We start from the raw sequence: 54,702 nt of genomic DNA, 5'->3' as shown, positions 1-54,702 counted from the left end.
GAGGGACGCGGGGCCGGGCAGGCGGGCTTGGCCCGATGTGACGTGGATGATGACTCCGCGGTTTTGCGCGATCATCCCCGGCAACAGGGCCCGGTCCAGGCGGACCGCGGACATCAGGTTGGTGTCGAGGTCGCGGTACCAGTCGTCGTCGGCCGCGTCGAGCGCCCCGCCTGGGATGTGCGTCTGGCTGCCGGCGTTGTTGATCAGGACATCGATTCCTCCGAGCAACTGCGTCGCCTGCGCGGCGAGGGCGGCGGCCCCGTCGGCGGTGGCGAGGTTGGCGGCGACGAACCTGCCGGCCGGCGGCTCGTCGACCGGCGTGCGGGCCGCGACGACGACGTCGGCCCCGGCCTCGGCGAACCGGACCGCGACAGCCGCGCCGATTCCCTTCGTGCCGCCGGTGACCAGGACTCGAACGCCGGCAAACTCGCCAGCTGGCCCAGAGGCGGATGTCACGGTGGTGGATGTCATGAGACACAACTCCTTCGTCGGAGGGCGCCGCCTTCCGGGAGTCGGCGGTCGGGTAGGGTGAGCCTCACTCTACAATAAAACGAGAGGTCGTTCTTTTTATGCCCAAGGTTACCCAGGAGCACCGCGACGCCCGGCGCCGGCAGATCCTGGCCGCCGCCCGCGAGGTGTTCGCGGCCAAGGGCTTCGCCCAGACCTCCACCGGTGAGATCGTCGCCGCCAGCGGACTGTCCACCGGAGCGGTCTACAGCTACTTCCCCAGCAAGAACGACCTGGTGGCGGCCGTCTGCGAGGACGCCGTGGATAATCTCATCGACCTCGCCAGCATCCGCGACGCTGCCGAACTGCTCGACCGGGTCCGCGCCCGCCACGGCGGCCACGCCCGGCTGATGGCGCAGGTCTGGGCCGAGGCCGCCGTCTCGCCCGACCTCGCCGCCCAGATCCGGGCGCAACTGGCCAAGGACCAGGAGAAGGTCGCCGGGCTCATCCGCCAGGACCGCTGCGCCCGCGGCCTGCCCGACTCGCCGGACCCCTCCGGCGTGGCCGGCGCACTGCTCGCCATGCTCACGGGATATTCGCAGCGCCTGGCCATCGGCCAGGACATCGACACCGCCGCCTTCCGGCAGGCCCTCCAAACCCTGCTTGGCGACGCGACCTGAAAGCACAGATCTGGGCAGACGGCGCCGTATCAGCTGCTAATGACCAAGACTGAGGCGAAGTGGATCAGCCCTTTTACCCCGGCGACATTAGGAACAACTCGTCTAGAGCGTGTCCCTTGATGGGTTGGTCAGTCGATCAGACGTGTGTCCGTCCGGTTAGTCATCACTGATGCGATGTGGGACCGGATCGAGCCGCTGACGTCGGCCGATCCGGTCCGTGGCCGGTGGTGGGTCGACGATCACCGCCGAACCGTGGAGGCCATCGCGTGGAAGTACCGAACCTGCTCGCCTTGGCGGGACCTGCCCGACGAGCCCGGCTCGTTTCGTACGGCCCACAAACGACTGATCAGGTGGGCCGTGGAGGGCACCTGGGAACGCATCCTTGCGCTTGCCGTGGGGCCCGGCAGCGGCCGAGGGTACTGACGACATCAGCTGGACCGTATCGGTGGGGCCGGGCGAGCGTTCTCGGATGTTCTACGCGGTCCGCGAGTACAACGGACGCAAGGACCGGCCGAAGGGTTCGGATGGCGTGACTTCCGTGGCCTGCTCATCCGGGCCCGTATCCAGCTTGGCGGCCCGATCGTGCTGGTGTGGGACAACGTCCGCATCCGCCCGACCGCCCCGCTGCGGAAGTTCATCGCAGCCGGACCTGGTCGACGGCTGGCTCACCGGCACCGGCCTGATCATGGACGGCTGAGCGGCATTCAGTCGCTGCACGCCACCAAAAGCCATGGCAGGGGCCCGGCCCCCGTCGTAGGGTCAGCCGACATGGCCGGTAGTCATCACGACAAGCACATCTTTCCCGAACTCAAAACCCACGTCTCCGGATTGACGCTGTGTGCACTCACTGCTGAGCAAGCCGATGAATATTACGCGCTCATCGACCGAAATCGCGAACACCTCACCCAGCACGGCGACTACCAGGCGCTGGCCGCATCGGACTACAAGACGGCACATGCCGAGCTGCTCAACGACCCCAGCCCGTCCCTCCGCTGCGGCGTCCTCCTTCACAGCGCCCTCATCGGCCGCGTCGACCTTGTGGCCGTCAACCCATCCAAGTACGGCTTCGGATACTGGCTCGACCACGAGGCAACGGGACATGGGTACGCCACTGCGGCCTGCCGTGCGCTGATCGAGTACGGAGCCACTACGTTGGGCGCCACCGACGTGTTCGCGGGCGTCACCCACGGAAACGGAAAGAGTGGCGCCGTGCTGACCCGGCTCCGCTTCAAGGTCGCCGAGGTCTTCGAGACCTACACCCGATACCACCTGGCCCTCGTCCCTCCACCCTGCACATATCCCGCGTAACGATGTGATCGGACCGAACCGGCCACCGTCAGAGGAGCGGGCCCGACATCACCCAACCAACCGGCTGAAGCAGTGGCGCGGCCTGGCCATGCGAACGGACAAGCTCGCCATCGCCTACCAGGCCGCACTCCACGTCGCCGCCATCCTCGTCCGGGCACGGCGGTGACGGCGAAGCGACGGCCTTTCAGTCGTAGAAGAAGAGCTCAAGGTCCTCGACGGATCCCGGCCCAGTGAGGAAGCCCTCAGCCTTCGCAATCTCGTCTTCTGGTGGCAGTTCACCCTTCGGGAGCTGCCGCATCCAAATTTCTCCTTGCTCGCCGACCGCATAGATGCCAGACAGCAGCTCGGTCATGCCGGCAGGTTTTGACGGGATGCGTCCGGCGACGGGTTGGAGCTCCCATCCGCCCGACCGGGCCGCGAGCCGCAGCACCCCGGCCCAGTTCGCGATCCTCCCGATGCGTACGTGCCACGAGTCCTCGGTGAACGGGGCCATCCGTCCGCCATGAAGAGGGTTTGTGGCGGCGCCGATGTCCTTGATGACTTGCCGTTCCACGGCATCACGGACCCAGCGCCCTTCCTGCGCTTCTTCGATGGCGGCTTCCCACCACTTGCACCCGCCGTCGAATCGGTCCGCGAATGTGTCCATGTGGACAGGCTTCCATACACGATGCCGCAGGCATTCAGGCGGTGCCGGTCGGTGGATCGACTCATCAAGGCTGGTAGAGGGTCAGGCCGGCGTCTGGGCTTTTGTGTCGAGCCGCCGGAGGGTGAGGAAGGCCTGGGCGGCGGTGACGTGGGTGACGTGGTGGTGCCAGCCGCGCCAGGTGCGGCCTTCGACGTGGTCCAGGCCCAGGCCGTGCTCGAGTTCGCGGTAGTCGTGCTCGGTCTGCCAGCGCATCTTGGCCCACCGCACCAGATCGGCGACGGGCGTGGTGGCGGGCAGGTTGGTCATCCAGTAACCGGTCGGCTCACCACCGGCTTCCCGGGATCGCTCGACCAGCAGGGTCCGCAGCGGCAGCACGCCGTTCCAGCGGCTTCGTCCGTCGGCCTTCTCTTGGGCGGTGCGGCAGGCTTCCTTGCCCGTCGGCCGCACCTGCAGCACGGCGAACTGCGAGGTCGTCGTGCTCTTGCTGCCCTGCCGCCAGGTGACTTCCTGCAGCGACCCCGAACACATCGGCCACGAACTTGCGAAAACTCACCCCGGAGCCGTTCCACTCCCCCAGCCTCATGCCCGACAGATGCCCGCCACCAGGCGAGATCACCCGACGTAACGAAGCACTACTAGCCGCCGCTCCGCGTCCGGAACACGACCGGGCCCCGGCGATCGACGCCGGAGCCCGGTTCCGGGTGCCGCGGGTTCAGCGGTCCGTCACTCGCCGCCGCCATAGGAACGGTGCACGGCGTCGGCGGCCTTGTCGGTCTGCGCGTCGTACTTGTCCCCTGTACGCTCGTCGACCATTCGCTCGACGCTGTCGACACCCTTGTCGGCCTGGTCCGGATGGGCCTTCGCCATCCCCTTGGCCTTGTTCGCCATGTCTCCCAGCTTGCCCATGAGGTACCTCCCGGCGCTACGTGTGTGTCGTACCGGGCGGGGAGTACCCGCGGTGTCCAGGTCGAAGCGTGCCTGGCGGATCCGTCGTCATGCCGGGACGAGGCCGGGCCATCCGGACGGGACGTCGGCTGTCGCTCCGCGCCCGGTTCCAGGTGCAGCTGTGTTCCGGGCCCGCGGCGTGCCGCCGCCCAGAGGTCGCTTCACGTAGGGGGCCATCACTGCCGATCCGGCCGGCACCGCCTGGCACGTACGCCCGGAAGTTCCTCTTGCCCGGGGCCGCGACCGACAGGGTGCCGTCCGTGACGGTCTTCACGTCTCCACGCGTTCGGGGCCTCCAGCGGGGAGCAGGTGGCCCGGTCGCACCGGGTTTGGGGCGCAGGTCGTGCTCCCCGGTCGGCGCCGTCACCGGGGCCGCGGTGGCCCGCGCCTCCCCGGGCAGGGGCGTGGCGGTCAGAACGTGGTGGAGGGCGTGCCGCAGCATCTCGGGCGAGTCGTAGGCGCGGTGGCGGACCGGCAGTGCCTAGCGCCGTGTTCGCCGCGATCCCCGCCGGGGAGCACGTGGTTCGAGGAGCCCTACCACGTCGACGCCTACCCGCTGCGCCCCGGCGACCAGCTCCTGCTGGACACGCACGGCACCACCGAAATGCGCGACGCCTAGGGGGGCCTTCTACCCCTGCTGCGGCGGCTGCGTGCTTGGTGCGCCCTGCCGCCGGAAGCGCTGCCGGAGCGGCTCCGCCACGACCTGCTCGCCCACAGCGGCGACCGGCTGCAGAACGACATCGCGGCGCTCGCCGCCCACCTCGCCGCCGGAAAGCCGCACCGGCGAACGTACGGATGACCAGCGGGCGACACGAGCCTCGGCGCCCGGGTCAGAACGCCGTGTGCGCGAACCACCGGTCCAGGAGCCCGGTGTCCCCCGACACCTCGAAGACCGGTTCCCGGTGGGACCGGCGGCCGTAGAGCAGCAGCAGGAGGTCCGCGGCCGGAGCCCGGACGGCCGCGGAGTCCGCCGCCCCGGGGTCGCTCCCGCCGCCCGCCACCGGCCGGAAGCCGTCCGGCTCCAGCCGTACCCGCCACTCCTCGCCGGCCGCGCCACCGGCGTCCGTGCACCCGAACGCAAGGATCTCGCCGTCGCCGCGCAGTTCGGTCACCCCCGGCGCGAAGAGACCCGCGTACGGCAGGTTGACCAGGAACTCGTCGACGCCGTCCGCGGCCAGCTCCGGGTCGACATCGGCGTCGCGGCCGACGGCACGCTCCGCGTCCACCCGGTGCACCAGCGTCTCGAACAGCATCCTCCGGGCCCAGAACCGGGCGTGCGGATCGGCGCCCCAGGTCCACATCGTCGCGCCGGGATCGGTGTCCCGCAGCACAGCGGCCACCGCGGGCACGCCCGCCGTCAGCCAGTCGGCGTAATCCCGCACGTCCTCGGGAAGCCCCAGCTCGACGTCCCGGTCACGGGGAACCTCCTGCACCCGCCGGGACAGCAGGACGCAGAACCAGCGCTGCAGCGCTCCCACGTGCCGGGTGAGATCGGCCAGGGTCCAACCGGGGCAGTACGGCACGGCGCCGGCTGGGTCGGCGTCCCGCACCGCGTCGGCGAAGCGGCGGGTCTCCCGCCCGATCGCCTCACGGTAGGTGTCGTACGGCAGGGGGTGCCCCGCCCGGTTCGTCGTCGTCATCTGCAGCCGCCGTTCTGTGCCGTGCACTCGATCTCGCAGTCAGTGTGGCTGCTGGAGCGCACTCGAAGGTGAATCGGCCCCGGCGGTCGGTAGGCGGGACTCCCGAAGAGGGCCAACTGGTCCGCGATCCGCGGATCGTACACCGCCGTTTCGACGTCACCCCGACGTGCGGCGCGTTCGCTCACCGATTCAGCGGATGCCGCGCATGTCCGGGCCTGACCTGCCGCTGGCAGCCGAGCCCGTGACCCCTCAGGTGTTGCTGTGCCGGTGGCGCACCACCGCGCAGAAGGTGGAGTTCCTCCACGGGCGGGCTCGTCTTCACCGGCGCCTTCGACGAGGCGGGGCCTGGCCACAGCCAGGCGACCGCGCCACATGATCACCTTGCACCACCAAGACGACACCCACGGCTCCCACACCGACGACTACCCCTACGCCCTTGTCGTCTTCCTCGACGCCCCACCCCATCCCCCCGACGGCGGCGAGTGGATCCCGACCACGGCCTGCCGCTGGAACTTTACGGGCACCGCGACCTGTCACCCGGGGGCAGCCTCGGCCCGGTGCTCCTGAAAGCCCGGGACCGTACCGCCGCGCTGCGGCTGCGCTACGACCGCTTCGAGTACAAGATCACACCGGAAGGTGCTGATCAACACCGTTGCGTCAACGCTGTGGCCTGCGGGGCAAGGGGGTTGGGCGAGGCAATGAGGCCATGGTGGACCGGCCGGTCACGCGCGCTGTGGCACCGCCCGGGAGCCGAGCGATTCAACCCGAGGACAGCCGAAGCGTCAGTCAGTGGGCGGGCCAGACGCCCGAGCGGTGCCAGGTCCCAGTCTCGATGTCGGTGGGGCATGTCATCCTCGGCTCCATGGATCACTCTGCGCGGATCACCGCGTTCACAGGTCTCGTCGGACCGCCGCCCGGCCCGGCGCCCGCCGTCGACTGGGCGGCGGTCGAGGGCTGGCTCGGCACCGCGCTGCCCGGTGACTACAAGGCGCTCGTGTCGGCGTACGGTGCGGCCGAGATAGGCGGCCCGGATGCGGCGATCCGGCTGCACCCCCCGTGCGTCAGCACCGACGGCCGCTTCGAGTACGCAGCATGGATCGTCGAGACGCGCCGGCACTCGGCGATCCGGCCCGGCATGTTCACCGCGCGGCGGCGCCCCTTCCTGCCCGAGGAGGGCGGCCTGCTCGCCTTCGCCACGACGAGGAGCGGCGACCACCTCTTCTGGAACACGGGTGCGTCGGACGACCCCGACGAGTGGCCGGTCACGCTCATGACCACGAATGTGGCAGTCGGGGTGAGCGAGCCCTGGGTGGACTACGAAGTCCCGCTCCTGGAACTGCTGTTCACGCTGCTGCGTACCGGCGTGCCGCACCCGGGCGAGCCCGGCGGGCTGCTGGGCCCGCTGTCCTCACAGATACGGGTCTGGCCGCCGCTGGCCGGGGCCGCCCCCTGGTCGCCACCGCCTGCGGGCACCGCCGTGGACGCGCGGCAGCACGCGGCGCTCACCGAGGGCTCGGGCCTTGACGCCGTCATGGCGCTGGTCCCACCGCCCCTGGAGCCGTACATGGGCGAGGGCACATGGGAGCAGGTCTTCGAGCGGCTCGGCACCCGGCTGCCGCCGGACTTCGTGGCGCTCACGGAGCGGTACGGGGCGGGCAACTGGAGCTGGTGGCTGGACATGAGCGCCCCACTGTCCCTGGACCGGCCACGGGATCAGGGGCTCGCGGCCACCGTCGAGGGCATGCTTGACGGATACCGCCAACTGCGCGCCGCCCATCCCCAGTACTACCCGATGCCCGCGTGGCCCGAGCCCGGCGGCTTCCTGCCGTTCGCGTCGACGATCGACGGGGACCAGATCGGCTGGTGCGCGGACGGCCCGCCCGAGACGTGGCGCGTAGCCGTCAACCCACGCCACTGCGACCAAGGACCGCCCCTGCCGGGCGACTTCACGGCAACCCTGCTCACGTGGTTGCGCGGCGGCCCCGCCGAATCCGGATTCCCCGGTCTGACCGGCCGGGACCTGCATCCGCTGGACGTCATGTTCTTCGAACCGTTCGGGCCGGGCGCGCCGTGGTGAAGGCCCCTCGTCACCACGAGCTGGGGCCTCAGCACCGTTGCGTCGGGGTCATGAGCGGCTTTTGAGGCCGTGGGCGAAGAACAAGACGGTGGTACGGACGGTGCGGTTCTGGGCCTTGTGGGGGTGTTGTCCCGCGTTCGGGCCGTACTTGCTGGTGGGGTGCTTTCGGGTGCGGGCCTTCACCCGTTGCCGTCGGCGTGCGGGCAGGAGGTCGCCCAGGGCCGCGCGGCCGATCGTGCCGACCAGGTCGACTCCAGCCGACGGGTGATGTGCCACGACCGCGAGCGGATCACCTCCTACCTGGACACAAGAGGCCGTCGTCCAGACGGCCACCACCCGCCCCGGCCGTGCGGCGGGTTCCCCGGAAGCGGCGCGCCCAGGACTCCAGCCGGCGCCGGGTACCGTCACCGCCACCGTTGATCCACCGTGTCCACGCATGCACAGCCGTGCAGGCAGCGCGGACATAGGGCAAGGGCCGTCCAGTGGGGGCGAGGCCCGGCCCGGGGTGTGCTGCGCGCGCCGGACTGCGAGGACGCCCCGCGGGGCGCGCTGCTGCTCGATGTGGAGCACGCGCTGGACATCGCCGAGAACCCGGGGGCATGGCTGTGCACCTTGTGTGGAGGTGCTGCGGTTCTGTAGCCGCAAAGTTGTTGTAGCAGGCGGGTGTTCATTACGACCAGTCATAGTCGGCTGACCCATCGCCCGGCGGCTGCGTCGGGCGCCGGGCGTCGCGGTACGCGATTCGGCCCGCCGTCCTGCCGGGGGCGGGCCGAGGTTTGGTCGCGCGGGTCGGAGGTCAGTAGCCGACGGTGAAGCGCTGGCGGTGGTGGCGGGGCTGCTCGATCTCGTCGAGGAGGGCGACGGCGTAGTCCTCGACGGAGATGGTGCTGTCGCCGTTCTCGTCCGTGACGAGGTCGTCCAGGGCGGTCCGGTAGACGCCGGTGCGGTCGCCGGGGGCGATCGTCGCCGCGGGGCTGAGGTTGGTCCAGTCGACGTCGGTGACGGTGCGGTAGTGGTCGAGGGCGTCGCCGTGGGCGTGCATGATCTGCAGGAGGAAGTCGGGCAGCCCGGGGGCGTCCCAGACCTGCTTGCCGTCGGGGGTGCGCAGGGAGCCGGCGCCGCCGACGGTGATCAGGCGGGGGGACCGGTCGCCGAGGGCGCGCAGACCTTCGGTGAGGGCTTCGGCGGCGGGCCGGATGGTGGCGAGGTGGCCGGGGCCGTCACCGCCGCCGACGGCGCTGACGACGACGTCCTGGCCCTTCGCGGCGGCGGTGACCGACTGCGGGTCCAGGACGTCGCCCGTGGTGACGGTCAGGTCGGCGTGCCGTTCGGTGACCTTCGCGGGGTCGCGGACGACCGCGGTGACGCGGTGGCCTCGGCGCAGGGCCTCGCGCACGATGGCGGAGCCGATGGTGCCATTGGCGCCGAAGACAGCGATCTTCGTCATGGGATGTCCTCCGTGGTTCGTGGTGCGGGCGTGCGGTGGATGTGGATCAGGCGACGGAGGGCGAGGTCCTCGCCCGGGGCGTCGGTGAGGATGGCGGCGCTGCTGCCAGGACCGCCGAGGCGGTCGACGCGGCTGGGAGTGTGCGGGAACCGGGCGGGGTGGGCGCCTCGGCGGCACATGCACAGGGCGCCGTCGGGGCCGTCGTCGGCGGGCGAGCGGTTCACGGCACGAGGACGATGCGTCCGGGCAGGCCGCCCTCGGCGAGTCGTGCGTGGGCCTCGGCCGCGGCGGTCAGGTGATCGGTCCTGGCGACGCGGGCGAAGAGCACGCCCTGGTCGGCCAGGCGGGACAGGTCGTCGAGGAGGGCGGCGTCGGACCGCACGCTGACGGCCTCCACACGGATGCCGCGCTCGGAGGCGGGTTCGCTGCCCGGCCACAGGCCGGCGTAGGCGCCGCCGTCACGGACGGCGGCAAGCGCGGCGGCACCCAGGCTCGCGGTGTCCAGGACGCCGTCGAAGGACGCCGGCTCGAAGGTCTCACCGCGGGCCAGGAAGTGATCGGCGCCGCGGGCACGGACGAAGTCCTCGAAGGCCGCGTCCCCCGCCCCGGTGACCTTCAGTCCCCGCTGGTGGGCCAGTTCCACCGCGTGGGCGCCCACCCCGCCGTTCGCGCCGACGACCAGCAAGGTCTGCCCCGGAGCCAGGTCGAGCAGGTCGAGCGCCTGGGAAGCGGTCGTGGCGTTCAGCGGCAGGGTGGCGGCATGGACGTCGTCGAGGGAGGCGGGGGACGGAGCGAGGATGCCGGCGTCCACGACGATGTAGTCCGCGTGGGTTCCCAGCGGCTTGTGGTGTCCGGTCACCACCGCGAAGACGCGCTCGCCCACCTTCCAGTCGGCGCCGGGGCCGACGGCGTCGACCACACCGGCCACATCGAAGCCGAGCCCGACGGGGCCCTGGCCGCCGAAGACGCCGGAACGCATGGCGACATCCACCGGGTTGATCGCGGCAGCCTTCACCTTGACGCGCACCTGCCCCTCGCCCGGTACGGGGAGCGGGTGCTCGGTGATCTCGACGGCCTCGGGACCGCCGAAGCGGGAAACGGTCGCGGCGCGCATGGTCATGATTTTCCTCCAGAAGGCGGGTGGGTGCCGCCCGAACGGTGATGGGGGTGACGTTCTCTCTCGCGGGCGCCGGCGTCGCCCCGCGCGCGGTTCACGCCGGGCCGATGTCCCGCTACGCACCGATGAAGTCGTTACGTACGATTGGTGCGCAACGCCATCGTGCGTCGCCACGGAGAGGTCTACAAAAGGCACACGCGTGTGCGGAACCGGAAAGGCAGGTGCGTCATGCAGGCCGACGCAAAGGACGAGCGGGCCGCCGCACTGTCCGGGCCGTGTGCCCGCTGGCCTGCCGAGCAGGGCGAGACCATCCAGCAGATCGTGGACCGGGCCGGCGACAAGTGGACCGTGCTCGTCATCGGCACCCTGGAGCACGGCCCCCTGCGCTACACCGACCTGCAGAACGCCGTCACCGGCATCTCCCAGCGCATGCTCACCCACACCCTGCGCCAGCTCCAGCGCGACGGCCTGGTCACCCGCACCGCCTACCCCGAAGTGCCCCCACGCGTCGAATACGCCCTGACCGACCTGGGCACCACCCTCCTCGACGCCGTCACCGCCCTCGTCGACTGGGCGGGCACCCACCACGACGAGATCACCGCGAACCGCGCCCGCTACGACAGCGAGGCCACCGCCGGCTGACCTGCGGCGGCCCTTGAACCCACCGAATGCTTCATCCGGCCGCTGAGCCGGCGTGGTCCAGCGTCACGGCGCCCCCGCTGTACGGACCCAGCGCACACGGCCCGGCCGCGGGTACGAGAACCGAGCGTCCTCGTACGCGCGCCGCCGGCTGCCGGGATGGGAGCTGGACCACCTTTGGCAGGTCCTGGCCGTGTTCCAACGTGCGCAGGCCGGTGAGCCCGCGGCCGCCGACCTGCGCGAGCTGCTGGACGGTGTCGGAGGGGGCCTCGACCGCACCGTCGATCACCGAGGATGTGCGGCGCTGCCGGCGCCGGCATTCCGCGTCTCCCCCGCCCTCAGCACCCGAACCCGGAAATCCGCCCCGGCGCACCGCCACGGTGACGGCGGCGGAGCATGGCGGCCCTCCAAAGGTCCGGATTCAGGGGGCGGTGCGGTTCAGGAGCTCCGTCATGTCGTCGGCGGCGGCGGCCAGCAGCAGACCGGCCTGCCGGGGGGTGGCCCTCTCCCGTCCGGCAGCGAAGCTGAGCAGGGGCATGGCGCGCTGGATCGCGGCACGCAGGTCGATGATGTGCTGATCGTGGGTGTCGGTAGCAGGGGCGGGCGGGGTGTCCATCGGTGAGGTCTCCTCAGTACGTGATGCGGGCGACGAGGGCGGTGGCGTTGTCCGCGTACGGGGCACTCCGTTCGCCGCACGGCGTCGCCGACCAGGCGCCCGGCGGCGATGCGCGGGTCGCCGGTGAGGTAGCCGACGAGGTCATGGTCGGCGTCCCGGGCTGGTCCTGCCCGGCGGCAGGGGGGGCACGCGCGTGCACCGCCCGCTCCCCCAGTGAACAGCCAGCCGTGGTACGGGGCACTCCAGCGCTCCGTCGCGGGTCCTGCCGAGCCGCAGCGCGACACCGCGGTGCGGACAGAAACCCTCCGCGACCGTCACGTCCCGCCCGTCGCCGTACACCACCAGTTCCTCGCCCAGGTTGGCGCCGCCGGCGACACCGTCCAGGAAGCCGGCGACCCGGGCCACTGGGAACCAGGTGTGCGCAACATTTCGCAGCCTCCTCGACCTGGTCCGGAAGCCGCGCCGATCCCAGCACCGATTGCCCGGCCGCGGCCACATGCCTCAGCGCCCGCAGCCGGCCGCCCTCCTGTGCGGCAAGACGCCCAAGGGCGTCCACGGCCTCCCACGGAGGCACGTCCGGCCGGACGGACGCCTTGCGGGGCGGGTCGGCGCGGAGACCTATGCCAGCCGTCGGGCGACAGCGTCCTGTGCGGCCGGGGACAGCAGCGAGCCGACCCGTTTGAGGAAGCCGTACAGTTCGGGTCCGTGCTGCCTGGCCAGTTCCGCGTTGTGCGCCAGCACGTCGAGTTCGTTGGCGGCCGTGATCTCGAGAAACGCCCGCAGGTCGCTGGGCGTGGGACGGTGCTCACGGCTGGTGAAGCGGTCCCGGAAGGCGACTACCGTGGTGCCGTCGATGCGCGGGTAGACGGTCGCGCGGTCGCAGCTGGCGTACAGGTAGACCAGCGCCTCCGCCGGTTCGCCGATCAGGGCGACGAGCGTCGCTCGGTCGGTGTGGGGCAGCAGTGATGGTGCGAAGCCGTCGGTTCCGTAGGTCGCATGACAGAGCCCTGCGGTCTGGACGACGGGACTCGCCCCCCATTCGGCCAGCAGCTGCTGAACGCGCCGTAGGTGCTCCAGGAGCGTGCCGCCCGGATGAGGCATCCGGGCGGCTCCGCGGTCGCGCAGAAATGCCTCGATTGCTGCCCGGTGCTTCTCGGCCGGGGACTGTTGCCGGGCTGGTGCCATGGTCGGGTGTCCTCTCAGCGATGGTCTCGGCCGGCCGGTACGTCCTTGTCGTCATGTTGATCGACGGTGGGGCCCTTCGGCGGGCGAGCCCGGCCGGCGGTGTATACGCCGCAGCAGGAGGCCGACTCCCAGCAGCTGAACCAGGATCTGGGTGGCCAAAGCGATGCGGAAGTCTGCAGGGCTGGGGTCCGTGGAGGGGGCGTGTGTGTGGTCGAGCGTAACGCCGATGAGCATCATGGCCAGCAAGGCAGCTATGTAGCCGCCGATGTTGGCGATGCCCGAAGCGGCGCCGACACGGTGCGGCGGGCTGCCGGCGCGCGCGATGTCCAGACCGAATGCCGCAGCCGGGTTGCCCAGGCCGAGGATCGTTGCCAGCAGGAACAGGGCGGGAAGGGGCGCCTGCGCGCCGGGCCACAACAGCACCATGGCCCACGTCAGGGTGGTGGCCGACGCGATGCCGAGCACCATGGGCATGCGCCAGTGGGGACGCCGGCCGGAGATGACGCCGAACACAGGGCCGAGTGCCATGGTCATGACCAGGGGCACCGCGGTCACGTAGCCGGCCGTCGTCTCGGAGAGCCCTTGGCTCTGGGTCAGGAAGGGATAGCCCCACAGCAGGACGAACACCTGGACGGGGAAGTGAACCGTGAACATCAGCCACAGGCCGAGCTGAGTCGTAGGCTGCCGCCACGCCTCGGCCAGGCCGGTTCGCAGAGTGCCGCCTGCGGCGGCGTCGCGTGGCCCGGACAGCGGACTGCCGGGTGGTGTGTCCTGCACGGTCAGCCATACCACGGCGATCATGCACGCGGTCATCAGCGCGATGGAGGAGAAGACAGGCTCCCACCCGAACGCCCGCAGCGCGGCGGACAACGGGGACGCGGCGGCGAGGCCGCCTGCGCTGCCCGCCACGATGGTGACCTGGGCGAGAACGGGAGTACGCGCGGCAGGGAACCACGCGGCGATCAACCGCAGTACGCTGATCATCACCATGGCGTCACCGCAGCCCAGCAGGGCGCGGCCGATCAGCACCGTGGAGAAATTCTCACCGACGGCCACCATCGTCTGCCCGGCTGCCATGACCGACAGACTCGTGGTCAGCATTTTCCGCGGCCCGTAGCGGTCGACGAAGAGGCCGACGGGGATCTGGGTGGCGGCGAAAACGCCGAGTTGTACCGCGCTGAACGTGGCCAGAGCCGTGGCGTCGATTCCGAGGCGGTCTACGGCCATCGGCCCGGCGACGCCGAGACTGCCCCGATTGAAGATGGCGATGACGTAGACCAGCGCGCCGGCCGCCCATGCCACCCAGGCTCGACCGAGGGGTTGAGCGACCGGCTGCACTCCACCTGGCGCCGGTGGCTTCCCGGACTTGGTCACCGCATCACCCGACCAGGTCCCCGCCGGAAGCGATCAGGCCGCGCTTTGCGCGTCGGTGAACTCAACTCTCCTCCCACACAAGGACACCCTGTGGGGCGAGGAGAGCCGCATGCCCTCCGTCCACAGCCATCACCGCCTCCTTCCCGGAAAGGCCGAGCTGACGTCGCTGTCGCCTCATGTTCCCCTGCGAGAACATCCTCGTGCGTTCACCGCCTCGGCCGAAGGCGACAAAGGCCGAAACTCGCTCGCGCAGCGCGTCAAGCTCGGGCGAGTCCGGGCGGGGAGTCATGGCACCGGCATGGGGGATTCTCACGTCGAACACCACCAGGTCCCCGGCCGGCCGCACCTTCGCCCCATTGAGGAACACGCCCTTGTCTGACCGAAAGTGCGGCGATCAAGGTCCGAGGGTTGTGGACCTCATCGGCGTCCGGCCGATCCCTGGTAATAACCCGGCCTTCCGTGGCGACACGAGCGGCAGTCTCCGTGGACTGTGCGAAAGCCGTGGTCACACGACTCCTGTGATGTGAGGGGCAGATGCGCTTCAGTCAGGACCTCGCCGTGCGCGGCCTTCGGGTCCGGCGGCTCGGTGTACCGCAGATCGTCCGGACCGCGCCGTATGCGTTCAGGGCGATGGCCTTCACGCTGTGGCCACCACCGCCGGCGTGCGGATGGCCTCGACCACCTGGACAAGGGGCGTGAGCTGCGGGTTCTCGGCGGCTTCGGTGAGGGCTTCGCGCAGCGCGGCCTCGTTGGTGGGGCGCGCCTCCTCGAGGAGCGTCAGGCCCTCCTGGGAGACGTCGGTGTAGATGCCCCGGCGGTCGGTGGGGCACAGGTAGCGGGCGAGCAGGCCGCGGGTCTCGAGGCGGGTGACCAGGCGGGTCGTGGCGCTCTGACTGAGGACGAGGGCGTCGGCGACCTGCTTCATCTGCAGGTGACCGCCTTCTCCGTCGTGCTGGCGGCTGAGCACGTCGAGCAGGGAGTACTCACGCACGCTCAGGCCATGTCCGGTCTGGAGGGCGTGCTCCAGGTGGGACTCGATCCGACCGTGCAGCAGGGAAAGGGCGCACCAGCCGTGGGCCAGGGCGGTGAGTGCGGGGGCGGTGGCGGTCATCGGGTCTCCTTCGTCGGACCATCCTCCCAATAGTTGCACACGCCGACTAATGCATACCACGGTTGACCCCGTTTGCACTTATCCAGCGCCTGCAACTATTGTTGTGTCACGTAACCGCCGCACGCAATCATCTGGAAGGTACTCCCATGCCCCTCGCGCTCCTGGCCCTTGCCATCGGGGCCTTCGGGATCGGCACCACCGAATTCGTGATCATGGGTGTGCTGCCCCAGGTCGCAGGAGACTTCGGCGTCACCATCCCGACGGCCGGCTATCTGGTCTCGGGCTACGCGCTCGGCGTCGTGATCGGCGCCCCGCTGCTGACGGTCCTCGGCACCCGGGTCTCCCGCAAGAAGATGCTCATGTTCCTCATGGGCCTGTTCATCGCCGGCAACGCCCTCTCCGCCGCCGCCCCCAGCTTCGGCCTCATGCTGACGGGACGGATCGTCGCCTCCCTCGCGCACGGCGCGTTCTTCGGCATCGGCTCCGTCGTCGCCGCCGACCTGGTCGCCCCGCAGAAGAAGGCCTCCGCGATCTCCCTGATGTTCATGGGACTGACCGTGGCCAACATCGTCGGCGTCCCCGGCGGCACCTACATCGGACAGGCCGCCGGCTGGCGCGTCACGTTCGCCCTCGTCGCCGCGCTGGGCGTGATCGGCCTGCTGGGTGTGGCCAAGCTCGTCCCCGAGACCGGCCGCCCGGAGTCGGTGAGCGTCCGCGGCGAGTTCACTGCCTTTCGAAACGTCCAGGTCTGGCTCGCGATGGCGATGACCGTCCTCGGGTACGGCGGTGTGTTCGCCGCGATCACCTACATCACGCCGATGATGACCGAGGTCGCCGGGTACACCGAAGGCGCTGTGACCTGGCTGCTCGTCCTGTTCGGCATCGGCATGTTCCTCGGCAACCTGCTCGGCGGGAAGTTCGCCGACCGCGCCCTGATGCCGATGCTCTTCACCGCGCTCGCCGCCCTCACCGCCGCCCTCCTGCTGTTCACGGCCACCGCGCACAGCAAGATCCTCGCCGCGATCACGCTCTCCCTGATCGGCGCGCTCGGCTTCGCGACCGTGCCGCCGCTGCAGAAGTGGGTGCTCGACCAGGCCGCCGCCGCACCGACCCTTGCCTCCGCCGCAAACATCGGCGCCTTCAACCTCGGCAACGCCCTCGCCGCCTGGCTCGGCGGTGTCGTGATCGCCGCGGGCCTCGGCTTCACCGCCCCGAACTGGGTCGGCGCGATCCTCTCCGGTACGGCGCTGCTGCTCGCCTTCCTCGCGGCCCGCCTGGACCGGCGCACCCGTACGGGGAGCCGCGTGGTCGCCGACTCCACGGCGGCCGAGCCCGCCCCGGCAACGGTCTGACCCGCTCCCAGTCCTGTCCCCGAGTTCCCCCGATAGATCCCCGATACATTCCCGAGAAGGAATTCCTCGTGAGCACCACCACCGCACCGGCCCCTGTCGCCCCGCTGACCACGCGGGACGCCGAGCTGCTGGTCGACTCCGCCCGGCGCGCCGCCGAGGCCGCCGGAGTGACGGTCAGCGTCACCGTCCTGGACGCGGGCGGCCACCTGCTAGCCTTCCGCCGCGACGACCGGGCCGTCCTGATCTCCGGCGAGACCAGCACCCGCAAGGCCTACACCGCCCTCCAGCTGAACGCGCCCACCGCCGACCTCGTCGACGCCGTCCAGCCCGGCGGCCTCTTCCACTCGCTGCCCACCGCCCTCGACAAGCCGTTGCTCTTCATCGCCGGCGGCATCCCCGTCCACCGCGACGGCCGGCTGATCGGCGCGATCGGTGTCGGTGGCGGCGCCCCCGAGCAGGACCACGGCTTCGCCACCGCCGCGCTCGCCGCACTCGCCCGGTGAGCCGCACTCCGCAGGAGGTCTTCGCCGACCACAGCAACCGGCTCGGCACCGGCGACCTCGACCTGATCAGCCAGAACTACACCGAGGACGCCGTCTTCCTCACCCCCGAGGGGACCCTCAGGGGACGCGAGGGAGCACGACGGGGCATCAGCGCCCTGCTCGCCGATCTGCCGGACGCCGACTGGCAGCTGACCCCGCAGTTCGCCGGTGACGTGCTGTTCCTTCAGTGGAGCGCCACCACCGACACCCACGAGGTCACCGACGGCGTCGACACGTTCGTCTTCCGCGACGGACTCATCAGCGCCCAGACCGTCCACTACACCCTGACCCCCCGTACGACCCGTACCGCCTGAAAGGCCACCCGCACCATGGCAACGCACAGCAGCATCCCCACCGTCACCCTCAACAACGGCGTCGAGATCCCGCAGCTCGGCTTCGGCGTCTTCCAGGTCCCCGACGCGGAGACCACCGCCGCGGTGAGCTCCGCCCTGGAGGCCGGCTACCGCAGCATCGACACCGCCGCGATCTACGGGAACGAGTCAGGCGTCGGCCGCGCCCTCGCCGACTCCGGGATCGCCCGCGAGGACCTGTTCATCACCACGAAGCTGTGGAACGCCGACCAGGGCTACGACGCCACGCTCAAGGCCTTTGACACCAGCCTGGCCAAGCTGGGCCTGGACCACGTCGACCTGTACCTGATCCACTGGCCCACCCCCGCCCGCGACCTGTACCGCGAGTCCTGGAAGGCCATCGAGAAGCTCGTCGCCGAGGGCCGGATCCGTGCCGCGGGCGTGTCGAACTTCCAGCCCGACCACCTCAAGCGCCTCCTCGCCGACTCCGAGCTGGTCCCGGCGGTCAACCAGATCGAGCTGCACCCCGGCCTGCAGCAGAGCGAACTGCGCGCGGTCCACGCCGAACTGGGCATCGTCACCGAGGCGTGGAGCCCGCTGGCGCAGGGTGCCGTCCTCAAGGACGAGGCGATCACCACGATCGCGGCCCGCCACGGCAAGTCGCCCGCCCAGGTCGTCCTGCGCTGGCACCTCCAGCTCGGCAACGTCGTCATCCCCAAGTCGGTGACGCCCGCCCGCATCCGCGAGAACCTCGACGTCTTCGACTTCACCCTCACCGACGACGAGATGACCGCGATCGCCGGACTGGACCGCGACCTGCGCACGGGCCCGCACCCCGACCAGCTCAACTGACCCGGCTCCTACCGGCCGGCCCGGGCGGGGCGGCGCCCCTTCGCGCCGCCCCGCCGGGTTGCCCCGGCTCGCGCGGGCGCGGAGGGCAGGTCCCGCCCGCGCGAGCCGTCCCTCCCCGCCTCGTGCGCGCCCCCACCGCTCCTGCCTCCTCGCGACGCTGAAAGACTCCCCTGGCCATGTCCCCCACTCCTACCGCCCTGGACCGGCTCGTGAACCCCGCGGGCCTGCCGACCCTGGGTCTCGAACTGCCCCTCGACAACGACTGGGGCGCCACCCGGCTGCGTGCCGGCCAGGCCGCCGGCAAGCCCTTCGGCGTCCCCGACCTGACCCGCCACACCGAACTGGCCCGCCTCGCCGACACATCGGGTTTCGCGGGCCTGTGGGTACGGGACGTGCCGCTCTACGACCCCGAGCAATTCGGCGACGCCGGCTCGGTCTTCGAGACCTTCACCCACCTCGGGCACCTGGCCGCCGTGACCCGGCGACGGCCGCGACCCCGATCCGGCTCGGCCTGCGCACCGGGAGCCGCGCCCTCGTCGAGCATCTGCGCGCGATGGGCGAACTCGGCGTCGCCCACGTCTCGTTCAATCTCCGCCCGGGCGACCGGCCCGTGGAGGAGGTCCTCCAAGAACTCGCCGAGACGGTACTGCCCCACTTCCCCTCCCCGAACACCACCACCGGGACGGGTGCGGCCGGCGTGCCCGCCTCCTGAGGAAGGCCGCAGCAACTGCCGGGTCAGCGCAGCGGGTCGTACGGCGACAGCTCGATCCCCGCGTCCACCCGCCGGGCGAGACGGGCCGCGATCAAGACCGCTTCTTGCCCTTCGGGTCGACCAGCGTGGCCCCGCCGAGCGATCTGCCGTTCTTGATGATCTCGGTCTCGTTGCCGCTCAGCGCGGAGGGGATGACGGCGGCCCGGGCCCCGTCGTTCTTCGCGCTCCATGACGTTGGGCAAGCCGTCAGGGGCTGTCCGGGCGCACTTCTGCTCCAAGCTCCCCGGAGCGGGGAACAGTTCCTTGAGGGCGGTGCGTGTGCGGCGGCCGTCGCGGTCGCGCTCGACGCGGGGCAGACAGGCCGCGAGGGCCGTCTGCGGCGCATCCATAGGCGCGCTGCGCAGGGTTCGTTCGATGTGACCGTGGAAGTCGCCTTCGTTGTAGTCGGTCACTCGGGTGGGCGCGGGGTTGTCGGCCGCTGTGGTGAGTTCGGCGACGGCGCGGTGGAGCAGTGGCGGTTCGACTGCGGCTTGCTGGTGGTTGGTGATGCGGACGAGTGCGGTGGCTGCCGCCCGAGGTCTTGCGGGGTCGGCCGGCTCGAAGAACGGCACGCGAGGCGTACACCACCGTGCGGTCGGCCGACTTGCTGGCGGCCGCGATGATGCGGGCATGCTCTGCTCCAGTCGGACCTGCGTCGCCCAGTCCGGCCCCGGGGCCGGACGCCCTGGCGGGCGAGTGCTGCGGCTCCTCGCCTTCCTCTGCGGGATCGGGCCGGGACGGCTTGGCAGCCGGATGGTGCCCTTCGTCGGCACGGCGCTTGCCGGCCGGCGATCCACCGCTGCACCGGAGCGGCGGGCCACCCGGCGGAGGACGGCTACCGGCCTGAGTAGGCGGCCGGCCCGAGGCGCCCCTGCGGGTTCTCCCCGCCCCGGTCGGCGCAAGGAGACGCCCGGCTCGGTCAGGACGCGATGGACGAAGCCGTACGACCGGCCGTACGCCTCGGCGCTGGCCCGTATCGACCTGCCGCCCTCGTACTGCTCCTCCATCTCCCGCGCGAGCTTCTCACGCGCCGCACCCGTGACCTGCTCGCCCTTTCGACAGCTCGTCTCCCTCCGTGATCGGTTCTCCGGCTGGCAGCCGCCCTGACGGGAGCGGTCTCCACAGGCACGAGCGCCAGCACGTGTCAGCGTACGGGCATCACCTCCTCGTCAGCGGCCGCGACCAGCTTCGGCGTGCTCCCCCGCGGCCTCGTGCCGCTCGCCGGGGCGTCGGGGGCCACGTCGAGACGGCGCGGTTCCGCGTCAAACGCCACGGCCGGAGATGACCGGCGGGCTCGGACGCGCTGTAGCAGTGTTCCCGAGGCCAGGTCCTCGAGGGACGAGATCCAGCTCTTGGTCGATGTCGTCGACGGCCGGACGCGGCACGGGCACGATGACGAACGTGACAGGCTCAGCCGGGAAGGTGACCCGCGCGGCCGCCACTTCGTGTGGGTCTTCGCGGTCGGCCTACCGGCCGCAGATCCACTCCCACTCCAGCTTGTGGACTCGCGCCTGGGCGGTCGCCGGCTCATACGGCTATTGACTGATGCGGGATTGTGGGGACCGGGTGTCCGGCGGACACCGAAGCGACGCTCGTCGGTGCTGTGGGCGGGGCGGACACGGGCCTCCTGCTCGATAGGCAGGTAGCGAGGGACGGTCCGGCAGCGGCAGGCGCTGCCGGCGGCCACAGAACGCCCCGATGTCACCCTGCAGGCCCACCCCCTGGATGGCCCCGTACATGTCATGTCCGGCAGCCGAGGGTCACTCCGTATCGGGGCGATGTGCCGGAGATCCCTGACCACGTGGTTCGTGAAGGAGAGCTGCCCGGAACCGTCGAGTGCCAAGTAGTCTCCATGTGATGATGGTGTGTCACGTACTTCTGGAACACGCCTGCGTCATCGCCATACACCCTGATGAGTCGAAGGAAGTGCCGGCATGACCGAACCCACGCGTCCGTCCCCCCGGATCGACACGTCCGTTCCTCACAGCGCTCGCGTCTGGAATTACTGGCTGGGCGGGAAAGACCACTACCCGGCAGACCAGGCGGCCGGTGACGCCTACAGCAGCAAATACCCCAATATCGTGCCGTTCGCGGGCGAATCACGGGACTTTCTTCGGCGCACCATCACGTTCCTGGCCCGGGACGCCGGTATTCGTCAGTTCATCGACCTCGGGGCCGGGTTGCCCACGCGCGACAACACCCACGAAGTCGCACAGCGGATCGCGCCCGACTCCCGAGTGGTGTACGTGGATCACGACCCCATCGTGCTGCTCCACGTCCATGCGCTGCTCACCAGCACTCCCGAGGGGGCTACCGCCTACGTGCAGAGCGACATGCGGGATACTGACGCCGTCCTGGACGGCGCGGCCAGGACGCTCGACATGAACAAGCCGATCGCTCTGGTCATCAACGATGTCCTGGGCCACATCGTGGACTGGGACGAGGCGCGCGGGCTCGTACGCAGGCTGGTGGACCGGCTCCCTTCGGGAAGTTATCTCTCCCTGAGCCACTCGACCGCCTCCGACCCGGAACACCAAGTGGTGCAGGACGAATACAACCGGTCCGGGGCCATCCCGTACATTTTCCGTGAACCGTCGGTGGCCGTGGAACTCTTCGAAGGCACGGAACTCGTCGAACCCGGCTTCACCAGTTGGCCTCGCTGGCGTCCCGACGCGAACACCGGCCGCCTGACCGACCGCGCCGGCTGGGGCGGGGTGGCGCGCATCGCGTGAACGCGAGCAGGCCGGAACCCGCGCCGCCTTCCATCAGAAGGCGGCGCGGTATCAAGTAGGCCGGCGGCTCACCCGTGCGGCGGCCCACTCCGGCGCCCATCTGGCATCGATCCTCCTACCGGGTAGCGAGGCATGCTCGCACAACGGTCCAGGCCCCGTCCCGGGGTCTCGGATTCGGCACGCGTCCGTTTTCAGCAGCCCTGTCGACGGGGCAACACCGGTGCGGAGACGAAAGCGTGATCACGCGTCCGAGCGCAGTATCAGAGCGACGTCGCGGCACGCTGTTTCCGCTCCTTCAGGGAGCCGCATGCACAGGGGCACCTGAGCCAGTACCGGGCGAGGCAGGTGCGCCGGTGCCCGCACGCCGGATTGCGCAGGGTCGGTACGCTGTCCCTTCCCCGGTAGCCACCCCGCATTCCGGCCGCCCCGTCACGGCCGGACTCGCCGTCCCCGCCTGGATGCTCCTGTCCGCTTCACGCTGCGCGGCCTGTCCCTGCGCCGCCGCGCCGTCGTCGGACGCCCGGCCCAGATCACCGTACGGCCAGAGGTCCCCGTCCCTGCCCCGGCCCGGACTGCCGACGACCACCCGCACAGCGGCTGCCCCTTCCGGGACTGACTCCGGCCGCTCCGCCTGGCTCTCGCCCCGCCCGTCGGTTCAAGTCTTCGCGTCCCCGGTACTCCTCGTCGTTCAAGGCGGCCCGGGCCGCGACCGCCGCCTCGGCGTCGGCACCCACCCGGACGCGCAGCACATGCCGACCGCGGTGCTCGACCATCCACAGCGGTATGGGCGGTGCTGGGCCTCACGTGGTGAAGGGTCGCGCGTGAGGCGTCACGGCCTGCGACACCGCGGCCAGGAGGGTCTCGACCTCCGCGCCCCAGCGGGAGCTGACCACCAGGTCGCGGGCCGGGTCGACCCACAGCAGATGGCCGCCGCCGTTGCCGCGGGCGCAGCGGCCGGTCGACGGGGCCGCGGGCCAGACCGTACGGTCGTCGTTCAGCCACCAGGACAGGCCGTAGTTGGGCTTGACCCGGCAGGGTGTCCACATCTCCTCGATCCACCGGCGAGAGAGGACCCTCCGGTCACCCCACATCCCGCCGCGCAGACAGAGGTGGCCGATGCGGGCCAGGTCGAGGGCGCTAATCCACAGGCCGCCGCCCCAGTGCGCGCCGCCGGACACCACCGGTACGCGGGTGCCGCCGAGGTCCACGACGGAGTCGGTGTAGCCGTGCCAGGACCAGGACGGTGACGCGCCGATCGCCGTCATGATCCGCTCCCCCAATACCTCCGGCAGGGAGCGCCGCAGCAGCACTGTGAGAGCCAGCGCGGTCAGGTTCACGCGGACGTCGTTGTACGCCCAGCCCTCCCCCGGCGGGCCGCCCGCCGACTCCGTGCCCTCCCGGGTGCTCTGCGCGTCCACCGACGTCGGCTTCCCCCACAGCTCGCCCTCCCACTGGCTGGTCTGCTCCAGCAGGTGGCGCCAGGTGATCGCACACCCGTGCGCGTCCGCGAACTGCGCCAGGTCCAGGGAGGCGGACACCGGCTCGTCCAGCCGTAACAGCCCGTCGTCGTAGGCGATCCCCGCCACCAGCGACAGCACACTCTTGGTCGCGCTGTACGCCATCTCCTCCCGCGTCGGGTCCCCCCACGCCGCGATCACCGTGCCGCGCCGCACGACGACACCGCTGGCACCCTGCCCGTTCAGCAAGGGGCCGACTACCTCCCGGTGAGAAGCGTCCGACACCTGCGCCGCCAAATAGGACGCCATGTCATCCACCCCGGGCACGGGCCGCTCGGACTGCTCGCGGGCGGCCCGTGCCAGACCGGCCGCGTCCACGCCCTCCCACGGATCGCCGAGGACAGCGCCCTTCTCCAGAACCTCCAGGTCCACGCCCATTCCGAACCCCCACGGTTGCCCGGTTACGTATCCACCCGACACCAGAATGCGTCGATCAAGAAGAGCCTTGTACCGGCGACCACACGCGTCAACCGCACGCCGACCCGACCGGCAGCACCCCGGCCTTCCTCTTCAACTGGGTCATCCCGATATGTTCCGTGTGATACGCCCTCCCCTTGCTGCTCCGGCAGAATGTGCGGGTACTGGACGGCCAACCTCTTCGGTGGTGACGGCAGCGTGCTGTCATCCAAGGAGGACGCAGCCGACGCAGTGGGCGCCGCGCTCGGACGCGTCACGGAACTGGCGGGCACGGCGCGGCAGATGACGCAAGCGGCACAGGGGAAGCCCTCGGTATGCCGCAGACCGCCGTCTCCCGTCCGGGGAATCGCGGGGCCGCGCAGCGGACTCCCCCACACCGACACGACCGTCTCCGCCTGCGCACCCATCAGGCCGCATCCGAGATTCCCGCCGGCAGACCAGGTGCCCTGGGCCCGCGTTCGCGTCGGCGGCGCCGTCGATGGCGATCTGCCGCGTCCTGGGCGACCACGGCTTCGCCGGGGAGGAGTCACGGCGGATCGTACCCGGTGAGTCCAGCCGGGAGGAGAGCGCGTGGGCATGCGCCGGCATCCGCTCGTACATGGCGAACACCATCGCGCTCGGTGTGCTGACGCTGCTGGAACATCCCAGCGCCCCCCGAGGAGTCGGGGCCGGGATTCGGTACTCGTCTCCGGTATGGCGGAGGAGCTGCTGGACCTGCTGTCGAGCGCCGACGGGGTGTTGCGGTCCGCCGCCCGGGCCGCGGAGGTCGCCAGGCAGACCGTGACCACCATCGCCGACAGCCGGGTCACGGCCGTCATCAGCGATCCGCACACCCTCGACCCGCACCGCTCGGCCCGTCGTCATCGTGCCTTCGGCTACGGCATCCACCCCCTGCGGTGCCGCCGGGCCCCCACCCCCCTCATCCCGCTCGTCTATGCCGCGCCGGCACCGGCCGATCTCACCCCCAGCCGTGACCGGGGCAGGTCCTGTGCCCGCATCGAGGAGTGGCCGGTGCCCGCGTACGGCCCGGGTTCCGGCGACAGGGTAGTGAGTGGTTCCCGTCCTTCCCGATGTCGCGCGGCAGACGGGAGGTTGGCCGCAGGGCCGGGGGCGTTCGCGTCGGGGGCTCGGGTGGGGTTGTGTGCCTCGCTGCCGTGTCGGGGGTCAGGCCGGCTTGAGGCCTGGGGCGCCGGCTTCCGTGATGAAGGACGCCGCGGTCGTGACGGGTGCGCCGGGCCTGGTGACGTAGGGGACGGTCTTGAAGTCGGCGCGGGCCGCTTCCTGGCCGAGTGTGACGGTCACGTAGCCGCGCCGTCCGTTGTAGAACTTCATGTGCGGGTTGGCCGCGAGGTAGGTGGCCCAGTTGCCCGGCCGGTCCGCTCCGTCGCGTCCGCTGGTGATGGACGTGGTGACGATCTCCGTGCCCACGGTCCGGGATGCGGGGTCGTCGAAGTCGCGCTTGATGTCGAACGCGTAGTGCACGTGCACGTCTCCGGTGAGGACCATGAGGTTCTCCACGCCGGCGGCCTCGGCCCCCGCCAGGAGCCGCTCGCGGGAGGCCGGGTAGCCGTCCCAGGAGTCCATGGAGACCTTGGAGGGTGTGGCGGTGGTGTTGTACCGCCGGGAGAAGGTGACCTGCTGCGGTACGACGTTCCACAGCGCCCGCGAGGCATGCCAGCCGTCGATCAGCCAGCGCTCCTGCGTGGCACCGGTGAGCGTGCGCGCCGGGTCCTCGGACTCCGGGCCGGGGTACTGCCAGCCGTCGCCGTAGGCCTGGTCCGAGCGGTACTGACGGGTGTCCAGGACGTCGAACTGGGCGAGCCGTCCCCAGTGCAGGCGGCGGTAGAGCCGCATGTCGGAGCCGGTGGGCAGCTGGGGCCGGCGCAGCGGCTGGTTCTCCCAGTAGGCGCGGTAGGCGGAGGCGCGGCGCAGCAGGAACTCCTCGGAGGAGCCGCCGTCCTCCGGGGTGTCATCGGCGTAGTTGTTCTCCGTCTCGTGGTCGTCCCAGGTGACGACGAAGGGGTGTGCGGCGTGCGCGGCCATCAGGTCCGGGTCGGACTTGAACAGGGCGTAGCGCAGCCGGTAGTCCTCCAGCGTCACCGTCTCGCGGTTGTAGTGGGACGGCAGGGTGCGGTCGGTGTACTTGCGGTCGTTGCCGGTGGCGTTGACGGCGTACTCGTACAGGTAGTCGCCCAGGTGGAAGACGACGTCCACGTCGTCCTCCGCGAGGTGGCGGTAGGCGGTGTAGTAGCCGTCGGCGTAGGCCTGGCAGGAGACGGCACCCAGGGTGAGCGCGGCGGGGCGGGTGCCGGGCAGCGGGGCGGTGCGGGTGCGGCCGGTGGGGCTCAGCCACGCGCCGGCCCGGAAGCGGTAGAAGAACACGCGGTCCGCCGGCAGGTGGGGCACCTCGACGTGGACGGTGTGGCTGAACTCGGGGTGTGCGGGCGCGGTGCCGCGCCTGACGATCCGGCGGAAGTTCGCGTCGTGGGCCAGTTCCCAGTGCACGGTGACGCGCTGCGCGGGCAGTCCGCCGTCGGGCTGGTACGGCTGCGGGGCCAGCCGGGTCCACAGCAGGACGGAGCCCGGAAGCGGGTCGCCGGAGGCCACGCCCAGCGTGAAGGGGTCGTCAGTGATTCTCCGGGCGTCGAGCTCGGAGGCGGCGGCCGTACCGGCGGCGGGCAGGTTCACGGCGAAGGCGAGCGCGGCGGCGGCGCCGGTGACGGTGAGGAAGCGGCGCCGGCCGAGGTGCCTGGCGGCGGCGCGCAGTTCGGGGGCGTGCTGGGACGGGCGTGCTGCGGGTGTCATCCGGTCTCTCCCCTGTCGCGGTCGGTGCAGGGGCAGTTGACAGGGCCGTGACCACGACGACGGGGCAGAAGGCTGGCAGGCTCATGACGCTCATATGACGGAAGCATGCGTTCCGGCACCGGGCGCACCACCTCGCTCTCACGTGCCGCCGTCGCAACCGGTGCCGGCTCCGCCACCGGGCTCGCGGTCGCCGCCGTAACGGCGACCGTCTGCCACGAGGCAGCCGATGGCGCGGCCCCGGCCACCGCGAAGGACCGGTGGCCTGGCCGCGCGGCCCGGTGTTCCCGGTGCCCGCGGCCGACTCCCGATCTTCTTCTCCCGTGGCTGGTGCGGTCGGCAGTGGTCGCGCGGACAGCGCCGGCGAGCAGCACGGTCGGCTCGTGGCCGTGGGCGACGATGGTCCACCGGCGGTCCCGGCGGCGAGTCGCAGCCGCAGGCCGGGGCCGCCCACCAGGCCACACCGGCCCGCACGGCCCACAGCGGCAGCGCCCTCGGGAAGCAGTTCATCGCCGCCGCGAAGGGCCGGTCCCGCTCCCCCCGGTGACTTGGCTCCGACGGGGTACCGGCCCTCGCGCGTTCGCGGCTCGGCTCGGGTATCCCGGTGGAAGGAGGCGGCCGCCGACTCGGCGTCAGTGGTCGGACATGGCCTCGTCCGACGAGGACGATGCCTCCAGGATCGTCTCGACCTCGGGCGAGGCCCGCCGCGCCTTGCCCGATCGGACGCGCTTCTCATGCTGGGCTCCGCCGATACGGGCCTGTGGGAAGTCGTTGAGGAACTCCGGTGCCTCGTGTTCCGGGTTGGCCTGCCGGCGGAGCGCGCTGCGGATGTGCTTGATCGCTCCCGGCTCGCGCACCTCTTCGGCTTTGGCGATGCCCATGAGCATCGCCGCCGCCCGGCACTGCTCGTCGCTCAGCTGGTCGATCTGCTCTTCGCTCAGCTGACCCCCCTTCAGCGCCTCGACCAGAATGTCGAAATGCTCGGCGTCGAGTGCGGGGATCAGGCCGTCGAACTGGTTCTGTCCCTCGCGGACATAGCGGTCGTCGCCCTGGGTTCCCGGATACTGCTCCCTGTTGCTGCTGATGAACGGAGCCCCTCCGCGCCCGGGGCGTTCGTTGTACGGCCCGAACGGGGTCTGGTGCGTGGTGAAGCTCGCCGCCGGCTGGGTACCGCCGCGGTTGTCGGCGCGCTTGGCCCAACGCTCTCGCCGAGCGTTGGCCTTTTCGCGTTCCTCGTCGGTCACCCGCTGCACGCGCGCGGCGGCGACAGCGTTCCCCGCCGTACGTTGGACGGCCATGAGGGACGGCTGCCCCACCTGGCGATTCCCCAAGAAGGGCGCCGCTTCGGTGCTCTGGGGCGCTGAGGTCCGGGGCGGCAGGGCCTTCTCTTCCCGCTCGCCACGTTCCTTCTTCCTGTCAAGTCCCAAGACTCAGCCGCTCCTTGTAGTGGGGCCGGTCAGCCGGGTGCGGTACCCGGCCCCGAACCGTTCCGTCAGTCGCCTTCGACGGTATGCGCAGCGGAGGCGTCCGTGCACGTTCATCAGCGAAAACCGGCGGCCTCTTCTCTCTTCGCGCGCGGCCCCGATCTGACGGGTGATGACGGCCTCGTCGTAGGGAGTGGTCATCGGGAGTCGGCAGGGGTGGGATCGGTGGCGGCAGCGGCGGCGCCTTCTTTCGTAGGGGCCTCGGGCCGAAACCGCGGCACGTCCGGTTCGGGCAGGGTGCGAAAGAGCAGCCAGCTCAGCACGGGCATCAGGACGAGAGGTGCCAGGGCGGTGTGCAGGGACGTGGCGTCGGCGAGGCTGCCGAGGGCGGGGCCGGCCAGGCCGCCGATGCTGACGGCCAGGCCGAGGGTGATCCCGCCGGCGGTGCCGACACGGGACGGCAAGTAGTCCTGGCCCAGCGTGACTTGCAACGAGAAGGGCACATACAGGCCGCCCGAGGTCAGTGCCACGAACACGTAGAGGGCCGGGCCGGGCACCCACACCACGCCTGCGATGGCCGCGGCCGTGATCAGGTACGACCAGCGCGAGACCGTCACCCGGTCCCAGCGGGCGGCCAGGGCCCCGCCGAGCACCGAGCCGATCGCGCCGCCGAGGTAGAGCACGGTCAGGGCCGCGGTGCCCGCGGCCGTGCCGCCGCCCAGGCGCTGGCGGGCGTACAGCGAGAGGAAAGTGCTCAGACCGATGAACGCGATCGACCGGAAAACGACGGCCAGTGACAGCTTCACGAAGGAAGCGGTGTCGTCGTTTCCGGCGGGCCTCGTCATGCGGGACCCGGTGGCCTGCCCGCGCCGCAGGGCGCGCACGACGGGCAGGCACATCGCGGTACCGGCGAGGGCCGGCACCACCAGCAGGGGTGTCCGGCTCAGTCCTCCGGTGGCCGTCACGGCGGCGACCAGGGGCGGGGCCAGCGCGAAGCCGATGGTGCCGCCCGTCGAGAACCAGCTCATGGCGCGGTGGCTGCCCTGGCCGGCGATGCGGGCGACGCGGGCGGATTCGGGGTGGTAGGCGGCCACGCCGAGCCCCGATATCGCGACGAATGCGAGGGTGAGCGGGTAGGAGCCGCTGAGGCCGCTCAGCGCGATACCGACCCCGCCGAGGAACGTGCCGACCGGCAGCAGCCAGGGCATGGCCCAGCGGTCGGTGAGCGCGCCGAACACCGGCTGCGCCACCGAGGACAGCAGCGAGGCGGCCAGCACGATGCCCGAGGCGACCGAGTAGGTGTAGGCGCGCTCGGCGATGAAGAAGGGCACCAGGGCCGCCACGGCACCTTGGTAGATGTCGACACACGCGTGACCCACGGCCAGCAGAATGATCGATGTGTTCCTTCGCATCCCGTCATGTTCCGGGCCCGGCATCGTGTCGCGCTTCCGATAAACTGCCACATGATGACGGAAGTCCGCCACGATCCCGTAGCCCCGACCCGCACCCAGTCGCTGGCGTCCGGCGGCTCGATCGGTGCCCACAGGCACGACGATCACCAGATCGTCTATGCGGGCCGCGGTGTGCTGGCCGTCACGACCAGCGAGGGATCCTGGGTCGCCCCGGGCACGCGTGCCATCTGGGTGCCCGCCGGCACCGTGCACGCGCACCGGGCCTACGGCGAACTCGACCTGCACCTGGTAGGGCTGCCCGCCACCGAGAACCCGCTCGGTCTCGACGCTCCGACCGTGCTGGCCGTCAGCCCATTGCTGCGCGAACTGATCATCGCCTACACCCGCGTCGAGGACGACGACAGCCCCGAACGGGCCCGCCTGCGCGCCGTGCTCCTCGACCAGCTACGGGCATCCCCCCAGCAGCCGCTGCACCTGCCCACCCCCACCGCACCCCTGCTGCGCACGCTGTGTGACATCCTGCGGGCCGCCCCGGGCGACGGCCGCACCCTCGCCGAACTCGGCCGCGAGGTCGGGGCGAGCGACCGTACCCTGTCCAGGCTGTTCCGCAGTGATCTCGGCATGACCTTTCCGCAGTGGCGCACACAACTCCGTCTCCAGCACGCGCTGGTCCTCCTGACCGAGCGGATGCCGGTGACCGCGGTGGCACACCAGTGCGGGTGGTCGTCCACCAGCGCCTTCATCGATGTCTTCCGCCGCACCTTCGGCCACACCCCGGGCTCCCACCCGGCGGGCTGAAGGATCCTGTCAGCGGCTCACACGATGAGCCGAGTTGTCACCGGGTCTCGGGTGCCACGAGCCCACCTCACCGTCAGCCGTCAGGCCAGCGGGTCATGGCCCCAGTTCATCAGGGAGTGCCGCCAGCGGGTGTCCCGTACGTCTCCCGACGGCCGTTGGGCCAGGTGGCGGCGGATGTAGCCCACCACCTTGCGCATGTGCAGATAATCGTCGTCCGTGAGGTCGCTCTTCCTTGCCCGCAGGATCTGCGTGATGCGCCGGCCGGAGGCGTGCCCGGTGGACTCCCCTCCCCCTTTGTGCTGCCCGGCGGCGCGGGACTCCTCCGACTCCAGCCACGTGTCCAGCTCGGCCGGTGTCATGTTCACCAGGTCCCGGAAGCCCTTCCAGATCTCCTTGCGTTCCTCGTCGTCCACGCCGCCTCACTTCTTCTTCCTCAGCGCGGACGGCTTGTGGACCGCGGGCCTGCCGGACTTGTCGCTGCGGACCTGGTACTGCGGTGCGTCCGGTGACGCGTCCACCGTGCGGCCGGCCGCCTCGGTACGTTCCGTGATCTTCTTCTCCACGTCGCCCTCGGCCTGGCCGCCGTGGCTCTTCCAGGCCACCTTGTCGCCCTTCTCGAGCTCCCTGCCCTCGTCACGGTTCTTCGCCATCGAGCATCTCCTTCGCGGACGGCGGGACTGCTCCTCCAGCGTGAGGCCACCAGGCCCTGCTCGCAGCGGCAGGGCGTCCACCCTGTCCCGGAGGCGGTCCGGAGCGGTGTCGGCTACGGCTCCACGCTGGACAGCCGGGAGCGATCCGACAGGGCTTCAGGTGTGGGCGGTCGGAGTGTTCTGCTCCAGGCGGGCGCCCAGGGTTGCGGCGAAGTCCTCTGCACGGGCCAGCTGGACACGCGCTTCTCCACCTGCTCGGCCACGGCCCGCTCGTAGGTCCGTACGCGCTCCAGCAGGGCCTCGCGCTCGTCGGCGTCGAGAGCCAAGCGGGTCGCCCGCCTCGCCCACGTCACCGACCCCGACCATCGCGCAGGACCCCGGCCGCTTGCCCGGGGTCCTGTGCCGTTCTCCCGTCACGCGCGTCCCACCGCTCGTTCGCGGGCGGCGGGCGGGCGCCCCCACGTGGCCAGGGCCCTGAGGAGGGCGCTGCGCCCCCGGTCCGGCACCGTCCACAGTGTCTGGCCCCGTACACCCCACCGCTCCAGCAGGGTGTTGGCCGCGAGGAAACCGCTCGTGGCGGCCCGTTCCATGAGGGCCACGGGCAGGCCGGTGCGGACCAGGTCGCCCGCCACGACCAGCCGGGGGTGCGGGGTGCGGACGGTGGGGCGGTCGCCGTAGCCGCCCACCGGGAACAGGGGGCAGTCCTCGTGCCACTCGTGACGGGCGTCGAGGACCGTCGCCGTGCCGGTCTCCGGGTAGACGCGGCGCAATTGTTCGAGCAGACGCTTCTCTTCGACGTCCCGAGCGGCTCCGGGCGGTACGGCGTAGGCGTGCAGCTCGACGACGGAGCCTCCGGTGCGCGCGCTCCAGCGGGCCGCCTCGTCCTCGTGGCGTTCCAGCACGCTGATGTTGTCCAGGGTGCCGAAACCGCTGGTCCCGAGGAAGCCGGGCCGGTCGCGTGCGACGGGCCGGTCCAGCCACAGCCGGCTGACCAGGAACGGCGGGGCGGTCCGCAGCCGTCCGATCCGCTCGCGCCAGGCCGCGTCGCCCAGCTCTCCGCAGCGGCCGGCCAGTGAGCGCAGCCCTGCGGTGTCGAGGGCGAGGACGACCCCGTCGTAGCGGCGCTCGTCGCGGCCGGTGGCGACCACGAAGCCGCCGTCCCGGGTGGGCGCGATGTGCTCGACGGCTGTTCCGGCGCGCACCTCGGCGTGGTGCCGGGCCAAGTGGCGGGCGAGCGGATCCCACAGCGCGGCCGGGAAGGGGGCGCGGGGCACGTCGAACAGCAGTCCCTCGGCGGAGCCCAGGAAGTAGATGTGGAACATCAGCGCCATCTCGGCCGCCGACAGCTCCCGGGGATCGGCGAAAAAGCTGCGGGAGAACACCTCGAAGGCCAGGTGGCGGGCGCTTTCGGGGAAGCCCACGGCGTCCAGGAGGGCGTGGGCGCTGGTGCCGTCCAGACGGTCGTACACCTCCGGCACGCGCACGTCGAGCAGGGGCAGGGCGGCCCGCGGGTTCATCGCGCGCAGGTCCGCGAATCGGAAGGAGGGACTGAGCGCGACGAAGCCGAGCGCGCTGAGCGGCGGGGTCCGAGGGACGTGCCGGAAACTGTCGCGCAGGCCGGTGGCGTGGCGCAGCGGGTAGTCCGGAAGGCCGGTGAGCCGCTCCAGGCCGGGGTCGGTCCGGCGCAGCAGCCCGCGCAGGTTGTAGTACTGGCGGAAGAAGGCGTGGAAACCGCGGCTCATGGTGACCGTGGTGCCGTCGCGTAGTTCCACCGGCCATCCGCCGACCCGTCCGCCGAGGTAGGGCCGCTTCTCGTACAGGGTGACGCTCACCCCGCGTTCGGCGAGGACGGTGGCGGCGGCCAGGCCGGCGATGCCCGCGCCGACCACCGCCACCGACGGCGGGGCGCCCTGCACGCGGGGGGCGCCGGGCCGGGCGGGCAGGACGCGGGCCCGCCGGTCACGGCCCGGGCGCGCGGCGCGCCGGCCCGGGGTCCTCATGCGTCCCCCTTCGGGGCGTGCGCCCGGCGGGCGACGAAGGTGTGGGTGATGCCGGTCTGCCAGCCCGGCAGCGGCAGGGCGCGGACCTGGTCGAAGCCTGCCGCGCCGAGCCGCCGCGCGAACCGTCCGGCGGTGTCGAAGTCCACGACGCTGCGCCACAGGTGCCGGTACAGCGGCCCGTCCCCCAGCAGGGTCGCGGCGGGTTGTACGACACCCCGGCACACCAGGGTCCACACCGCGCGGTCCGCGCGCCGCCCGCTGAGGGTGTACTCGTGCACGCCGAGCCGGCCGCCGGGGCGCAGCAGTCCGCGCACGGTGGCGAGCACGGCGTCGGGGTCGGTGACGTTGCGGAGGAGATAGGCCGCGAACACCGCGTCGAACGGGCCGGACACCCCGGCCTCGCTCAGCCGCTCGGCGGGGGCGTGCACGAAGGTCACCGTGTCCGCCCACGGTTTGGCCGCGGCCCGCCGGAGCATGCCGGCGGAGGCGTCCACGGCGGTGACGCGGGCGGCGGGCAGGACGGACCGCAGCGCGGCCGTGGAGGCGCCGGTACCGCAGCCGAGGTCGAGCAGGCGCAGCCCCCGGCCCTTGCCGGGCAGGCCGAGCCGGCGCACCGAGCGGCGCAGGTGGGCGTGGTAGCCGGGGTTGGCGGCCACGAGCGTGTCGTAGCCGCGGGCGGCGTGGTCGAAGGCGGCGGCGAGTCGCTCGTCGCGCAGCAGTGTCATGCGGTCTCCGTCGGGGGAAGGCGCGGGGTGGCCCGAAGCGCCGGCGGACGCGGTGCCGGGGGCAGGTCGTGGGGGCGGCGGGGCAGGCGGGGCAGTTCCAGGGCGGAGCGCAGCATCGGTCCGACGGGGGTGCGCAGGCCGATGGACAGGTCCTCGTGCGGGCGGGTGTCCCCGTCGAGGAAGCGCAGCAGCCGTGTCATGGGCACGCGGGTGAAGAGGCGGCCGAACAGGTCCGGGCCGTCGGCCCGGCCGCTGTCCAGGGCGCGCAGCAGGACGGCGTCCATGGCGCGGTGGCGCGCCGGGTGGGCGGCGGGCGGCACGGGGCGGCGGCCGCGGCGCAGGGCGGCGGCGACGGCCCGGGTCTGGCGTTGCAGTCCGGCGAAGGTGTAACCGGTGGCGGGGCGGGTCGCTCCGCCGGCGGCGCCGACGCGGAAGACCGAGGCCCCGGTCTGCCGGGCGATCGGCGCGTCGGTCATCGGGATGACACCGGTCTCGGTGGCCAGGACCTGCCGTTCGCCGAGCCGCAGCACCTCGTCGGCGTAGTGCCGCACGGCGGCCTCGTAGCGGTCCGGTTCGAGGATGCGCCGGGAGAACTCGGTGTACTCCACGAGCGCCTCGTACGGCCCGGTCGGCAGGACGTAGCCGAAGGACAGGCCGTGGGCGGGCTGCGGGGTACGGAAGTCCATCAGTTCGACGGCGGACGGGTCGAAGACGGGCCGGGCGGTGCGCACGAACCAGCCGTGGAAGTGCTGGAACAGGGTGGTACGGGCGGCCGGGAGGCTGCCCGGGGGGCGGGAGTCGAACACCCAGCGGGCGCTGAGCACCCGCGTCCGGCCGTCGGTGTCCCTCAGGTGGACGTGCGCGCCGCCGGGCACGTCCTCCACCGTGCCGACGGTCGCTTCGAGGCGCCGCACGTTGGGGCTGCGGGCCAGGTCCCGGGAGACGAGGCGCTCGAAGTCGTCGGAGCGGATCATGCGGTACCGCAGCGGGTCGATGTCGCCCTCGCCCGGGGCGCCGGTGCGCGGGCGCACCCTCAGCCGCCGCCACTCGGCCCGCACCGCCGCGTCGAACCGTCCCGGTCCCGCCGCCCAGTAGCACCAGGTCCGCGGGGGTGGCCGTAGCGGGCCGGGCGGCGCGTCGACCAGCACGACGGACGGTGTCCGCAGGCCGGGGACGTGTCCGGCGAGCCGGTGGGCCAGCGACAGCCCGGCGGCGCCCGCGCCCACGACGGCCACGTCCGTGTCCGGCACGGCGCCTCCTCTCCTCGGTGTCCTTCCTCCGGTCGCGGACCGTCGCGGCGCCCGACGCGTGCCCGGTCCGGCCGTCGGGGGTCGCGTCGTCCCCGCCCGGTATCGCGGATTGTGTACCCCGGCGGATGCAGGGCGCCCCTCGGCGGCGAGCGGCCGGGCGCCGGACACGGCACGCTGAGGGGGCGGGTCCCCGGTGGTCTCGGCGATCGCGTGGGGCGTTCACGTGTCCGTCCGCGCGCGGGCGGACGGGTGACGGCACGACGGTACGAGCACGACGGAGGGACACCGGGATGCGGCCTGTCCACGCGAGGGGAATCGGGATGCGGCCTGTCCCCGCGAAGGACCACCCGGCGACGGCGCCGCCGGGCGCGGCCGGGCCCGTGGGGTCGCATCCGCACGGGACGGTGGCCGACGACGGGGAGGGACATGGCGTCCGCGAGAGCGTTCCCCTGCCGGGCGGGCCCGCCGAGGTGCGGCGGATCGACGCCGACGTACCCGGCGCCGTCGGCCGGGTGCTCGGCCAGGTGCTGGCGGAGCGGCTGCGCCGCGCACGGCTGGCGGATCCCCTGTTCGGTGAGGAACTGGCCGAACGGGTGGCACGCTTCACCCTCCAGGGTGGCAAGCGCACGCGTGCGCGGCTGCTGTGGTGGGCCTTTCGGGCCTGCGCCGGCCGGGACGCGGCGTCCGCGGCGGCGGCTCTGCGGATCGGGGGCGCCCTGGAACTGCTCCAGACGTGCGCGCTCGTCCACGACGACGTGATGGACCGGGCCGTACTGCGGCGTGGCCGGCCCGCGCTGCACACGGAGCTGGCCGACCGGTACGCCGGCCGGGCCGGGCCCGGGCGGGCCGAGCGGTTCGGGCAGTCGGCGGCGGTCCTCGCCGGGGACCTCGCGCTGGCCTGGGCCGACGATCTGATGGCGGAGACGCCGCTGCCGCCGGAGACGGGGGAGGTGGTGCGACGGCTGTGGGGCGACATGCGCACGGAGATGGTGGCGGGCCAGTTCCTGGACGTACAGGGGCAGGTCTCCGGGGCGCGGTCGCTGCCCCGTGTGCTGCGCGCCGCCTGCCTGAAGAGCGCCCTGTACTCGGTCGAGCGGCCCCTCGCCCTGGGGGCCGCCGTGGCGGGCGCCGACCGGGTGACGCTGCGCCGGCTGGGTGACGCCGGACGCTGTGTCGGCATGGCGTTCCAGCTGCGCGACGATTTGGACGACGTCTTCGGGGACCCGCGGGTGACCGGCGAGGTGTGCGGCGACGACATCCGGGAGGGCAAGCCCACGTACCTGGTCGCGGTCGCCCGCGCGCGGGCGGAGGCCGCCGGTGACGGTGCCGCGCTGGCGGTGCTGGACCGGTGGCTGGGTGACGGGGCCCTCACCGAGCGCGGCCTGGAGGAGGTGCGGGACGTGCTGGTCGCGACGGGCGCGCGCGCCACCGTGGAGGCCGAGGTGGACCGGCTGGCCGGGCAGGGGCTGCGGCACTTCGACGGCGCCGTCCTCGATCCGGAGGGCGCCGGGCCGCTGCGCGATCTGCTGCTCGCCACGGCGGGGGTGCGGCCGGACGCGGATCCCGCGGTACGTGACGCTGCCCGTGCCCGCGGTGGCGCGGGGGGCGACCGGTGACGCGTACCGTGCCCGGCCCCACGGACCGGGTGGTGGTCGTCGGTGCCGGACTCGCCGGGCTGTCGGCGGCACTGCACCTGCTGGGCGCCGGACGCCGGGTCACGGTCGTCGAGCGCGAGGAGCTGCCCGGCGGCCGGGCCGGACGCATGGACCTGGCCGGTTACCGGATCGACACCGGACCGACCGTGCTGACCATGCCCGACCTGGCCGACGAGGCGTTCGCCGCCGTCGGGACGAGCCTGTACGAGCGGGTGGAGCTGATCCCCCTGCACCCCGCCTACCGGGCCTGCTTCGCGGACGGCAGCAGCCTCGACGTGCACAGCGGCGCGGACGCGATGGCCGCGGAGGTGGAGCGGTTCGCCGGGGCGGCGGAGGCCGCGGGCTACCGGCGGCTGCGCGAGTGGCTCCAGCGGCTGTACCGGGCGCAGCTGCGCCGGTTCATCGACGCCGACTTCGACTCGCCGCTCGGTCTGCTGCACCCCGATCTCGTCCGGCTGGCCGCCCTGGGCGGCTTCGGCCGCCTGGACGCCCGGATCGGCCGTTTCCTGAGCGACGAGCGGCTGCGCCGGGTGTTCTCCTTCCAGGCCCTGTACGCGGGTGTGCCGCCGGCGCGGGCGCTGGCCGCCTACGCGGTGATCGCCTACATGGACACCGTCGCCGGCGTGTACTTTCCCCGGGGCGGCATGCACGCCCTGCCGCGGGCCATGGCGGAGGCGGCCGCCGCGGCCGGGGCCGACCTGCGGTTCGGGCAGCCGGTGACCCGCCTGGAGCGGTCCGGCGAGCGGGTCACGGCCGTCGTCACCGACGCCGGCCGCATCCCGTGCGACGCGGTCGTCCTCACCCCGGACCTGCCCGTCGCCTACCGGCTGCTCGGCCGTCGGCCGCGCCGGCCGCTCGCGCTGCGCCACTCCCCCTCCGCGGTCGTGCTGCACGCCGGCACGGACCGCACCTGGCCCCACCTCGCCCACCACACGATCTCCTTCGGCGCGGCGTGGCACACCACCTTCGACGAACTCACCCGCGCCGGACGCCTGATGAGCGACCCGTCGCTGCTCGTCACCCGCCCGACCGCGACCGATCCCGGTCTCGCGCCACCCGGCCGCCACCTGCACTACATCCTCGCCCCCTGCCCCAACACCGACATCGGCCCGGGCCCCGCGGCCTGGTCCGGCCTCGGTCCGCGCTACCGGGACACGCTGCTGCGGGAGCTGGAGCGGCGCGGACTGGCCGGCATCGAGGCGGCCATCGAGGAGGAGTGCCTGGTCACCCCGGCCGACTGGCACGCGCGGGGGCACGCCGCCGGAACGCCTTTCTCGGCCGCCCACACCTTCGCGCAGACCGGGCCGTTCCGGCCGCGCAACCTGGTACGCGGCACGGAGAACGCGGTCCTGGCCGGCTGCGGCACCACGCCCGGTGTCGGCGTGCCGACCGTGCTGCTGTCGGGGAAGCTGGCCGCGGCTCGCATCACGGGCGTACCCGGGCGCGGCGGCAGCCGCCCGCGCTCCTCTCCGGCCGCCGCGGCCCCCACGGGCGTACGGGCCGCGCCACGGGCGCATGAGCGACCTCCCCACCGCCTCGCCGGGCCGTCGGCCGCCTCCCCTGACTTTCCGGCTGCCGCACGGCAGTCCCCGCCGCCGGGGAGCCCCCCGGCCGAACCCACGGCCCCCGCGACCGAAGGCAGGACCGGATGACCGATCGAGAGCTGGACGCGGCGGGAATCGACGATCCGGCGCTGCGCGCGGCCTACCACCGCTGCCGTGCCCTCAACGCCCGTCACGGCAGGACGTACTTCCTCGCCACCCGGCTGCTGCCCATCGCACGCCGGCCCGCCGTGCACGCCTTGTACGGCTTCGCCCGCTGGGCCGACGACATCGTCGACTCCCTCGACCCCGGCACCGGGACGGACGTACGGGTGCGGGCCCTGGCCCGGCTCCAGGAGGAACTGGCGGAGGGACTGCGGCGGGGCGGCAGCGGCGAGCCGGTGGTGCGCGCGCTCGCCGACACCGCCCGGCGCTACGCCATCGGCCACGCCCACTTCCGGGACTTCATGACCGCCATGCGCTCCGACCTGGTCGTGACGGGCTATCCCACCTACGCCGACCTGCGCGCGTACATGCACGGCTCGGCCGCGGTGATCGGGCTCCAGATGCTGCCCGTACTGGGCACGGTGGCGCCGCGGGAGGAAGCCGAGCCGTACGCCGCCGCGCTCGGCGTCGCCTTCCAGCTGAGCAACTTCCTGCGGGACGTCGGCGAGGACCTGGACCGCGGGCGTGTCTACCTGCCCGCCGACCTGCTCGCCGGGCACGGCGTCGACCGGGAACTGCTCCTCTGGAGCCGCGCGACGAGCCGCCCGGACCGCCGGATCACCGCCGCGCTCAGGGAGTTCGCGGAGCTGACCCGCGGGGTGTACCGGGAGGCGATGCCCGGCATCGGGCTGCTCGAACCTGTGGCCCGGCCCTGCATCCGCACCGCGGCCGTCCTGTACGGCGGCATCCTGGACGCCGTCGCCCGGGACGGCTACGCCGTGCTGCACCGGCGGTCGGCGGTGTCGCGGCGGCGCAGGGCGGTGGTCGCCGCCGACGGGCTGGTCCGGGTGGCGGCGGTCCGGCTGCGGGCGCGGACCGCTCCGCCGCCGACGGGCGCCGCTCGCGCCCGCGCGCTGCCCGCGGCCCCGCTCGCGCCGACGACGGCCCTCCCCTCTGCCGAGGGCGTCGCGTGAGCCGCCGTCGCCTGCCGCTGTCGTTGCGCCGCCGTGCCGTGCCCTGGGAGGGACAGCGGCCCACGTGGCGCGAGGCGCGGCCCGCGCTGATCGCCGGGGCGCTGAAGCGGGCGCGGACGCGGCCGTCGGGGAACTGGTACGTCGTCGGCGCCTCCCGGGCGCTGCGCGGGGAGGGCAAACTGGCGGGGACCGTGGCGGGGCAGGAGATCGTCGTGTGGCGGGGGCCCGACGGCCGGCCCGTCGGCGGCCCGGCGATCTGCCCGCACCTGGGGGCGCCGCTGCGGGACAGTCCGGTGCGCTGCGGCACGCTGGTGTGCCACTGGCACGGGCTGGCCCTGGACGGCAACCCGTACGCGGGCTGGTCGCCGCTGCCGGTGCACGACGACGGGGTGCTGGTGTGGGCGCGGCTGGACGCGGTGGGCGGTGAGGAACCCCTGGACGCACCGGTCGTACCGCCCCGGCCCGAGCCCTCGCGCGCCCTGACGGCCGTCTACACCGGCGTGGGTGTCTGTGAGCCGGAGGACGTGGTGGCCAACCGGCTCGATCCGTGGCACGGGGCGTGGCTGCACCCGTACGCGTTCGTCGATCTGACCGTGGTGGACGCACCCGGCGACCCGGCCGGTGCGATGGACGACGGTCCGGACGCCCTGACCGTCGACGTGTCCTTCAAGGTGGCTGGCCGGATCGTCGTACCGGTCCGCGCCGTCTTCACCGCGCCCGGCCCCCGTACGGTCGTCATGCGCGTCTGCGAGGGCGAGGGCGCGGGGTCCGTCGTGGAGACCCACGCCACGCCGCTCGGTGCGGACGGGGCCGGGCGGCCCCGCACCGCCGTCATCGAGGCGGTGGTGGCCGTCTCCGCCCGCCCGGGCTTCGCGGCCGCCCGCCGGGCCGCACCGCTGCTGCGCCCCCTGGTACGTGCCACGGCCGGCCGCCTGTGGCGGGACGACCTGGCCTACGCGGAGCGGCGCTGGCACCTGCGGTCCACGGGCCGCTTTCCGGGCTGAGCGGCCGCGGGGGCGCGGGACGCGTCGCCCCCGCCTCCCCCAATAGGGCATATGTGATGAATAGGACGATAGCGGGAGGTTACTCCAGCAGGGACATCCGGAAGAACGGAGACGCCCGATGATCATCCAGAAGATGCACGACCTGGGCATCCGCAGTGAACACGCCTACATGGCCGCCTTCGCCTCCATCGGCCTGAGCGTCGCCTCGTGGGCCGGCTCCCTCAAGATGGAGCCGGGCACCGGTCTGGCCCGCGCCGACCGCTGGGGCCTCTTCGTCGGCGAATGGGCACCCACCTTCTTCGGTCTCGGCCTCGCCCTGTCCCACTACGAGCAGCAGGACGGCACCCTCACCGGCACCGTTCATCCACTGCGCAAGGCCGGCTGACACCAGGGCGCTTCTGATGGCTCTTGGACCGTGTCTCGGAGCCAGATGATGATCGCGGTGACGGCCAGGGTGCCGTTGAAGACGTAGTCGCGCCTGTCGTACCGCCTGGCCACCGCCCAGTACTGCTTCCACTTGCTGACACATCGCTCGACGGCATTGCGGCGGCAGTACTGGGCCTCACCGAAAGCCGACGGACGCGGACCCGGCCCTTGCGCCTGCGGCTGGCCGTCCGGCTGGGTCATGGTCGCCTTGATCCCCCTTTGACGCAGGTAAGCGTGGTTGTCACGGCTGGAGTTGGCCCTGTCGCCGCGGACGCGGGCCGCCCGCTCGAACCTGCGCTTCCTAAACCGGCGAGGCCTGCCTCGAAGTTCGCCTCACCTGACAGTGGCCACCGGCCTGACCCTGTCCGGCCGAGGCCCGTGGATGTCAGTGCTGCGGTCCATACTCGTCCCGCGGCGCCACCCGGGCACGCGGTACGAGGGGAGCAACATGGCTGAGGTGCTGGTCTTCCACCATGGACACGGGCTGACCGCCGGCGTTCGCAGTTTCGCCGAGCAGTTGCGCCGGGCCGGACACACCGTCCACGCTCCAGATCTGTACGAAGGGCAGGTATTCGGCAGCCTTGAGGAGGGCGCCGCCTATGCCGAGAGTGTCGGGTTCGACGCGATCACCGCGCGCGGAGCCGTCGCCGCCGAGGGGATGCCTGCGGACCTCATCTATGTTGGCTTCTCGCTCGGCGTCCTGCCGGCGCAGAAGCTGGCTCAGACTCGCCCCGGAGCAAAGGGTGCACTGTTGCTCGAGGCGTGCGTCCCGGTCTCGGAGTTCGGTGCGGCCTGGCCCCAGGACGTCCCAGTCCAGATCCACGGCATGGACGCAGATCCGTTCTTCGCCGGGGAGGGTGATGCGGACGCTGCCCGCGCAGTGGTCAAGACGGTGACGGATGCGGAGCTGTTCCTCTATCCCGGCGACAGGCACCTGTTCACCGACAGCAGTCTGCCCTCTTACGACGAACAGGCCGCCATGCAGGTCAACCATCGGGTGCTCGGCTTCCTCGACCGCATCAGCAGGGAATCAACAGCAGCCCGAAGCGGATGAGCGCCAGCAGTGCGTGGTGGCGGCCCGACGCCCAGAGTGCGGCGGGCCGAGCATAGGGAACCTGGAGCAATCGAGGGAACCTGGAGCATTCAGCTGGCCTTGGCCGACTCCTCGGCTCGGGCTCGGGTGCCGGCTAGGCGGTAGGAGTCGGTGCCGGTGATCCACCGTTCGGGCGGCACCGTGCACGGTCGTCGCGCTCGGCCATCATGAGGTCGGCGAGGAAGCCCTGGTAGGTCATCAGGTACTTGGCCTCCGGACCGCGCATCACTGATCCCGACGTCCGGTTCGAACGGGAGGCCGAGGCCCGGATCTTCGGCGCCGGGGGTTTGCCGGCGCAGGACTCTCCGCTCTGGGAGATGACCGCTGACACGAACGTGGCCAGCGCGGTCGGTGGCCGCCTGGGCGGCGCTGCCCGCTCACGTCACCTGCGGCGCTGGGCACTCTCTGCGGCCCGCGACGGGGGCCTCCATACCCCCGCTCCGTCCGCCCCCGCGGCGGGCGGTCTTTCTTTCGGGACGTCCCGTGCAGGTCAGCGCGCTGGCACGCGCTTCGCGGTGACGACCGGTCATATATGGCCGGTCGAATGATCTGTTCGCGGGGCCGCCCTTACCCGAGTCTCGCCATGGCGCCGGGCACCACCGCCCGGCGCGGCCTTCACGGCCACCCCGTGACGAGACGAGGTCTCATGAAATCCGTACGTCTGATGGCCGTCGGCGCGACGCTGACGCTCGCGGTACTCACCCCCGCCGCCCCGGTCCACGCCGACACACCGACGGCGGCGAGCATCCTGCGGTCCGGGGCGCAGAAAGGCATCGCCGACGGCTACCCGGGTGTGGTCGGCCTGGTCCGTTCCGGTGACAGCGCGCAGTACGTATCGGCGGGCACCGGCGACACCGCCACCAAGGTGCCCGCCGATCCGCAGGCGCAGTTCCGGATGGGCAGCAACACCAAGGCGTTCATCGCGACCGTGCTGCTGCAACTGGAAGCCGAGGGCAGGCTCTCCCTGGACGACTCCGTCGCCCGGTGGCTGCCGGGCGCCGTCGACGCCAACGGCTATGACGGCAGCCGGATCACCTTGAGGCAGCTGCTCAACCACACCTCCGACCTCCCGGACTACGTTCACGACACGTCGTTCTACAACTCCTACGCCTCCAACCGCGAGCCCGGCCGGGCCTGGCCGCCGCAGACCCTCGTGGACCTGGGTCTCGCGCTGCGGCGGCCCTCCGCCGAGCCGGGCGAGAAGTGGGCGTACTCCAACACCAACTACGTGTTGGCCGGCATGGTGATCAAGGCGGTCACGGGCAACGACCCTGCCATCGAGGTCACCCGGCGGATCATCGAGCCTCTCGGCCTGCGGAACACCTTCTTCCCCACCACCGACCCGGCCCTGCGAGGCAACTATCTGCACGGCTACGCGTACGGGTGGCTCGGCATGGTGCTCACGGACGTCACGGTCTCCAACGTCCAGGCGATGGGCTCGGCAGGCGCGATGGTGTCGACCCTGGACGACCTCGCCACCTTCACCCGGGCGCTGCTGGGCGGTCGGTTGCTGCCGCCCGCGCAGGAGGCCGAGCTGAAGACCACGGTCGCCACCGGGAGCGGCGACATCCGCTACGGGCTGGGCATCAGCCGGTTCCAACTGCCGTGCGGCCAGTGGGTCTGGTCCCACAACGGGGCCGTGCTCGGCTACTTCAGCACGTGGTACGCCGACGACGACGGCAGCAAGCAGGTGCTGGAAGCCAACACCGAATACCACCTGCAGGCACCGACCCGGGGCCAGACGGACACCGACAAGGGGATGCGGGACGCGTTCTGCGCGCTGTGACCGGCCGAACCGCGCGGGCACCGACGGCACCGACGGCACGTCTCGCCGGGAGCCGACCCGTAGACCGGCTGCTCCGTTGCGGACAATGAGCGCATGCACATTCGATCCCCTCATGTGAGCGAGCTGCCCCTTCTCCAGGACATCGAGAGGGCCGCCGGTCAGCGGTTCCACGACATAGGCATGCCGGAGATCGCCGAGGACGAGCCGCTTCCGCTGGACGAGCTCGACCGGTACCGGCGCGACGGGAGGGCCTGGGTGGCGGTCGACGCGGCCGGCACCCCGGTCGGCTACCTGATCGCCGACCTCGTCGACGGCAATTTCCATGTCGAGCAGGTCTCGGTGCACCCCGGCAGCGCTCGGCGGGGGGTGGGCAGGTCCCTGCTGGAGCATCTGGCCGGCCACGCCAGGAGCCGGCAGGTGCCCGCCCTGACCCTCACCACGTTCGCCGACGTCCCGTGGAACGCCGCCTACTACACGCGCTGCGGCTTCCGGGTCCTGGCCGAGAACATGCTCACGCCCGGCCTGCGGGAGATTCGCGAGCGCGAGGCGGCCCACGGCCTGGACCGGTGGCCGCGCGTGTGCATGCGCAGGGAGCTGTGACGCCGTGGGCGGCCGGCGCGGGCAGGGCGCTTCCGCTCCGCCCACCGCACCGCCCCGGCGTCACCGCACCGCCCGTGAACCGCCGAGGCGGCACGGGGTCAGCGCAGGCGGCAGACCGTGTGCGGGTCGGCTCCCTTGGGGCCGGGGGGTGCGATGAGCGGCGCCTCGCTGCCCGCGGGCCGCCCGCACACGTTCTCCGACCGCACCTCACCGCCGTCGTAGCTCACCCGCACGATCTCGTAACCGTGGCCGCGCTGGTCGGCGTAGGGCCGGCTGCCGGCGAAGCCGACCGTGCCGACCGGCAGGTTCGGGACGGGGTGCCAGCGCAGGTCGGCCCAGGTCTCCGCGGCGGTCTGCGGGACGTCGCCGTTGCGCGCGGCCCGGTACAGGACGGCCGTGGCGCTGTAGGACAGCACCGTCTGCCCGTTGGAGAACAGCGCGTCGGTCCAGGGCCGGGCGGGGTCGGCGAGCGCCGTCCGCCGTGCTCCGGCGGGCAGCAAGTCCATGAGGACGCGGTGGGCGTCGATGTAGAAACCGGTCGTCGCCGCCAGGTCCATGGGGGCGAGGGCGAAGTGGTAGAGGGTGACCTCGTCGGGGATGCGGAGGGCCTCACCCTCCTCGTAGTTGCTCTTGGTGAGGTCGTCGCCGGTGAACACGGTGATGCCGCGTCCCGAACAGCCGGGGGTGGAGCCGAGCTGGGACATCAGGTTGGGCACGTCCTCGACCCGGCCGGCGAAGTAGAGGGCCTTCGGCACCTGCCGGCTGCCGCAGATCTCGCCGATGGGCGTCGTCAGTTCGGGCTCACCCTCGGCACTGAGCCGGTACGTCCGCGAGGGCGCCGCGGCGAAGCCCGCCTCGGCCAGCATCTGCTTGCCCACCCTGGCCTGTTCGGTGGTGTAGAAGTCCTTCTCGCTGCCGACCGACCGGGACAGCACGGCGCCCTGGGCGCCCTTCTCCCGAGCGGCCAGCTGACGGGCGACGACCCACAGGGCGTTCGCCTCCTCCTCGTCGGTGGCGGCCAGCCCGAACCAGTTGGACAGCCTGCGCGCCAGGTGGCTGCCGGAGTTGGTGGTGCTCACCACGGGCAGACCGGCCCCCTTGAGGATCCGGGCGGCCTGCTCGGTCTCGGTGGTGTCGCGACCCATGCCCACGACGCCGACGACGGAGCGGTCGCGGCGCGCCAGGTCCGCGATGTGCCGGGCCATGGGCACCACGTGCAGCATGTTCTGGTCGGCGTTGGCGAGCAGGATCTTGATCTTGGTCGGCTGATCGGTGCTGACGTTGGCGTAGTGCTGGTAGAGGTACACCCCCGTGATCTCCTCCAGCCCCTTGCGGGTGTCGGCCTGCTTCGCGGCGGTGACCGGGCCGGCGTAGACGATCGTCACGTGGGCGTCGCGCGGTCCGATGGCCGCGTTCTCGGCCCTGATCGCCCGCTCCACCGCGTCGAAGGTGACGCCCTTGCCGGCGCCGGACAGGCTCAGCGTGTTGCCCTGCGCGAGCCGTACGTTCCCGGTGGCGACGCCGACGCACCGGCCGTCGTAGAGGCCGGAGTCGGTGTTGGAGCCGAGCAGCCGGCCCTCGCAGTAGCGTCCGGCGAGGTAATGGTTGCCGAGGAAGCCCGCGGCCAGGCCGAGGGCGAGGAGCACGGCGAGGCAGGGCCGGGACCACAGGAGCCAGGCGGGCGTCCGGCGGATGCGGTCGGTGGAGTGCTGTGCGGAGTGCCGGTGGCGCAGCTCGTCACCGGGCATCGGTATGTACAGGATCCACGGCAGGGTGGCGGCCCGGCCCGGGGACTGGCCGGCGCTGAGGTTGGTCACCCACCGCTGGTATCTGGCGTCCGCTCCGAAGGCCTCTTCCTCGTCGTCGGCGTGGGAGCGGCCCGGCAGGGGGGCCGGCTCCGGGACGGCGGGGGCCTGCGGCCGCAGGCGTTCCGCCGCCGGGACCGCGGCCAGCACGAGCAGCGGGTCGACCTCGCTGCGGCGGCTGCGCACGTCGCTGATGGTGCGCAGCAGGAGCAGACCGCCGTCCTCCTCGGTGGCCCTGGGCAGATACACCACGGGCGGCACGGTGCGCTTGCGGCGGCGCAGGTCCAGCGCCCGCGGGCGGTAGTTCTCGCGCAGGTCCTCCAGCAGCGCCAGCACACGTAATTCCAGGTGGAACTGACGTGCCGTCGCGTCGCCCGCCTGTGCCGCGACCACCTGCTGGGCGACGGCGAAGGCGCGGCCCCGGATGGTCTCCCAGGACTTCGCCGGTCGCCAGCGCGACCAGTCGGCGGCGGCCGGCCGGTCGCTGAGCGGGGCCAGGAAGGTGGTCGTCGCGAACCAGCGGGTGGCCCGGCGCAACCACAGCAGCGGCGGCGCGCTGCGCGCGAGCAGGTGCACCAGGCCGAACCCCGTCAGCGCCAGGACGCCGCCCCACAGCGCCGTACGCCAGCCGCCCTCGCCCAGCAGCACGCTGAGGCAGGCGATGAACATGGCACCCGCGAATCCGGAGGGGTTGACGACGGCGCCGATGGTCTGCGCGAGTGCCGGAACGCGGCGCCGGCCCTCCTCGCCGCCGGAGCCACCGTCGGGACGCCAGCGCAGCTCGGCCAGCCGGCGCATCAGACGCTCGCGGCGCTCCGCCGCCGTCCACACCGTCGTGACCCCGGCGCCGACCTCGGGCGCGGCCTGCTCGATGGCCCGCAGCAGGCGTGAGCGCGGGAAGCCGAAGGGTTTGTACTGCGACTGCCGCGCGTTGTCCCAGGAGTGCTCGCACAGCTGGCGCACCATGTCGACGGCCGAGGAGTACGGGTCCGGGCCCCCTCCGCCGTCGAGCCGCTTCGCGATCAGCCCCCGCGGCTGCTGGCTCTGGCGGACGAACTCCACCACCTGGGCGACCCGTCGGTCGAGGATGCCGGTCTCGTCCTCCTCGGTGGCCTGCAGCACCACCAGCGGGGTCACCGGAGGGTTCGCCCGGTAACCGTCGATGAGCCGTCTCATCAGCGCGAAGACCGCGTCGGCGGCCTCCACCCCGGCGCTGCCCGTCCAGACCCGTCTGCCCATATGCTCCGCCCCCGTCGCATCGACCTCATCGAACATCGAGTTCGATGGGAATACCCAGACCCGAGCGCCGCTGCACCCCGGGGGCCCCATGAATGTCGGGGGCGCCCGGGGTGGCGGGTTCGGACGTCTCGGGTCCGGTTTGCGCCATATACCGGCCGCTTACTTTCGCGACATGTCGACTTTGCTGCGATATCCGGTAAACATGGCGCTGTCTCGCCGTACGGACCGAGCTGTGCTCGATCAGTGCCGGGAGGCGATGATCAGGATGATGACGAGGATGCCCAGGGCGAGCAGGCATCCGCCGCCACCGCCGCCGGACGATCCCTTGCGGAACTCGACCATCCCGCCGGGGACGACGGCCGGGTGGCGGTTGCGGTAGTGCTCCTCGATCGCGTTCTCCCCCTGGGATTCGCTCCCCCAGGAGGTGTGGTGCCCGCACTCACCGCACCGGTACCGGTAGCTGTCGGCCATGACTGTCTCCTTCTGTGGTCGTTGGTCGTTGGTCGTTGGTCGTTCTGTGATCGTTGGTTCAGTCGTCGTCCCGCCCGGCGCGGGCGAGGTGTTCGGCGAGGGACCGGAAGACGCAGAGGTTCGGGGTCCCGGAGGCGGCGGTGGCCCACACCAGCCGGCGGCCGTCGGCGCGGACGGCGACGAAACCGTTGCGGACCTCGATCCGCTGGACCTCGGTCCAGCGCAGGGACGTCCGGGCGGAACCGACGGCGTCCGCCGTGACCCACAGGGGGCCGAAGGCCAGCCGCGTGCCCTGCCGCAGCGCGGCCAGCGCCCGTGGGGCCTGCGCGGCGACGACGGCCCCGCAGATCGCCGGCCACCACTCCTGCGGCCGGGCGAAGTCGCCGCGGCGCAGCACGACCCGTTCGCCGTGGACGTCGACCAGCACGAGGGTGCCGGTGACACCTCGGGAGGTGAGCACCGTGCACCGGCGCACCTCCGTCGTGTCGAAGCGGACGGCATGGATCCGCCGGCCGACGGCGGCTGTCAGACCGTGCTCGTACAGGTCCAGCCGGGCACCGGGGCTCCCGGCCGGTCCACCGCCGGCGCGCAGCAGGCGCCGCATCCACACGGTGGGCGACCGGCGCCGCCGGGGCTCGGTGGGCGGCGCCCGGTAGGTGACGCGTCGTCTGCCCAGTCGGGCCCGCCCGGCGGTCGCGGAGATCCGCGCCAACAGCAGTTCCTCGGCGCGCTGGCGGTCCCCCGCCGGCCCGTTCACGCCGCGTCCGCCCGGCCCGGATCGGCGTCCACCCCGAACAGTGCCGCCCGCCGGGCGCGCAGGAGCAGGTCGCCCGGGGCGACCCCGAGGTCGTCGGACAGCCGCCGGGCGGTGCGGTCGAAGACGGCCAGCGCCTCGGCCCGCCGCCCGTCGCGCCGCAGCGCCCGCATCAGCATCGCGGCGACCGGTTCGTTCAGCGGCTCCTCCAGCGCCAGGGCGGACAGCGCGGTGATGGCCTCCGCACGCCGGCCCAGCCTCAGCTGCAGGTCCGCCCTCCGCTGTGCCAGGGCGACCCTGCGCCGCACGAGCCGCACCCGCTCCGACTCGGCGAACGGCCCGGGCAGTGCGGCCAGCGGCTCGCCGCGGAACAGCTCCAGCGCCCGGGCGCACAGCCGCTCGGCCTCCGGCAGGTCGCCGGTGCGTTCGGCCTCGTCGGCCCGGCCGGCCAGGTCGTCGACGCACAGCGCGTCCACCTCGGCGATGCCCTGGACCAGTCCGTATCCGTACCGGTCGCGCCGGATCACCGAGTCCGGGCGCTCCCCGAGACGCAGGATCTTGCGCAGCCGGTACACGTAGACGGGTACGACATTGCCGTCCGGCATCTCCCTGCCCCAGACGTCCTCCAGCAGGCGTGGCCGGCTGACGGAAGGGCTCGGGCTCAGGGCGAGCGCCGCCAGCACGGCCTGCTGCCGCACGGGGCCGATGTCCAGGGGCCGGCCCGCGAGCGTCGTCCGGAGCGGGCCGAGTACCGACACCCGTAGCCAGGGGCCGGACGCGGTGCCGGTACGGCGTGCCGCGGTGTTCCCCGGCAGCGGCCGGCGCGGTCCCTGGCCCGGCAGGACCAGACCGCAGTCGAAGGCGTGCACGATGGCGGCGGCCCGGTCGCGCAGCCCCAGTTTCCCGAGCACGCGGCCGAGCCGTTCGGCCACCGCGTGTTCGGGCAGGGTCAGGGCGGCGGCGATCTCGGCGTCCTCCAGCCCGCAGCCGAGCGCGTAGAGCACTTCGCGTTCCTCGGCGGTGAGGCATGTGACGCCCCGGTCGCACCTGCCCGCGGTCGTCGTCGGCATGGCCACTCCCTGTTCTCGGGACCGGTCGATCCCCTCGTCCCGGTCGCTCACGTCGATGTGGTCGAGGCTGGCCGTCGTGCAGGAAATGTGGACAGAGCATTCAACCGGTCATATGTGACCGGTGGCCGCGCTAGAGTCCCGGCCTGCGGAAACGGACAATTCAAGGGGGAAGGGCCATGGCCTGTGGCCGGTGAGTTCGGCGCGGTACTGCGCCGGCTGCGTGAGAAGGCGGGACTGACCCAGGAGGAGCTGGAGCGGCGTTCCGGTGTCAGCGTGAGCACCATCCGCGGTCTGGAGACCGGCAAGCGCGGCAACCCGCGGATGACCACGGTGCGGCGGCTGGCCGACGCGCTCGCCCTGGGCGGCGAGGACCGCGAGGAGTTACTCGGTGCTGCCGTCCCGGGGTTCCGAGGCGGCGGCGCGGACGCGGGCGGGCCCGACACGGGGGCGGCACAAGTGGGCGGGCCCGCCGTGGCGACGCCCGCGGTGCCTCCGTCGGTGTCGGCGGTGCGGGCCGCGCCGGCGGAGGCGGCCGAGCAACTGGCGAAGGCGGTGGCGGCCCGCTGGCAGCGCGAGGAGGAGCAGCGGCGGATCCAGGACCCGTACCCGCTGCCGGTCTGCTGGAAGGCCGCCTGCGAGACGCTCACCGACCACTGGGCCAACATCCGCCGCCTCCCGCCGGGCGCCCCGAGCGCCCCGCTGGATCTGAGCGGCCGGCTGGAGGGCATCGCGGAGACCTACCGGAGAGTCCCCTCCGGGCGGCTGGTGGTCCTCGGCAGGTCCGGGTCCGGGAAGACGGTCCTGACCCTGCGCTTCGTCCTCGACCATCTGAGGTCGCGGACGCCCGCCGAGCCCGTCCCGGTGATCTTCAGCATCGGCGCCTGGGACCCCACGGCCGTCACCCTGCGCGACTGGCTGACCGAGCAGTTGACGCGGGACCATCCCGGTACGGCCGCACCGGGGCCCGGCAAGGTCAGCCTGGCCTCCGCGCTCGTCGACTCCGGTCGCGTGCTGCCGGTGCTGGACGGCTTCGACGAGATGGCCGACGGGCTGCGCCGCCCCGCGCTCGAGGCCCTCAACGCCACCACGCTGCCGCTCGTGCTCACCAGCCGCCCCGCCGAGTACGCCGCCGCGGTCGCGGAGACGGATGTGCTGACCTCGGCCGCGCCGATCGAGCTCACCGATCTCACCCTGGACGACCTGGACGACTACCTGCCCCGCACCACCCGCAAGGCGGACCGCTCGGACCCGGCGGCGGGCGCCTGGCAGCCCGTGCTGAAGAAACTGCGCGAGCCCTCGCCGGACGGGTCACCGGCCCCGCTCGCCACGGTTCTCTCGACGCCGCTGATGGTGGCGCTCGCCCGCACCGTCTACAGCGACACACCGGAGCACGATCCGGCCGAGCTGCTCGACACCGAACTGTTCCCCGGAGTGCGGGAGTTGGAGGAGCACCTGCTCGACAACTTCCTGCCGACCGTCTATCGCCGCTCCCGGCCCGGTACGCACGGCTGGGAGCCCGAGCGGGTCCAGCGCTGGCTCGGTCATCTCGCCCGCCATCTGACGGAACTCAAGACTCCGGACCTGGCCTGGTGGCGGCTCGGTCACGGTCTGCGCGGTTCCACTCGCACTCTGGTCACCGCACTCGTCACCGCGCTGGTCATCGGGCTGGTCGACGGCGCCATGTCCGCCGCTTTCAGCGGCTCGTTGGCCGGCGGCGTACTGGACGGCACGATCGTCGGCCTGCTGGCCGGACTCATGTTCGGGCTGGTGCACTGGTTCACGTACACGGTCACGGGCAAGGACGTCCAGCCGTCCGCTGTGCGGCTGCGCATCCGCGGCCGGCCGGACACCACCACGTGGCGGGCGGGTCCCCGGCTGGTGATCGGCACTCTGGGCGGCGCATTCTTCGGGTTCGCCTACGGGTTCATGGTCGGCCTGCTGCGTGCGCTCAGCCAGCGTGCCGGGCCGGCGCTGGTGTTGGAGAACGGGCTGATCAACGCGATCGTGTTCGGGCTGGTCTTCGGCGGCGCCGCGGGCCTCTCCTTCTGCCTCCTCGGCCTCCTCGAAACGCCCCTCGACATCGTCTCCGCCGTCAGCCCGGGCAGCGTCCTGCGCGCCGACCGCCGGACGGTGCTCATCCGACTGTGCTTCTGGGCACCCGTGTTCGGCACGGCGGTCGGGCTCGGGGCCGGGCTGGTGGTGGATCTGCTGCAAGGGCACCTGGGCCGGCTCGCCATGGATCCCATGGCCAGTCTCTTGCTCGGCACCATCAGCGGTCTGGGCGGCGCGCTCGGCTACACGCTGACCCTGACCGCCTGGGGCCAGTGGTGTCTGCTCGCCCGCATCTGGCTGCCGCTGACCGGACGCCTCCCCTGGGCCGCCGCCGCCTTCCTGGACGACGCCTACCAGCGCGGCGTCCTGCGCCAGGCGGGTGCGGTGTACCAGTTCCGCCACGCCCGGCTGCAGAGCCGGCTCGCGCAGAACCGCCGACGAGGATGAGCGGGCGGGGCTGCCCTTCGTCCCGGGTTTCCCGGGGCGTGCGGGGCGTGGCTCACGGGTTGATGCCGTCGTACTGCAGAACGCGGTAGGGCGACTCGTGGGGCCGGCCGTTCCACTGCGAGACGATCAGGGTCAGGGAGGTGGGACCGGCGCTGCCCGGGTGGATGTACCCGCCGTAGAGGAAAGGGAGTTGGGGCTTGCCCCAGTGGTCGGGCGGCCAGGCGGTGTCGCCGGCGATCTGCGTCTTCGGCGCGCTCCACACGGCGTCGGGCCGGGGGGCGGTGCGGGTGCGGATCGAGTAGTCGGTGACGTCGAAGTAGCTCATGCAGTACGTGCCGCCGACGCGCTTGACGGAGAACTCGCCGATGTTGTTCCCGGAGAGGATCACGGACGGCTGGACCGCGCGGGTCCACTGCCATCGGCCGTCCAGGTGAGCCCAGTTCTCCTGCGCACCGAAGTTGCCTGCGCGGAACTCCTCCGGCCGGATGCGGAAGAGCTGGATGGCGCCGCCGTCACCGGTGTTGACGTGGCTGCCGTTCCAGCGCTTGGAGAAGATGTAGAGCCAGCCGTCGGGGTCGATGCCCGCGAACGACCACATGCCGTACAGCGACTGGTTGACGCCCTGGGTGTCCCCCGCCCAGTGGTAGGGGTAGTCGTGCCAGGTGACGCCGTGGTCGTCGGAGTAGGCGACGCCGGACATCCGCGAACCGTCGTAGCCCGCGGGCGGCTGCCAGACCTCCACGGAGGTGTACTGGATGTAGGTGCGGCCGCCGAACTCGATGCAGTCGTTCGGGATGCGGCTGACCTCGAAGCCGTATCCGTTGTCGGCGTTGTGCCGGTAGTCGAAGAGCTGCCGGGCGTCGCCCGCCGTGGGCATGGCCCAGATGAACGAGATCGGGGTGGAGCCGGAGGCGTCGAAGGAGGCCTGGTTCAGCATGACCGGGGAGCCGAGGTACTCCCCTCCCAGCGCGGGTTCGCTGAAGGAGTCACCGAAGACATAGCCCCAGGTGTTGTCGTGCTCCCGGTGGTAGGGGATCGCGAGGTCGCCCGATCCCAGCCCCTGCGCACGGGCCGAGTCGCCCGGCTGTTCGCACAGCGGCGCGCCGTTCTGGGCCGCGGCGGCGGACGGCGCGGCGGCGAGGGAGCCGCCGAGCGCACCGGCGGTCAGGGCGGCTCCCGCGCCGGCCTTGAGCAGGGTTCGGCGGGTGGGCGGACGGCGGTCGGGGTGTGCGGAGTCGGGCATGGTGGTCCCTTCGGGGTCGGTCGGCCGCGGTCGACCGGGGCGGTTCGCCGCGAAGATACGGGCCGTAGGGCCCGCGGTGGCTGGCTCATCCTGGCGGGGAGCGTTGAAAAATCGATGAAATGCCCGTTCAGCGAGCGGATTCGAGTTCGTGGAGCCTCGGCGGAGGAGCCGTCGGAAAGCCGTCGGGGAGCCGTCACCCGCCGACCTCGGCCTCCGCGCCCCCACAGCGGTGTCATGGGAATTTCATCGGCCTTCCCTAGCGTGACCGTGTCCGGGAGACACCGCACCGCCCGTACTCACGAGGAGGCCCCTGCTGTGGCAAGGACATCGAACCGTCGGCGACTGACGGTGACCGGGATGGTCACCGCCGCCGCCCTGGCCCTGGCCCTGGCCCTGTCGGGCGGTCCCGCGCAGGCCGCCGACGACACCGCACCGCCGCCGTTGACGAACGGATTCGGACTGACGCAGGTCGACACGGCCGTGGGCGGTCCCACGAACTTCACCATCACGGTGACCACGCCGGAGGTCACGGGCAAGCACCACATCAAGATCATCCTGCCGAGCGGCTACTACGCCGACCCGAGCAGGCGCTACCCCGTGCTGTACTTCCTGCACGGCTCGCCCGACGACCCGATCCGGCAGAACTATCCGGCGCTGACCATGTCCGACTCGATGATCACCGTCGTTCCGGACGGCGGCGCCCGGGGCTGGTACGCCAACTGGCTGAACCAGAAGACGCGGCTCGGTGCCCAGAACTGGGAGAACTTCCACCTCAAGCAGGTGATCCCGTTCATCGACGCGAACCTGCGGACCATCCCCACCAAGAAGGCCCGGGCCGTCGCCGGTGTCTCCATGGGCGGGTTCGGTGCCCTGCACTACGCGCAGGTCCGGCCCGACCTGTTCAGCCAGACGGCGTCCCTGTCCGGGGACATCGACCTGTCGGTCCGCTCCATGGACCTGCGGCTGGCCGTCGTCGCCTCCGTCACCGACGCGCTCGGAGCGATCTGCGGCTCGTCCTCCGGCGCCTGCGACCCCGACAACTCGCCCTACAAGCCCGGCGTGGACAGCGACGCCCTGTTCGGCTCGCCCTACCCGGTGTTCAACGCCGACTGGCGGTGGAACGAGGTCGATCCGGCCGCGCACATGGACAAGCTGGCCGGGATCGGCGTCTCCGTCTACGTGGGCAACGGCGGCGGCGTACCCACCGAACCGGAGTTCTGGCTCGAAGGCGCGGCCCGGCACGTCAAGGACAGCATGGACGCGCTCGGTATGCCGTACCACTACGTCGACTACGGCAACGGTTCCACCTGGGGCACCCAGTGCAACGGCGGCCACAACGGCGGCTGCTGGGAGCAGGATCTGCGGGACCTGATCCCCAGGCTGGAGCGGGCGTTCACCTCCTGACCGTACGCACGCGAAGCGCCCCCGCCGGGTGGGCGGGGGCGCGGGATGCGTTGTGGGGTGCTGTCGGCTCGGCTCAGTACCAGCCGTTGGCCTGCCAGAAGTTCCAGGCCTTGACGGGGCTGCCGTAGCGGGAGTTCATGTAGTCCAGGCCCCACTTGATCTGGGTGGCCGGGTTGGTCTTCCAGTCGGAGCCGGCGGAGGCCATC

General features: G+C 72.1%; 54 protein-coding genes and 7 pseudogenes (1 of these 61 only partly in view). 27 read left to right on the top strand and 34 right to left on the bottom strand.

What is annotated here, in order from left to right:
• Positions 1 to 471, bottom strand: partial view of an SDR family oxidoreductase gene (locus tag IE251_RS37455; RefSeq protein ID WP_189757408.1) — the 5' portion only. Its footprint begins 330 nt before the window's first position; only the first 471 of its 801 coding nucleotides appear in the window; its start codon is at positions 469 to 471; its stop codon lies beyond the left edge, outside the window.
• A gap of 98 nt (positions 472 to 569) precedes the next feature.
• Between IE251_RS37455 and IE251_RS37450 the strand changes: the two genes are divergently transcribed.
• From IE251_RS37450 to IE251_RS37435, 5 genes and pseudogenes are all read left to right on the top strand, one after another.
• Positions 570 to 1,127, top strand: coding sequence for a TetR/AcrR family transcriptional regulator (locus tag IE251_RS37450; protein ID WP_030399878.1), 558 nt, complete (start codon positions 570 to 572; stop codon positions 1,125 to 1,127).
• Positions 1,128 to 1,271: 144 nt separating this feature from the next.
• Positions 1,272 to 1,575, top strand: a pseudogene (locus IE251_RS37445) (transposase); the annotation flags it as partial.
• Positions 1,576 to 1,578: 3 nt separating this feature from the next.
• Positions 1,579 to 1,772, top strand: a pseudogene (locus IE251_RS42355) (IS630 family transposase); the annotation flags it as partial.
• 123 nt (positions 1,773 to 1,895) lie between these two features.
• Entirely contained in the window at positions 1,896 to 2,435 is a 540-nt protein-coding gene (locus IE251_RS37440) for a GNAT family N-acetyltransferase (RefSeq protein WP_189757407.1), read from the top strand.
• Between the two features lie 58 nt (positions 2,436 to 2,493).
• A pseudogene (locus IE251_RS37435) lies at positions 2,494 to 2,601 on the top strand (IS5/IS1182 family transposase); the annotation flags it as partial.
• 18 nt (positions 2,602 to 2,619) lie between these two features.
• Here IE251_RS37435 and IE251_RS37430 read toward each other — a convergent pair.
• The 3 genes and pseudogenes from IE251_RS37430 to IE251_RS37420 all read right to left on the bottom strand — a co-directional run bounded on the left by IE251_RS37430 (position 2,620) and on the right by IE251_RS37420 (position 3,987).
• Positions 2,620 to 3,081 (bottom strand): hypothetical protein, encoded by a 462-nt coding sequence (locus IE251_RS37430; protein ID WP_189757406.1) that lies wholly within the window; start codon positions 3,079 to 3,081, stop codon positions 2,620 to 2,622.
• 81 nt (positions 3,082 to 3,162) lie between these two features.
• Positions 3,163 to 3,588, bottom strand: a pseudogene (locus IE251_RS37425) (IS701 family transposase); the annotation flags it as partial.
• 216 nt (positions 3,589 to 3,804) lie between these two features.
• Positions 3,805 to 3,987 (bottom strand): antitoxin, encoded by a 183-nt coding sequence (locus tag IE251_RS37420; RefSeq protein ID WP_189757405.1) that lies wholly within the window; start codon positions 3,985 to 3,987, stop codon positions 3,805 to 3,807.
• A 469-nt stretch (positions 3,988 to 4,456) separates the two neighbouring features.
• On the opposite strand from IE251_RS37420, the gene IE251_RS37415 reads away from it, so the two are divergent.
• Complete coding sequence (locus IE251_RS37415) at positions 4,457 to 4,645, top strand: hypothetical protein (RefSeq protein ID WP_189757404.1); 189 nt, start codon at positions 4,457 to 4,459, stop codon at positions 4,643 to 4,645.
• Between the two features lie 211 nt (positions 4,646 to 4,856).
• Here the strand turns inward: IE251_RS37415 and IE251_RS37410 are convergent, their stop codons facing one another.
• Entirely contained in the window at positions 4,857 to 5,666 is an 810-nt protein-coding gene (locus tag IE251_RS37410; protein WP_189757403.1) for a maleylpyruvate isomerase family mycothiol-dependent enzyme, read from the bottom strand.
• A gap of 372 nt (positions 5,667 to 6,038) precedes the next feature.
• Here IE251_RS37410 and IE251_RS42350 point away from each other — a divergent pair, with 372 nt between their 5' ends.
• Both IE251_RS42350 and IE251_RS37400 read left to right on the top strand, forming a co-directional pair.
• Complete coding sequence (locus IE251_RS42350) at positions 6,039 to 6,233, top strand: HalD/BesD family halogenase (protein ID WP_189757402.1); 195 nt, start codon at positions 6,039 to 6,041, stop codon at positions 6,231 to 6,233.
• 295 nt (positions 6,234 to 6,528) lie between these two features.
• A complete protein-coding gene (locus tag IE251_RS37400) occupies positions 6,529 to 7,743 on the top strand; it encodes an SMI1/KNR4 family protein (RefSeq protein WP_229897105.1) in 1,215 nt (404 codons plus the stop codon).
• A 48-nt stretch (positions 7,744 to 7,791) separates the two neighbouring features.
• On the opposite strand, the gene IE251_RS37395 is transcribed toward IE251_RS37400, so the two are convergent.
• Complete coding sequence (locus IE251_RS37395; protein WP_189757400.1) at positions 7,792 to 8,019, bottom strand: hypothetical protein; 228 nt, start codon at positions 8,017 to 8,019, stop codon at positions 7,792 to 7,794.
• Positions 8,020 to 8,169: 150 nt separating this feature from the next.
• Between IE251_RS37395 and IE251_RS41830 the strand changes: the two genes are divergently transcribed.
• On the top strand, positions 8,170 to 8,382 hold the full coding sequence (locus IE251_RS41830; RefSeq protein WP_268253364.1) for a DUF6233 domain-containing protein: 213 nt from the start codon (positions 8,170 to 8,172) through the stop codon (positions 8,380 to 8,382).
• A gap of 157 nt (positions 8,383 to 8,539) precedes the next feature.
• Here IE251_RS41830 and IE251_RS37390 read toward each other — a convergent pair whose 3' ends face one another.
• The 3 genes from IE251_RS37390 to IE251_RS37380 are packed head-to-tail and all read right to left on the bottom strand — an operon-like array spanning position 8,540 to position 10,304.
• Positions 8,540 to 9,190 (bottom strand): NAD(P)-dependent oxidoreductase, encoded by a 651-nt coding sequence (locus tag IE251_RS37390; RefSeq protein ID WP_189757399.1) that lies wholly within the window; start codon positions 9,188 to 9,190, stop codon positions 8,540 to 8,542.
• Positions 9,187 to 9,414 carry a hypothetical protein gene (locus IE251_RS37385; RefSeq protein ID WP_189757398.1) on the bottom strand — a complete coding sequence of 76 codons (228 nt, stop codon included), beginning with the start codon at positions 9,412 to 9,414 and terminating at the stop codon, positions 9,187 to 9,189. Before IE251_RS37385 ends, IE251_RS37390 begins: the two co-directional genes overlap by 4 nt.
• Positions 9,411 to 10,304, bottom strand: coding sequence for an NADP-dependent oxidoreductase (locus IE251_RS37380; protein ID WP_189757436.1), 894 nt, complete (start codon positions 10,302 to 10,304; stop codon positions 9,411 to 9,413). The genes IE251_RS37385 and IE251_RS37380 overlap by 4 nt, the downstream gene beginning before the upstream one ends.
• A gap of 231 nt (positions 10,305 to 10,535) precedes the next feature.
• Here IE251_RS37380 and IE251_RS37375 point away from each other — a divergent pair, with 231 nt between their 5' ends.
• Positions 10,536 to 10,949: a winged helix-turn-helix transcriptional regulator gene (locus IE251_RS37375; protein WP_189757397.1), complete on the top strand. Its 414-nt coding sequence runs from the start codon at positions 10,536 to 10,538 to the stop codon at positions 10,947 to 10,949.
• A 418-nt stretch (positions 10,950 to 11,367) separates the two neighbouring features.
• On the opposite strand, the gene IE251_RS37370 is transcribed toward IE251_RS37375, so the two are convergent.
• The 5 genes from IE251_RS37370 to IE251_RS37350 form a co-directional block, all read right to left on the bottom strand.
• Positions 11,368 to 11,562: a hypothetical protein gene (locus IE251_RS37370; protein WP_189757396.1), complete on the bottom strand. Its 195-nt coding sequence runs from the start codon at positions 11,560 to 11,562 to the stop codon at positions 11,368 to 11,370.
• Between the two features lie 141 nt (positions 11,563 to 11,703).
• On the bottom strand, positions 11,704 to 12,060 hold the full coding sequence (locus IE251_RS42245; protein WP_350968822.1) for a Rieske 2Fe-2S domain-containing protein: 357 nt from the start codon (positions 12,058 to 12,060) through the stop codon (positions 11,704 to 11,706).
• A gap of 120 nt (positions 12,061 to 12,180) precedes the next feature.
• Positions 12,181 to 12,747 carry a DUF6817 domain-containing protein gene (locus tag IE251_RS37360; RefSeq protein WP_189757394.1) on the bottom strand — a complete coding sequence of 189 codons (567 nt, stop codon included), beginning with the start codon at positions 12,745 to 12,747 and terminating at the stop codon, positions 12,181 to 12,183.
• 51 nt (positions 12,748 to 12,798) lie between these two features.
• Positions 12,799 to 14,049: an MFS transporter gene (locus IE251_RS37355; RefSeq protein ID WP_189757393.1), complete on the bottom strand. Its 1,251-nt coding sequence runs from the start codon at positions 14,047 to 14,049 to the stop codon at positions 12,799 to 12,801.
• A 709-nt stretch (positions 14,050 to 14,758) separates the two neighbouring features.
• Entirely contained in the window at positions 14,759 to 15,232 is a 474-nt protein-coding gene (locus IE251_RS37350) for a MarR family winged helix-turn-helix transcriptional regulator (protein ID WP_189757392.1), read from the bottom strand.
• A 146-nt stretch (positions 15,233 to 15,378) separates the two neighbouring features.
• On the opposite strand from IE251_RS37350, the gene IE251_RS37345 reads away from it, so the two are divergent.
• The 5 genes from IE251_RS37345 to IE251_RS41475 all read left to right on the top strand — a co-directional run bounded on the left by IE251_RS37345 (position 15,379) and on the right by IE251_RS41475 (position 19,001).
• Positions 15,379 to 16,584, top strand: coding sequence for an MFS transporter (locus tag IE251_RS37345; RefSeq protein WP_189757391.1), 1,206 nt, complete (start codon positions 15,379 to 15,381; stop codon positions 16,582 to 16,584).
• A gap of 68 nt (positions 16,585 to 16,652) precedes the next feature.
• On the top strand, positions 16,653 to 17,087 hold the full coding sequence (locus IE251_RS37340) for a GlcG/HbpS family heme-binding protein (RefSeq protein WP_189757390.1): 435 nt from the start codon (positions 16,653 to 16,655) through the stop codon (positions 17,085 to 17,087).
• On the top strand, positions 17,084 to 17,440 hold the full coding sequence (locus IE251_RS37335) for a nuclear transport factor 2 family protein (protein WP_189757389.1): 357 nt from the start codon (positions 17,084 to 17,086) through the stop codon (positions 17,438 to 17,440). Before IE251_RS37340 ends, IE251_RS37335 begins: the two co-directional genes overlap by 4 nt.
• A gap of 15 nt (positions 17,441 to 17,455) precedes the next feature.
• On the top strand, positions 17,456 to 18,289 hold the full coding sequence (locus tag IE251_RS37330; RefSeq protein ID WP_189757388.1) for an aldo/keto reductase: 834 nt from the start codon (positions 17,456 to 17,458) through the stop codon (positions 18,287 to 18,289).
• Positions 18,290 to 18,842: 553 nt separating this feature from the next.
• On the top strand, positions 18,843 to 19,001 hold the full coding sequence (locus tag IE251_RS41475; RefSeq protein WP_229897103.1) for a hypothetical protein: 159 nt from the start codon (positions 18,843 to 18,845) through the stop codon (positions 18,999 to 19,001).
• Positions 19,002 to 19,024: 23 nt separating this feature from the next.
• Here the strand turns inward: IE251_RS41475 and IE251_RS37320 are convergent, their stop codons facing one another.
• Both IE251_RS37320 and IE251_RS41825 read right to left on the bottom strand, forming a co-directional pair.
• A complete protein-coding gene (locus IE251_RS37320; RefSeq protein WP_189757387.1) occupies positions 19,025 to 19,612 on the bottom strand; it encodes a hypothetical protein in 588 nt (195 codons plus the stop codon).
• A gap of 309 nt (positions 19,613 to 19,921) precedes the next feature.
• Positions 19,922 to 20,047, bottom strand: a pseudogene (locus IE251_RS41825) (helix-turn-helix domain-containing protein); the annotation flags it as partial.
• A 927-nt stretch (positions 20,048 to 20,974) separates the two neighbouring features.
• Here IE251_RS41825 and IE251_RS37315 point away from each other — a divergent pair.
• Positions 20,975 to 21,772, top strand: coding sequence for an SAM-dependent methyltransferase (locus IE251_RS37315; protein WP_189757386.1), 798 nt, complete (start codon positions 20,975 to 20,977; stop codon positions 21,770 to 21,772).
• An 800-nt stretch (positions 21,773 to 22,572) separates the two neighbouring features.
• Here IE251_RS37315 and IE251_RS37310 read toward each other — a convergent pair.
• The 4 genes from IE251_RS37310 to IE251_RS37295 form a co-directional block, all read right to left on the bottom strand.
• Positions 22,573 to 23,661, bottom strand: coding sequence for a serine hydrolase domain-containing protein (locus IE251_RS37310; protein WP_229897102.1), 1,089 nt, complete (start codon positions 23,659 to 23,661; stop codon positions 22,573 to 22,575).
• Positions 23,662 to 24,870: 1,209 nt separating this feature from the next.
• Positions 24,871 to 26,511: an alkaline phosphatase D family protein gene (locus tag IE251_RS37305; protein ID WP_189757384.1), complete on the bottom strand. Its 1,641-nt coding sequence runs from the start codon at positions 26,509 to 26,511 to the stop codon at positions 24,871 to 24,873.
• Between the two features lie 629 nt (positions 26,512 to 27,140).
• Positions 27,141 to 27,935 carry a hypothetical protein gene (locus tag IE251_RS37300; RefSeq protein ID WP_229897101.1) on the bottom strand — a complete coding sequence of 265 codons (795 nt, stop codon included), beginning with the start codon at positions 27,933 to 27,935 and terminating at the stop codon, positions 27,141 to 27,143.
• A 194-nt stretch (positions 27,936 to 28,129) separates the two neighbouring features.
• Entirely contained in the window at positions 28,130 to 29,344 is a 1,215-nt protein-coding gene (locus IE251_RS37295) for an MFS transporter (RefSeq protein ID WP_189757383.1), read from the bottom strand.
• A gap of 54 nt (positions 29,345 to 29,398) precedes the next feature.
• On the opposite strand from IE251_RS37295, the gene IE251_RS37290 reads away from it, so the two are divergent.
• The gene (locus IE251_RS37290) at positions 29,399 to 30,142 is read left to right on the top strand and encodes an AraC family transcriptional regulator (RefSeq protein ID WP_229897111.1); all 744 of its coding nucleotides are present in this window, start codon (positions 29,399 to 29,401) and stop codon (positions 30,140 to 30,142) included.
• An 80-nt stretch (positions 30,143 to 30,222) separates the two neighbouring features.
• Here IE251_RS37290 and IE251_RS37285 read toward each other — a convergent pair whose 3' ends face one another.
• From IE251_RS37285 to IE251_RS37260, 6 genes and pseudogenes are all read right to left on the bottom strand, one after another.
• Entirely contained in the window at positions 30,223 to 30,555 is a 333-nt protein-coding gene (locus IE251_RS37285) for a DUF3140 domain-containing protein (RefSeq protein WP_189757381.1), read from the bottom strand.
• Between the two features lie 6 nt (positions 30,556 to 30,561).
• Entirely contained in the window at positions 30,562 to 30,792 is a 231-nt protein-coding gene (locus IE251_RS37280; RefSeq protein WP_189757380.1) for a hypervirulence associated TUDOR domain-containing protein, read from the bottom strand.
• 156 nt (positions 30,793 to 30,948) lie between these two features.
• Positions 30,949 to 31,112: pseudogene (locus IE251_RS37275) on the bottom strand (MerR family transcriptional regulator); the annotation flags it as partial.
• Between the two features lie 93 nt (positions 31,113 to 31,205).
• Complete coding sequence (locus IE251_RS37270) at positions 31,206 to 32,792, bottom strand: FAD-dependent oxidoreductase (RefSeq protein WP_189757379.1); 1,587 nt, start codon at positions 32,790 to 32,792, stop codon at positions 31,206 to 31,208.
• Entirely contained in the window at positions 32,789 to 33,517 is a 729-nt protein-coding gene (locus IE251_RS37265; RefSeq protein ID WP_189757378.1) for a class I SAM-dependent methyltransferase, read from the bottom strand. The genes IE251_RS37270 and IE251_RS37265 overlap by 4 nt, the downstream gene beginning before the upstream one ends.
• Complete coding sequence (locus tag IE251_RS37260) at positions 33,514 to 34,767, bottom strand: lycopene cyclase family protein (RefSeq protein WP_189757377.1); 1,254 nt, start codon at positions 34,765 to 34,767, stop codon at positions 33,514 to 33,516. Before IE251_RS37260 ends, IE251_RS37265 begins: the two co-directional genes overlap by 4 nt.
• Before the next feature lie 320 nt (positions 34,768 to 35,087).
• Here IE251_RS37260 and IE251_RS37255 point away from each other — a divergent pair, with 320 nt between their 5' ends.
• From IE251_RS37255 to IE251_RS37235, 5 genes are all read left to right on the top strand, one after another.
• Positions 35,088 to 36,383 (top strand): polyprenyl synthetase family protein, encoded by a 1,296-nt coding sequence (locus IE251_RS37255; protein ID WP_189757376.1) that lies wholly within the window; start codon positions 35,088 to 35,090, stop codon positions 36,381 to 36,383.
• Positions 36,380 to 38,074 (top strand): phytoene desaturase family protein, encoded by a 1,695-nt coding sequence (gene crtI, locus IE251_RS37250; protein WP_189757375.1) that lies wholly within the window; start codon positions 36,380 to 36,382, stop codon positions 38,072 to 38,074. The genes IE251_RS37255 and crtI overlap by 4 nt, the downstream gene beginning before the upstream one ends.
• Entirely contained in the window at positions 38,071 to 39,102 is a 1,032-nt protein-coding gene (locus tag IE251_RS37245) for a phytoene/squalene synthase family protein (protein WP_189757374.1), read from the top strand. The genes crtI and IE251_RS37245 overlap by 4 nt, the downstream gene beginning before the upstream one ends.
• Complete coding sequence (locus IE251_RS37240; protein ID WP_189757373.1) at positions 39,099 to 40,106, top strand: DUF5914 domain-containing protein; 1,008 nt, start codon at positions 39,099 to 39,101, stop codon at positions 40,104 to 40,106. The genes IE251_RS37245 and IE251_RS37240 overlap by 4 nt, the downstream gene beginning before the upstream one ends.
• 118 nt (positions 40,107 to 40,224) lie before the next feature.
• Entirely contained in the window at positions 40,225 to 40,491 is a 267-nt protein-coding gene (locus IE251_RS37235; protein WP_189757372.1) for a hypothetical protein, read from the top strand.
• Here the strand turns inward: IE251_RS37235 and IE251_RS37230 are convergent.
• Positions 40,467 to 40,784 (bottom strand): annotated as a pseudogene (locus IE251_RS37230) (transposase); the annotation flags it as partial. The gene IE251_RS37235 and the pseudogene IE251_RS37230 sit on opposite strands and share 25 nt — an antisense overlap.
• 196 nt (positions 40,785 to 40,980) lie before the next feature.
• Between IE251_RS37230 and IE251_RS37225 the strand changes: the two are divergent.
• Entirely contained in the window at positions 40,981 to 41,586 is a 606-nt protein-coding gene (locus tag IE251_RS37225; protein ID WP_189757371.1) for a dienelactone hydrolase family protein, read from the top strand.
• Between the two features lie 133 nt (positions 41,587 to 41,719).
• On the opposite strand, the gene IE251_RS41820 is transcribed toward IE251_RS37225, so the two are convergent.
• On the bottom strand, positions 41,720 to 41,851 hold the full coding sequence (locus IE251_RS41820; protein ID WP_268253363.1) for a hypothetical protein: 132 nt from the start codon (positions 41,849 to 41,851) through the stop codon (positions 41,720 to 41,722).
• Between the two features lie 420 nt (positions 41,852 to 42,271).
• Here IE251_RS41820 and IE251_RS37220 point away from each other — a divergent pair, with 420 nt between their 5' ends.
• A complete protein-coding gene (locus tag IE251_RS37220) occupies positions 42,272 to 43,411 on the top strand; it encodes a serine hydrolase domain-containing protein (protein ID WP_229897100.1) in 1,140 nt (379 codons plus the stop codon).
• A 93-nt stretch (positions 43,412 to 43,504) separates the two neighbouring features.
• Positions 43,505 to 44,011 carry a GNAT family N-acetyltransferase gene (locus IE251_RS37215; RefSeq protein ID WP_189757369.1) on the top strand — a complete coding sequence of 169 codons (507 nt, stop codon included), beginning with the start codon at positions 43,505 to 43,507 and terminating at the stop codon, positions 44,009 to 44,011.
• Positions 44,012 to 44,109: 98 nt separating this feature from the next.
• On the opposite strand, the gene IE251_RS37210 is transcribed toward IE251_RS37215, so the two are convergent.
• The 4 genes from IE251_RS37210 to IE251_RS37195 all read right to left on the bottom strand — a co-directional run bounded on the left by IE251_RS37210 (position 44,110) and on the right by IE251_RS37195 (position 49,350).
• The gene (locus tag IE251_RS37210) at positions 44,110 to 47,055 is read right to left on the bottom strand and encodes a type 1 periplasmic-binding domain-containing protein (RefSeq protein WP_189757368.1); all 2,946 of its coding nucleotides are present in this window, start codon (positions 47,053 to 47,055) and stop codon (positions 44,110 to 44,112) included.
• A gap of 240 nt (positions 47,056 to 47,295) precedes the next feature.
• Complete coding sequence (locus IE251_RS37205) at positions 47,296 to 47,526, bottom strand: hypothetical protein (RefSeq protein WP_189757367.1); 231 nt, start codon at positions 47,524 to 47,526, stop codon at positions 47,296 to 47,298.
• A gap of 58 nt (positions 47,527 to 47,584) precedes the next feature.
• Complete coding sequence (locus IE251_RS37200) at positions 47,585 to 48,283, bottom strand: DUF6585 family protein (RefSeq protein WP_189757366.1); 699 nt, start codon at positions 48,281 to 48,283, stop codon at positions 47,585 to 47,587.
• Complete coding sequence (locus IE251_RS37195; RefSeq protein ID WP_189757365.1) at positions 48,280 to 49,350, bottom strand: AfsR/SARP family transcriptional regulator; 1,071 nt, start codon at positions 49,348 to 49,350, stop codon at positions 48,280 to 48,282. Before IE251_RS37195 ends, IE251_RS37200 begins: the two co-directional genes overlap by 4 nt.
• A gap of 183 nt (positions 49,351 to 49,533) precedes the next feature.
• On the opposite strand from IE251_RS37195, the gene IE251_RS37190 reads away from it, so the two are divergent.
• Complete coding sequence (locus IE251_RS37190) at positions 49,534 to 51,849, top strand: helix-turn-helix domain-containing protein (RefSeq protein WP_189757364.1); 2,316 nt, start codon at positions 49,534 to 49,536, stop codon at positions 51,847 to 51,849.
• Between the two features lie 52 nt (positions 51,850 to 51,901).
• Here IE251_RS37190 and IE251_RS37185 read toward each other — a convergent pair whose 3' ends face one another.
• On the bottom strand, positions 51,902 to 53,092 hold the full coding sequence (locus IE251_RS37185) for a glycoside hydrolase family 183 protein (RefSeq protein WP_189757363.1): 1,191 nt from the start codon (positions 53,090 to 53,092) through the stop codon (positions 51,902 to 51,904).
• A gap of 357 nt (positions 53,093 to 53,449) precedes the next feature.
• Here IE251_RS37185 and IE251_RS37180 point away from each other — a divergent pair, with 357 nt between their 5' ends.
• Positions 53,450 to 54,496, top strand: a complete 1,047-nt coding sequence (locus IE251_RS37180; RefSeq protein WP_189757433.1) for an alpha/beta hydrolase — start codon at positions 53,450 to 53,452, stop codon at positions 54,494 to 54,496.
• Positions 54,497 to 54,569: 73 nt separating this feature from the next.
• Here IE251_RS37180 and IE251_RS37175 read toward each other — a convergent pair.
• On the bottom strand, positions 54,570 to 54,702 hold a 133-nt coding region (locus IE251_RS37175), incomplete at its 5' end, for an aggregation-promoting factor C-terminal-like domain-containing protein (protein WP_505016679.1).

This window comes from Streptomyces eurythermus (assembly GCF_014649115.1).
In the GTDB taxonomy this organism is placed as follows: Bacteria; Actinomycetota; Actinomycetes; order Streptomycetales; family Streptomycetaceae; genus Streptomyces; species Streptomyces eurythermus.
This window is presented reverse-complemented; position numbering and strand designations above follow the sequence as displayed.

What these genes read in the sequence shown, in the direction of transcription:
- IE251_RS37360 (WP_189757394.1), bottom strand. Translation starts at nt 12,747, where the DNA reads ATGGCACCAGCCCGGCAACAGTCCCCGGCCGAGAAGCACCGGGCAGCA.
- IE251_RS37380 (WP_189757436.1), bottom strand. Translation starts at nt 10,304, where the DNA reads ATGCGCGCCGCGACCGTTTCCCGCTTCGGCGGTCCCGAGGCCGTCGAG.
- IE251_RS37330 (WP_189757388.1), top strand. Translation starts at nt 17,456, where the DNA reads ATGGCAACGCACAGCAGCATCCCCACCGTCACCCTCAACAACGGCGTC.
- IE251_RS37390 (WP_189757399.1), bottom strand. Translation starts at nt 9,190, where the DNA reads ATGACGAAGATCGCTGTCTTCGGCGCCAATGGCACCATCGGCTCCGCC.
- IE251_RS37450 (WP_030399878.1), top strand. Translation starts at nt 570, where the DNA reads ATGCCCAAGGTTACCCAGGAGCACCGCGACGCCCGGCGCCGGCAGATC.
- IE251_RS37375 (WP_189757397.1), top strand. Translation starts at nt 10,536, where the DNA reads ATGCAGGCCGACGCAAAGGACGAGCGGGCCGCCGCACTGTCCGGGCCG.
- IE251_RS37220 (WP_229897100.1), top strand. Translation starts at nt 42,272, where the DNA reads ATGAAATCCGTACGTCTGATGGCCGTCGGCGCGACGCTGACGCTCGCG.
- IE251_RS37185 (WP_189757363.1), bottom strand. Translation starts at nt 53,092, where the DNA reads ATGCCCGACTCCGCACACCCCGACCGCCGTCCGCCCACCCGCCGAACC.
- IE251_RS37410 (WP_189757403.1), bottom strand. Translation starts at nt 5,666, where the DNA reads ATGACGACGACGAACCGGGCGGGGCACCCCCTGCCGTACGACACCTAC.
- IE251_RS37430 (WP_189757406.1), bottom strand. Translation starts at nt 3,081, where the DNA reads ATGGACACATTCGCGGACCGATTCGACGGCGGGTGCAAGTGGTGGGAA.
- IE251_RS37265 (WP_189757378.1), bottom strand. Translation starts at nt 33,517, where the DNA reads ATGACACTGCTGCGCGACGAGCGACTCGCCGCCGCCTTCGACCACGCC.
- IE251_RS37180 (WP_189757433.1), top strand. Translation starts at nt 53,450, where the DNA reads ATGGTCACCGCCGCCGCCCTGGCCCTGGCCCTGGCCCTGTCGGGCGGT.
- IE251_RS42245 (WP_350968822.1), bottom strand. Translation starts at nt 12,060, where the DNA reads ATGTGGCCGCGGCCGGGCAATCGGTGCTGGGATCGGCGCGGCTTCCGG.
- IE251_RS37270 (WP_189757379.1), bottom strand. Translation starts at nt 32,792, where the DNA reads ATGAGGACCCCGGGCCGGCGCGCCGCGCGCCCGGGCCGTGACCGGCGG.
- IE251_RS37400 (WP_229897105.1), top strand. Translation starts at nt 6,529, where the DNA reads ATGGATCACTCTGCGCGGATCACCGCGTTCACAGGTCTCGTCGGACCG.
- IE251_RS37315 (WP_189757386.1), top strand. Translation starts at nt 20,975, where the DNA reads ATGACCGAACCCACGCGTCCGTCCCCCCGGATCGACACGTCCGTTCCT.
- IE251_RS42350 (WP_189757402.1), top strand. Translation starts at nt 6,039, where the DNA reads ATGATCACCTTGCACCACCAAGACGACACCCACGGCTCCCACACCGAC.
- IE251_RS37210 (WP_189757368.1), bottom strand. Translation starts at nt 47,055, where the DNA reads ATGGGCAGACGGGTCTGGACGGGCAGCGCCGGGGTGGAGGCCGCCGAC.
- IE251_RS37245 (WP_189757374.1), top strand. Translation starts at nt 38,071, where the DNA reads ATGACCGATCGAGAGCTGGACGCGGCGGGAATCGACGATCCGGCGCTG.
- IE251_RS37305 (WP_189757384.1), bottom strand. Translation starts at nt 26,511, where the DNA reads ATGACACCCGCAGCACGCCCGTCCCAGCACGCCCCCGAACTGCGCGCC.
- IE251_RS37295 (WP_189757383.1), bottom strand. Translation starts at nt 29,344, where the DNA reads ATGCGAAGGAACACATCGATCATTCTGCTGGCCGTGGGTCACGCGTGT.
- IE251_RS37350 (WP_189757392.1), bottom strand. Translation starts at nt 15,232, where the DNA reads ATGACCGCCACCGCCCCCGCACTCACCGCCCTGGCCCACGGCTGGTGC.
- IE251_RS41475 (WP_229897103.1), top strand. Translation starts at nt 18,843, where the DNA reads ATGGGCGAACTCGGCGTCGCCCACGTCTCGTTCAATCTCCGCCCGGGC.
- IE251_RS37235 (WP_189757372.1), top strand. Translation starts at nt 40,225, where the DNA reads ATGATCATCCAGAAGATGCACGACCTGGGCATCCGCAGTGAACACGCC.
- IE251_RS37345 (WP_189757391.1), top strand. Translation starts at nt 15,379, where the DNA reads ATGCCCCTCGCGCTCCTGGCCCTTGCCATCGGGGCCTTCGGGATCGGC.
- IE251_RS37290 (WP_229897111.1), top strand. Translation starts at nt 29,399, where the DNA reads ATGACGGAAGTCCGCCACGATCCCGTAGCCCCGACCCGCACCCAGTCG.
- IE251_RS37370 (WP_189757396.1), bottom strand. Translation starts at nt 11,562, where the DNA reads ATGGACACCCCGCCCGCCCCTGCTACCGACACCCACGATCAGCACATC.
- IE251_RS37420 (WP_189757405.1), bottom strand. Translation starts at nt 3,987, where the DNA reads ATGGGCAAGCTGGGAGACATGGCGAACAAGGCCAAGGGGATGGCGAAG.
- IE251_RS37195 (WP_189757365.1), bottom strand. Translation starts at nt 49,350, where the DNA reads ATGCCGACGACGACCGCGGGCAGGTGCGACCGGGGCGTCACATGCCTC.
- IE251_RS37205 (WP_189757367.1), bottom strand. Translation starts at nt 47,526, where the DNA reads ATGGCCGACAGCTACCGGTACCGGTGCGGTGAGTGCGGGCACCACACC.
- IE251_RS37215 (WP_189757369.1), top strand. Translation starts at nt 43,505, where the DNA reads ATGCACATTCGATCCCCTCATGTGAGCGAGCTGCCCCTTCTCCAGGAC.
- IE251_RS41820 (WP_268253363.1), bottom strand. Translation starts at nt 41,851, where the DNA reads ATGCGCGGTCCGGAGGCCAAGTACCTGATGACCTACCAGGGCTTCCTC.
- IE251_RS37225 (WP_189757371.1), top strand. Translation starts at nt 40,981, where the DNA reads ATGGCTGAGGTGCTGGTCTTCCACCATGGACACGGGCTGACCGCCGGC.
- IE251_RS37255 (WP_189757376.1), top strand. Translation starts at nt 35,088, where the DNA reads ATGCGGCCTGTCCCCGCGAAGGACCACCCGGCGACGGCGCCGCCGGGC.
- IE251_RS37280 (WP_189757380.1), bottom strand. Translation starts at nt 30,792, where the DNA reads ATGGCGAAGAACCGTGACGAGGGCAGGGAGCTCGAGAAGGGCGACAAG.
- IE251_RS37440 (WP_189757407.1), top strand. Translation starts at nt 1,896, where the DNA reads ATGGCCGGTAGTCATCACGACAAGCACATCTTTCCCGAACTCAAAACC.